Origin of the sequence: Stenotrophomonas sp. TWI169 (assembly GCF_039674705.1) — a bacterium.
Lineage (GTDB): Bacteria > Pseudomonadota > Gammaproteobacteria > Xanthomonadales > Xanthomonadaceae > Stenotrophomonas > Stenotrophomonas maltophilia_P.
In genome coordinates, this window is sequence record NZ_JBDJOB010000017.1 from 57,672 (window position 1) to 98,460 (window position 40,789).

Consider the following 40,789-nt stretch of genomic DNA (forward strand, 5'->3'; position numbering starts at 1 on the left):
GCACCGGCGCCAAGATCAACTACCAGTCCATCGGTTCCGGCGGCGGCATCGCCCAGATCAAGGCCGGCACGGTCGACTTCGGCTCGTCCGACAAGCCGCTGAGCAGCGAGGAGCTGGCGCAGGCCGGCCTGGCCCAGTTCCCGTCGGCCATCGGCGGCGTGGTGCCGGTCGTCAACATCGAAGGCCTGGAAGCCGGCAAGCTGCGCCTGAGCGGTGCCCTGCTGGCCGACATCTTCCTCGGCAAGGTCAAGACCTGGAACGACCCGGCGATCGTCGCTGCCAACCCTGGCGTGACCCTGCCGGACGGCAAGATCACCATCGTCCACCGTTCGGACGGTTCGGGCACCACCTTCAACTTCTCCAACTACCTGTCCAAGGTCAGCCCGGAGTGGAAGAGCAAGGTCGGCGAAGGCACTTCGGTGCAGTGGCCGGACGGTGTGGGCGGCAAGGGCAACGAAGGCGTCGCCTCGTACGTCAAGCAGATCAAGGGCTCGATCGGCTACGTCGAACTGGCCTACGCGCTGCAGAACGCCATGCCGTACACCTCGCTGCAGAATGCCGCCGGCACCTGGGTGCAGCCGAGCGCGGAGACCTTCGCCGCTGCGGCCGCCAGCGCCGACTGGGCCAGCGCCAAGGACTTCAATCTGGTCATCACCAATGCTCCGGGTGAGCAGGCGTGGCCGATCACCGCCACCAACTTCATGCTGATGCAGAAGCAGCCGAAGGATGCCAAGCGCAACCAGGACACCCTGGCCTTCTTCAAGTGGGCCTTCGAGAACGGCCAGGCCCAGGCCAACGAGCTGCACTATGTGCCGCTGCCGGCCGAACTGGTCACGCAGATCGAGGCCTACTGGGCGACCGAACTGAAGTGATGGACCCGACGGTGCCCGCCGCGTGCGGGCACCGTGTCTTCCACGCCGTGCCGCCCCGCCCCTTCCTGGCCCTGCCGTCCCCATGAATGCCATCGCCCAGCCTGTAGCCGCCCCGTCCACGCGTGACGCGCGTGATGCCCGCAACGACAAACTGTTCCGATGGGTGCTGGTCGGCACCGTCATCTTCGTCCTGATCGCCCTGGCCTGCGCGGCTCTGTCGATGCTGTGGGGCGGCCGTCATGCCCTGCAGATGCAGGGCCTGAGCTTCTTCTTCTCTTCCGACTGGAATCCGGTCGAAAACAAGTTCGGTGCGCTCGCTCCGATCTACGGCACCCTGGTCACCGCGCTGATCGCGATGGTCATCGCCGTGCCGGTCAGCTTCGGCATCGCGTTCTTCCTGACCGAAGTGGCGCCACGCTGGCTGCGGGGGCCGGTCGGCACCGCCATCGAACTGCTGGCAGGCATTCCCTCCATCATCTACGGCATGTGGGGCCTGTTCGTGCTGGTGCCGGTGATGACCGAGTACGTCACCCCGTTCCTCAACGAAACGCTGGGCGAATGGCCGGTCATCGGCCCGATCTTCCAGGGCCCGCCGCTGGGCATCGGCATGCTGACCGCCGGCTTCGTGCTGGCCATCATGGTCATCCCGTTCATCTCTTCGGTCATGCGCGAGGTGTTCCTGACCGTACCGACCCGCCTGAAGGAATCGGCCTATGCGCTGGGGTCGACCAAGTGGGAAGTGAGCTGGGACATCGTGCTGCCCTACACCCGTTCGGCGGTGATCGGCGGCGTCTTCCTCGGCCTTGGCCGCGCACTGGGCGAGACCATGGCCGTGGCCTTCGTGATCGGCAACAGCGTGCGCCTGTCGCCGTCACTGCTGGAGCCGGGCACCACCATCGCCGCCCTGATCGCCAACGACTTCGGCGAGGCCACTGAAACCTACCGCTCGGCGCTGCTGCTGCTTGGCTTCGTCCTGTTCATCGTCACCTTCGTGGTGCTCGCCATCGCCCGCCTGATGCTGATGCGCCTGGCCCGCAAGGAGGGCAACTGATGTCCACCACCGCTGACTCGCTGTACCTGCGCCGTCGCATCGGCAATGTCGTCGCCATCGCGCTGTCCTGCGCCACCGCGCTGTTCGGCCTGTTCTTCCTGGGCTGGATCCTGTTCACCCTGGCCGCGAAGGGCCTGGCCGGCATCAACCTGGACCTGTTCACCAAGATGACACCGCCGCCCATGCAGGAAGGCGGCCTGGCCAACGCCTTCTTCGGCAGCGCGGTGATGTGTGCGCTGGCGATCGGCATCGGCACCCCGCTGGGTGTCCTGGCCGGCACCTGGCTGGCCGAGTACGGCAATGCCCGCAAGGCCGGCACCGTGGTCCGCTTCGTCAACGACATCCTGCTGTCGGCCCCGTCGATCGTGCTGGGCCTGTTCGTGTACACCCTGTACGTGATGCAGACCGGCGGCCAGTTCTCCGCCTTCGCCGGCGCGCTGTCGCTGGCCTTCATCGTGCTGCCGGTGGTGGTGCGTACCACCGACGAAATGCTGCGCCTGGTGCCCTCGCAGATGCGCGAAGCGGCGCTGTCGCTGGGCATCCCGCAATGGAAGGTGATCGTGCAGGTGCTCTACCGCAGCGCCTCGGCCGGCATCATCACCGGCATCCTGCTGGCGCTGGCCCGCATCTCCGGTGAGACCGCACCGCTGCTGTTCACTGCCTTCGGCAACCAGTACTGGAACAGCAACGTGTTCCAGCCGATGGCCTCGGTGCCGGTGGTGATGAACCAGTTCGCCGGCAGCCCGTACGAATCCTGGCAGGTGCTGGCCTGGGCCGGTGCCCTGGTGCTGACCGTCTTCGTGTTGCTGGTCAGCCTCGCCGCCCGCGGCCTCCTGCTGCGCAACCGCATCTCCCATGACTGACCTTTCCGTGGAAACCACCATGAACGATCTTTCCAATGCCGTGCCGATGCAGCGCATCGCCGTGCCGGCCTCGCACGAGAACCTGCATACCCCGGCTCCGGTCAAGCTCGCTGCGCGTGGCCTGGACTTCTACTACGACAAGTTCCACGCTCTCAAGGGCATCAACCTGGAGATCCCGGAAAAGCGCGTCACCGCGCTGATCGGCCCCTCCGGTTGCGGCAAGTCGACCCTGCTGCGCATCTTCAACCGCATCTACGCGCTGTACCCGAAGCTGGAAGCACGCGGCGAAGTGCTGCTGGACGGCGAGAACATCCTGTCGCCGAAGTTCCCGATGAACCGGCTGCGCAGCAAAGTAGGCATGGTGTTCCAGAAGCCGGTGCCGTTCCCGATGACGATCTTCGAGAACGTGGCCTACGGCATCCGCCACCACGAGAAGCTGTCCAAGGGTGAGATGAGCGACCGCGTCGAGCAGGCACTGCGTCAGGGCGCGCTGTGGGACGAGGTGAAGGACAAGCTCAACCAGAGCGCGCTGGGTCTTTCCGGTGGCCAGCAGCAGCGCCTGTGCATCGCCCGCGCCGTCGCCCTGCGCCCCGACGTGCTGCTGCTGGACGAACCCACTTCGGCACTGGACCCGATCTCCACCAGCCGCATCGAGCAGCTGGTGGAAGAGCTCAAGAACGATTACACCATCGTCATCGTCACCCACAACATGCAGCAGGCCGCCCGCGTATCGGACTACACCGCCTTCATGTACCTGGGCGACCTGATCGAACATGACCGCACCGAAGTGATCTTCTCGCAGCCGTCCAAGCAGCAGACCGAGGACTACATCACCGGTCGCTTCGGCTGACCGGACCGCGGCTTCTTCACAGACAACGCCAGTCGGGCATGGCCCGGCTCTACATGACGGAACAACCATGAATCTTCCCAACGACCACATCGTCAAGAGCTACGACGAAGAGCAGCAGCGCCTGGTGGCCGAAATCGTGCGCATGGGCGAGATGGCCGTCGCCCAGCTCGAAGCATCGATGGACGTGATCGAGAAGCGCGATGAGAACGCCGCCCATCGCATCATCGCCAACGATGAGGCGATCGATGCACTGGAGCAGCAGATCAGCCACGACGTGATGCGCCTTGCGCTGCGCGGCCCGATGGCGCGCGACCTGCGCGAAATCCTTGCGGGCCTGCGCATCCCCGCCGACATCGAGCGGATCGGCGACTACGCGGCGAACGTTGCCAAGCGTTCGATCGCACTGGGCAAGGTGCCGCCGCTGCCGCAGATCCAGGGCCTGCGCGCCCTGGGCCGGCTGGCCGCACAGCAGGTGCGCCGCGCCATCGCGGCCTACCGCGACAATGATGCCGAGGCGGCGCTGGCCCTGCGCGAGGATGACGCGCGCCTGGATGCGCAGTACACCGCGCTGTTCCGCGAACTGCTGACCTACATGATGGAAGATCCGCGCAACATCACGCCGTGCACCCACCTGCTGTTCATGGCCAAGAATCTGGAACGCGTGGGCGACCACGCCACCAACATCGCCGAGAACGTCTGGTTCCTCGTGCATGGAGAGCAGCCGCTGCCGCCGCGCGAGAAGCGCGACGAAACCTCCAGCACCGGTCAGCCCTGACGCTGCACTGCAACACCGGAGTCGACTCCAGAGTGGCCGCTGTCCGCGCGACAGCGGCCTTTCTTTTTGGGCCTTCCAGCATTTCCAAAGGCGCCGCGCCTGCCTGGCAAGGCCCCGCCCCCTGACTGCGCGGAAAATCTCACGAAAATTTGAGTTCTCTGCGAGGATTCGTTGAGTAGGATCGGCGCACGATCGCTTCCACCGGCACCCCTGCCGGCCACCCGGGCACCCGCCCACACCACCCAGGAGCACAACCGATGAGCAGTACCAACAAGACCCTGTCCCTGCTGACCGCTACCGCCCTTGTCGCCGGCCTGGGCATGACGGCCAGCGCTTCGGCTCTGAGCATGAGCGATCTGGCGCAGGGCTATCTGGTGGCCGGCCAGGCCGCCAAGGCCACCGATGCCAAGGCTGCCGACGCGCGTACCGGCGACGCCGCCAAGCATGCCGAAGGCAAGTGCGGCGCCGATGGCAAGAGCGCCGAAGGCAAGTGTGGTGGCGACAAGGGCAAGGCCGCCGCCGGCAACGATGCAAAGGCCAAGAGCACCGGCGACAAGAAGGCGGCCGAAGGCAAGTGCGGCGAAGGCAAGTGCGGTGGCAAGCACTGACGTCCGCGCCAGCGCTGTCCACCGGCGGTCGCCGCTTCCCGCGGCGGCCGCCGGGTTGGGCCTGCGCCGCGCGCTGCTGCAGGCGCTGCGCGAGGCACCGGCCGGCGACTTCGACTTCCTCGAATGTGCGCCGGAAAACTGGATCCACGTAGGCGGACCGGCAGGCGATGCACTGGCCGAACTGGCGGCGCGGCATCCGCTGAGCTGCCACGGCCTGTCGCTGTCGCTGGGCGGCAGTGCACCGCTGGACACGCAGCTGCTGGCACAGGTTGGCCGGTTCCTGGACGAGCACCGCGTGCCGCTCTACAGCGAGCACCTGAGCTACTGCAGCGACGACGGCCATCTGTACGACCTGCTGCCGATTCCGTTCACCGATGAAGCCGTGCGCCATACCGCCACGCGCATTGCCCGTGTGCAGGACCTGCTCGGCCGGCGCATCGCGGTGGAGAACGTGTCCTACTACCTGGCACCGGAACCGTCCATGGACGAACTGTCCTTCACCAACGCGGTGCTTGCCGAAGCGGACTGCGACCTGCTGCTGGACGTCAACAACGTCTACGTCAACGCCTGCAACCATGGCTACGACGCCGACACGTTCATCGCCGGCCTGCCGGCACAGCGCATCGTCTGCCTGCACGTGGCCGGGCACCTGGATGAAGCGCCGGACCTGAAGATCGACACCCATGGCAGCGCCGTGATCGATCCGGTCTGGGAGCTGCTTGCACGTACCTATGCGCGCATCGGCCCCCGCCCCACCCTGCTCGAACGCGACTTCAACTTCCCCCCATACGCCGAGCTCCAGAGCGAGCTGCAGACCATCCGCCGCCTGCAGGCCGACCCAGCCGGAGGCAGCACGCATGGCTGAAGCGCCGGAACGGCTGCGTGCGCAGCAGCACGCGTTCACCGCCCATCTGCGCGACCCGGACACCGTGGCCGCGCCGGCCGGCATGGAGCCGCAACGCGTAGCGGTGTACCAGCGCCTGCTGTTCAACAACCTGCTGGGTCTGTTGAGCAACGGGTTCCCGGTCTGCGTGCGCCTGCTCGGTGAACCGGGCTGGAGTGCCCTGGTGCGCAGCTACTTCGCGACGCATCGCTGCCGCAGTCCGCTGTTCACCGAACTGGCTGCCGAGTTCGTGCAGTGGCTGCAGGCACAGCCGCAGCTTCCGCATCCGGCGCTGGCCGAGCTGGCCCACTACGAGTGGGTGGAAACGGCGTTGTACCAGTTGCAGGCCGAGCCGCTGCCGGTGGCCGGCGCGATCGATCCGCGGGTGGTCGCCCTGCAGCGTTCGCCGCTGGCCTGGCCCTTGCTGTATCAATGGCCGGTCCACCGGCTTGGCGCGGACGATGCGCCGCGCACGGCTCCGGCCGAGCCGACCGGCCTGCTGGTCCGGCGCGATGCTGACGGTGAGGTGCGTTTCGCCAGCCTCAGCCCACTGGCGGTGCATCTGCTGGCCCGCATCGGCGAGCAGCCCGGCGCCGATGGCAACACCTACCTGCGGCAGCTGGCACTGGCACACGGGCTGGAGGAGCACGCGTTGGACGAGGCCGGTGCCGCCCTGCTGCAACAGTTCCTGCAAGCCGGCGTGATCGGCCCGATCACGCCGCCGCCCTGACGCCCCACTCCCGGAGATTCCCGATGAACTACCCGATCCTGGCCACCGCGCGTGGCCAGCTGGACCGTCTCGCCCCCTGGTTGGCCCCGCTGGGCCTGCGCGTACTGCTGGCCTGGGAGTACTTCGAATCCGGCCTCGAGAAACTGCACGGCCAGAACTGGTTCGCCGACCTGCAGCAGGCCTTTCCGTTTCCATTCGACCACTTGCCGGCCGCGCTGAACTGGCAACTGGCCACTTGGTTCGAACTGCTGGGTGCCGCCTGCCTGCTAGTCGGTTTCGGCACCCGCTTTGCCGCTGCCAGCCTGCTGGTGCTGACCGTGGTGGCGACCCATGCGGTGCACTGGCCGATGGAATGGCACTCGCTGGGCGACCTCGCCATGGGGTATGCAATCAGCGACCAAGGCTTCGGCAACTTCAAACTGCCCGTACTGTTCATGGCGATGCTGCTGCCGTTGCTGTTCGCTGGCGCCGGCAGGCTGAGCGTCGATGCACTGCTGGCCCGGCATGGCGCTGGCGGGGGCACCTGGGCGGGAGCCGGTCCGCGATGCCGCTGATTGGCGCGCCGCCCGCAACGCCCCATCCGGCTGCGCGCACCGGGCGCTCAGGAACGCTCTGCTAGAATCCACGCATGACCGACCCCACCCCCGCACCTGACGTCGCCCCCGTTTCCGCAGTACCGCAGGCGCAGCGTGCGATGTCACAACGCTTCCGTGGCTTCCTGCCGGTGGTGGTGGACGTGGAGACCGGCGGCTTCGACGCCCAGCGCAACGCGCTGCTGGAGATCGCGGCGGTGCCGATCGAGATGGACGAGAACGGCCTGCTCTTCCCCGGGCAGACCGCCAGCGCGCATGTCGTGCCGGCCGAAGGGCTGGAAATCGATCCGAAGTCGCTGGAAGTCACCGGCATCATCCTGGATCACCCGTTCCGTCTGGCCAAGGAAGAGCGCGCCGCGCTGGACCATATCTTCACCCCGGTTCGCGCCGCGATGAAGAAGTACGGCTGTCAGCGCGCAATCCTGGTCGGCCACAACGCGCATTTCGACCTCGGTTTCGTCAATGCCGCCGTCGCCCGGACCGGGCACAAGCGCAATCCGTTCCACCCCTTCAGCGTATTCGACACGGTGACGCTGGCCGGCATCGCATACGGGCAGACGGTGCTGGCACGTGCTGCCAATGCGGCGGGACTGGGCTGGGATGCCAACGAAGCGCATAGCGCGGTGTACGACACCGAGCAGACGGCACGGCTGTTCTGCACGATCGCCAACGCCTGGCCGCGGTAACCGTCAGCGCCCCTCTGGCCGCGCAGGCGTGGGTGCCGACCGTGGGCCGGCACCGCCGGCGCGTCAACCGATGCTCGTGCGATCCCGCCCGTCACTCTTGGCACGGTAGAGCGCGCGGTCGGCGCGCTGGTACAGCAGGGCCGGGGTGCGGTCTTCAGCCTCCAGTTCGACCAGTCCCGCACTGAAGGTCACCCTCAGCCCATCCACGCCCGCCCAGTCCGGGTGGTCATGGAACAGCCCCCGCAACCGCGCGCACAGCTGCGCGGCTTCCTCCAGCCGGGTGTCGTTGAGCAGCAGCGCGAATTCTTCGCCGCCCGTGCGCGCAGGCAGGTCCGAGTCACGACAGGCCGTGGCGATCACCCGCGCCACCTCGACCAGTACCGCATCACCGGTACTGTGGCTGTAGCGATCGTTGACAGCCTTGAAGTGATCGATATCCAGCACCACCAGGCATAGCGGGTGGCCGCTGCGCTGCGATCGTGCGAAGTCACGCGCCAGGGTTTCATCGAAGCCGCGGCGGTTGGCCAATCCGGTCAGCGCATCCTCCCGCGCCTGGCGCTCGAACGCTTCGGCCTGCCGTGCGAGGCGTTCGGCCAGCTCGGTCTTCTCCTGGTTCACCGCCTGCAGATGGACGGTCTGGGCCTGCAGGTCGAAGGTGGCCTCGTCCACGCGGCGAGCCAGACGCAGGTTGCTGGCCTTCAGCTGCTGCAGCAGGAAGCGGTACAGCGCCACCAGCCCGGCCAGCAGCAGGATGCCGCCCAGCGCCTGCACGCTGCGCCGTTGCCACCAGAACGGCTCCACGCTGAAGCTCCATACGGCTTCCTGCTGGCCCCAGGCGCCACTCGGGTGCGCGGCGGCCACGTGCAGCGTGTAATCGCCCGGTGGCAGGCCAACGAACTCCACGCTGCGCTGTGGACCGCGCTCGACCCAGCCGCTGTCCAGTCCATCCAGGCGCGTGCGGTAGCGGATCCGGTCCGACATCAGGTAGCTCAGGCCGACATAGCTCACCGCGAGGCGACGACCACCGGGAATCAGATTGCGTTCGGCGCCCTCCCAGTGCACCGGCGCGCCGTCCACCTGCACGTTCTCGATCGCCGCTGGCGGTGCCCGCCGTTCGCGGAAGCGCTGCAGGCGCTGCGGATCGACCGTACTCAGGCCCCCCGCGGTGACCACCCAGAAGGTGCCATCCTGGCGCAGGATCGCCGAGGGGCCGGAGCTGCCGTTGGCCTGTGCATTGGCCATGCCGTCGATCTCGTTGTAGCGCTCCACGCTCACCCGCGGCGCGCGGCCGTCGGCCACGGCATTGAGAGTCGCCATGTCGGTGCGCAGCACGCCACGGTTGCTGCTGATCCATACGTTGCCCAGCCGGTCGGGCACCAGCTGGAACACCGCGTCGACCGGCATGCCCTGCTCCAGGCCGACGCGGGCCAGCCGCCCGCCCTGCCAGCGGTACAGGCCACGATCACTGCTGATCCACATCGCGTCACCCAGCTGGTGGAAGCCGAACACACTGCGTCCGCCCCCCAGCGGCGCCAGATCGATCGCCTGCACACGGTTGCCGCGCAGCACGCGGATGCCCTCGATCGTGCCGATCCACAGGTTGCCCTGGTGATCGTGTTCCAGCGCTGTGATCAGCCCGGTCGGCATGCCCGCCACCGGCGACACCTGCACCCGGTCGCCGTCGATGCGCACCACTCCCTTCTGCGTTCCGGCCCAGACCGCCCCGCTCGAATCCACGCTGATCGCGCGGATGTTGCCACCCGGCATGCCATCGTCGGCGGCGTAGTTGTGGCGCAGGCGGCCGTCCCGGGACAGGCGGTAGACGCCGTCACCGAAGGTTCCCACCCAGAGATCGCCGTCCGGCCCCTGCGCCAGGCTCAGCACCGACGGCGCCTTGCCACCGCGGTTGTGCAGCGGCATGGCCTGGAAACGGCCATCGGCATTCTGTCGATCCAGGCCACTGGCACTGCCCACCCACAGCTGGCGGTCACGATCTTCCAGCACGGTGCGCACGTAATCGCCGCTGAGCCCATCGCGCTCGGTGTAGCTGCTGAACAGGGTCTCGCGCAGGCGGTAGAGGCCGCCGTTGGCCCCCACCCAGATGCTGCCCTCGTCATCCTCGCGCAGGCTCACCACGCGCCCGCCCGGCAGGCTCAGGCCCGCAGGCAGCCGCTCCAGTCCATGCGAGGAAATCCGCAGCAGCCCCTGGTTCTCGGTGCCCAGCCAGAGATCACCGTGGCGGTCCTGCAGCATCGAGGTCAGGTGCAGCTGGCCCGGCAGCCGGTGCACCAGCACCAGCCGGTCATCCTCGACCCGGTACAGGCGCTCGCCCGCCACGATCCACAGCGCACCGTCCGGCGCCCGGTACGGCCAGGACAGGCCACTGCCCGCGCCCAGCCCCCAGGCGGCGGGCGCGCGCTTCAGCACGCCATCGTTGTCACGCAGTACCAGGCCATCGAGCGTGCCGACCCAGACCCGATCCTGCGCATCCACCACCAGTTTGGTGAAGCTCATCGCCATCGGCAGATCGGCAGCCGGCGCCTGATAGACAAGGCCTTTGTCCGGCGCGAGATAACCCAGGCCCTTGCCTTCGTAGAGCAGCCACAGGCGCCCCTGGCTGTCCATCTGCATCGACTGGATCAGTACCTGCGGGGTATCCGGCTGGTGCTCCCACACACGCCACTGGCCATCACTGCCACGTCGGCTGACATTGCCGCGCGAGTCGCTGATCCACAGCCCGCCCTGACGGTCGACGAACAACGCGCCGATGCCGTTGTCGCGCAGCCCGGGCCGCGTGCTGCGGTCGTACACGGTGAAATCCAGGCCGTTGTAGCGCACCAGGCCTTCCCAGGTGGCAAACCAGAGATGGCCTTCCGGCGTCTGCGCGATGTCGCGCAGCGAGTTGTGCGGCAGGCCGTTGCGCGAGGTCCACACATCGATGGCGTAGTCGCGCAGCGGCGGTGCACCGCTCTGTGCATGCAACGGCAATGCAGCAGCCAGCAGCAGCCACAGAAGGCTGTGTCGCAGCACCGCCCTCCAGTCCCACGCGTGACGCTCCACCCAGCGCCCGTCGTCCCCCTGCCCGCCCATCACCGCAGCAGTGGCGGCCGGGTACTGCGGCCAGGCGGGGCGGCAGGTGGAAATGCCCAGGCAGCGCGGGGCGGCGTGCCGACGGGAACAGGCTGGCTCATCGGGGGGCGTCTGGGGAGATGCGCGAATGATAGGGCAAACGCCAGCCCGCCGCGCCTGCCCAGCCGTGCCCCCCCTCCCCCGGGCAGCAACGGCGGGCTTTCTGGCTCACCCGTGCAGGCGGTACGGATTTCTGGCGGAAGGGCGTGGTCCGGCACACCTTCCCGAGCCCAGGCGGTGACCACAGGCAGGACCAGAAGACCCCTCGCCTGGCGCCTCTGCGGAGGGACAGCTACGTCCTGTCGCCAGCACGACGCCTGTAATGGGCCACCAGATCCGCCGGGTAGTACTCGTGGTCGCGGAAGCCCGCATCGTCGATGTCGAACAGCATTACGACCAGCGCGGCCTCGAAGGCCCAGTAGCCCATGTAGCCGCTGTCGTCGTCACGGTGATTCCCGTGCCAGTACACGTTGCGGCTGCCTGCATACCAGCCGTCCAGGAATTTCTTTACGAGCCCGGGCCGGTCCGAGGGTGAGGCGATTGCTTCCATGAGTGGGAGGTAGTGGCGATACAGCACCTGAGTCGAAACGGGTCGGCCCGCATCCCCCATTGCAACTGCGATCGCGTCGAAGAGTTCGTCTTTTCCGGCGTTCCGCAGCAGCGTCAAACTTCGTTCAATGTACCCTCGCCCCAAGTCCAGCGAGAGCGCGAAGGCCAACCACCACAACCATTGCACGAAGTGATCTTGCCGGATGTCCTCGAACTGGAAGCGGTAGCTTCTCTCACCTGTTTCCAGCAGATCGCAGAATTCACTCATCTTCTCGCGCACTGCAAGGAGCGACCTCACCTCACCCTTGATTGATTCGATGTCATCACCGCGGGAGTATCGCATTACCACCACTCCCAACACTGAATCGAAAAGCCTTGAGGCAGCAAGAACACGCCCTTTGCGCGGCAATTCATCCCCCACGATTCTCGATTCCTTTCGATGAATGGAGGCTCCCGCATGCTCGATCCAGCGATCAAAGTAGCTTCTTGTCTTGCGCGAATCGCGCATTTTCATTATTGAATCAAACCCCCACTTGATTCTGAAACTGGCATCAGTCGATTCTGACAGCCCCTACCGCTCCATGTTCGGCTACACCCCGGGGAATGCCGCGCTCAGCCGGCGTGCCCCGATGCACCTTGCCGACGGCCCCTGCTGACCACACCGGACCATCTCGTGCTTGAGCCGCCTGACCATCGGGCTCATGCGCCGGATTGACGCCTGTAATAGGCCACCAGATCGGCCGGGTAGTACTCGTGGTCGCGGAAGCTCGAATCGTCGATATCGAACAGCATCACGACCAGCGCGGCCTCAAAGGCCCAGTAGCCCATGTAGCCGCTGTCGTCGTCACGGTGATTCCCGTGCCAATAGAGGTTGCGGCTGCCCGCATACCAGCCATCCAGGAACTTCTTTACGAGCCCCGGTCGGTCCTGGATCGATGCGACGGCCTTTGCTAGCGGAAGGTACTGGCGATACAGCACGTGATTGGCAGCGGGTCGGCCTGTGTCTCCCAATGCAATCGCAACTCTGTCGAAAAGCTCGTCTTCCCCGGCGTGCTTCATCAAGCCAAGTGCACTTCGCACATAAGAGCCCTCCATACCCGCGGCAACCGAGAATGCCAACCACCAGAGGTACTTTGTGTACCTGTCCGGCCGAAGATCCTCCCACACTGCACGAATCATCTGATCCTGTGCGCCCAAGGCATCGGCGCACAGATCAACGCGCCGCCTTGCAAGCAGCAATTCTTCCAGCCCCCCCAGTACTTCAACCAGATCGTCGCCACGCGAGTAGCGCATGACTATTATCTGAAGGAGCAGGGAAAACACGGAACTCGATGCATTGGCGCGTCCGACGTCGGTATACCTGTGTGAATCAATACGATCAACGACCTCTGCAACCTCATCCAGCCGGAACTCGATGATTCCAGAGAAATATGCCTTGGATTTCCTGCTATCGCGCATCATCGGTCCAGTTCAACTGGCGTCAGGCCCTTGTCCAGCATCGCCTGATGCGCCCTCGCCTCACCGAACGCGGCACCTGCGGCGCGCGTGCGCGGCCCTCGCCATCCATGTGGCCGCTGGGCACTCGGTATCGGGTAGGGTCGCCGTAGTGGCGATGCAGCACCACCTCACCTCCGGCGACCGCGTCGCGGGCGACGAAGCCGCTGGCTGATCACATCGCCGCCGCGCTCGATTCGTCCCCGCACCCGGTGCAAGCATCTGAGCCGCCTGACCATCAGATACCTGCGCCAGCACGACGCCTGTAATAAGCCACCAGATCGGCCGGGTAGTACTCGTGGTCGCGGAAGCTCGCATCGTCGATGTCGAACAGCATCACGACCAGCGCGGCCTCGAAGGCCCAGTAGCCCATGTAGCCGCTGTCGTCGTCACGGTGATTCCCGTGCCAGTACACGTTGCGGCTGCCTGCATACCAGCCGTCCAGGAATTTCTTTACGAGCCCGGGCCGGTCCGAGGGTGAGGCGATTGCTTCCATGAGCGGGAGGTACTGGCGATACAGCACCTGCCTCCCCGGAACTCTTCCGTCTTCAACCAGCAGTATCGCGATTTCGTCAAAGAGTCGATCCTTTCCCGCATTCCCAATCAGCGTTAGGGCCTTCGCAAGGTAGGTCGAACCCATACCGGCGCTGACCGCGATCGCCAGCCACCAGAGGTGATCGACGTAGTGATCTTCACGAAGATCCTCGAACTGTGCACGATAGTTCTGGTCCTCCAAAGGCAATTGATCACACTGATGCAGAAGCTGCGCACGCGAAACAAGCAGCTGGTTCAGCTCATCATGAAGCAAAACAATAGCGTCGCCCCTTGAGAATCGCATGACCAGCCGACGAAGGATGCGACCGGACACATCCGACGCGCCGAGAACACATCCCTTGGGAGGATAGGCTCGAGTCGCGATTGAATGATCAATACGCGCCACCTCCACGGAGTCATAATCGATCCAATCCGTGAAGTACGGCTCCAGCATCCGGGTGTCACGCTGCGCACTCATGCGCCATCGCCCCACGGGCCGATCAAAGAACCAGTGTCGCCGATTTTTTTCATCACTAATGTTCCATCTTCCGCTGACCTGACAAGAACCTTCTCTACACGTCCTTGCCTCATCGCTTCTCTGATCGAGTCAGCCTTCCGGCCTCCCACCTTGTTGTCCAATCGCTTCCTCACCCACTCATCATCCATCTGCCGCGTACCGTCCCTGTACGGTCCACCCAACCGGCCCGTGTTGTACTTCGCTTCGGTGATCACAAAGTCGGGCGGCGGATCCGGGTGGCTGTAGACCCCATCGATGCCATTCTCTCCCGGACGATACACGCCATCGGTCTTTCCCACTGGCGTCAGGCCCTTGTCCAGCATCGCTTGATGCGCCCTCGCCTCACCGAACGCGGCACCTGCGGCGCGCGTGCGCGGCAGTCGGGTTTCCACCACCCCATCGGCATCCGGCGCCCGGCTTTCCGTGTGCCGACGCTTGCGCAAGCGCAATGCCCGCGCCAATGCGGTGAACGCCTCGCCCAGCTCGTCCAGCAGCGCTGCCAGACGCTGCCCCAACCGCCCGATCCGGGCCGCCCAGGTTGCGCCGCCATAGGCGGTTCCGGCCGTGCCTGCGCTGAACGCGCCCAGCAGCACGCTGATCACGACATCGAGCGCAAACTGGCTGCCGTAGCGCTGGGTCAGCTCCTGCAGCTCGTCTGGCGGCACCGCCTTCGCCCAGTCCGCGGGGAACGCCGCCAACAGCTGCCAGGTCGGGCCGTCGTCGAACAGCAGGATCAGCTGCTCCTTGATCGCACTGGCCTTGTCCAGCACCTGCTCGCCTGCTGCACGATGCCCCGCGATGCGTGCATCCAGCCCGTCCCAGTCGCCCGTCAGCAGCAGTCCGCTCAGTTCGCGCAGTTCCGCATCGGCCTTGAAGCGCAGCACCGCCAGCCGCCACACCGCTTCCACGCTGCCGCTGGCCCAGTCCCATGTGCCTCTGGCCTGGCCTTCGATGCGATTCAGTTCCATCAGGAAGGCCTGATGCGCAGCGCTGGCACTGTTCCATTGCCGCCAGTCCGCAGCAAAATCCTGCCGGGTCTGCTGCACGATGCGCTGCAGGGCCGCGCGAAGGCGTTCGCGGCAGGCCTCGATCTCAGCCGAGTCGGTGCTGTCGGCCTCGTGCTGGTAGATCACCTGCACCGGCCCCACGCTTACCTGCGGCAGGCGTGCACGACCTTCGTCATCGAGATGGCCGCTGAGCACGCGGCCATCGGACAGGGTCGCCCGGTAACTGACACCGCGCGCGGGCGTGCAGTCCAGGTCGCCGTAGTGGCAATGCAGCACGACCTCGCGCGTAGCGACCGCATCGCGGGCAACGAAACCGCTGGGCGGCGGCGTGGCGTTCCACAGGTTCACTGCTGCCGGCGCGGCCGGCGCCGCGGAGACCGACGCACCGCCACCGCCACCGCCGTCAACCACGTACACCAGCGACTGAGCGCCTCCGAGCAGCCTGCAGCCACAGGCCAGCGAATCGCCTTCGCGCGCGATCGGCTTGCCGTCGAGGATCAGCGTCGGGTCACCGGTGACGATCTCGAACGCGCCGCCATGCTTCGGGCACGTTGCCTTGTCGCCCACGCAGGCGACGGCCTTGCCTTCGATATCCGTATTCGACGATCCGGTCAGCACCCGCCCGCCGCCCGTGGTGGCGTCGCCCACCACGATCCACATCCGTGCCATCTGCCATCCGCAAGGAACTTCGATGGCTTCAGGTGACCGGCCGCACGCAGCGCAGGCAATTCAACGCTGACGCAATTGCCTCGACTGCCTGTAAAACGCCTTGCAGCGCAGGCAATTACCGTGGGTGACGCATTCGCCCTATCGTGCTGCAGGCAGGGCTATCGCGTCAGTTTTGCGTGGGGCCTGCCGGAACGCAGCCCCCACCGCGTCTGCTCAGCCTGCCCGACCCGGCGCCACCACCTGTGCACTGGCCGGCCATTGCACCACGGCTTCCAGTCCGCCCTCGGCACGGTTGCGCAGCCACAGCCGCGCGCCGTCCTTCTCGGCCAGAGCGCGCGCAATGGTCAGGCCCAGCCCGGCCCCACCGGTTTCGCGCGAACGCGAGGTCTCCACCCGCACGAACGGGTCGAACACGGCCTCCAGCTGGTCGTCGGCCAGGCCGGGGCCATCATCGGCCACCACCACGGTGATGCTGCCGCCGCCCCGCTCGATGCGCACCCGCACGCGCTGGCCGTACATCACCGCGTTGTCCACCAGGTTCGAGAACAGGCGGTGCATCGCCAGTGGCCGCAGCATCAGCACCGCATCGCTCCTGCCCTCGAAGACGACATCGGCCCCACCTTCTGCGGTGTCCTCGACGATGCTCTCCAGCAGCGAATCCAGGTCCAGTGCAGCGCGCTGCTCGGCGCTCTCGGCACTTCGGGCCAGTTCCAGGCCTTCGCGGACCAGTGCCTGCATCGCAGCCAGATCGCCGATCAGGCGCTCGCGCAGTGCCTCATCGGTCACGTTCTCCAGCCGCAGGCGCAGGCGGGTCAGCGGTGTCTGCAGATCGTGGGTGATCGCCGCCAGCATCTGCGTACGCTCGGCCAGGTGGCGCTGCAGGCGGTGCTGCATGGCATTGAAGGCCTCGGCGGCGCGCTGTACTTCACGCGGGCCGCGCAGCGGCAGCGGATCGCGCTGCAGGTCGTCGCCAAGATCCTCGGCGGCGGCGGCCAGCTCCTGCAGCGGTGCGCTGGCCATGCGGGCCACGATGTAGGCCAGTACCGCGATGGCCAGCACAAGCAGAGTCAGGAACAGCGGGTCCACGGCCAGGATGCCGTTGTGGGCCACCGCAGGGGAATCCAGTGCCAGCTTCAGCAACGTACCGTCGTTGAGGGTGACGTCCACCGCGCGGCATTTGGGCGGGATGAACGCCGGATCGCGCTCGCGAGGATGCTTGCGGTAGCCGGGCGGCGGCGGTGGCAGCAGTTCCTGCAGCCTGGGAATGCAGGAGCGGAACGAAGTGAAGTGCACCTGCGCCCGCGCGACCGGGCCCGGGCGGTCCTCCAGCACTTCCATCAGCGCAGCATCGGCACGTCCCACGCGCGCACCGGACTGCAGCGCGCGCACGCTCGGCCCGCCCACTTCCAGCAGGCGCTCGCGCAGCTCGGGATTGCCGTCGAGCAGATTGACGTAGCCCTGCAGGCGATCGGCGATGCGGTTGAGGTTCTGCCGCTCGAACTCCTGCTGCCGCTTGGAGGTGGCCAGCATGGTCGCGCCGATCGCCGCCACCGACATGCCCAGCAGCAGGATCACGAACAGCCGCCCGACCATCGAGGACAGAAAGTGGCGCAGGCGATTCATCGCGGCTTATTCCAGGTTGACGGCCGAGGCGAGGACATAGCCTTCGTTGCGCACGGTCTTGATCAGCCCATCGGGACCGCCATCGTCACCCAGCTTGTTGCGCAGGCGGCTGACCTGCAGGTCGATCGCGCGATCCTGCGCCTCATAGTTACGGCCGCTGCTGAGCGCGACCAGCTGCTCGCGCGACAGGACCTTGTTGGCATGTGCGATGAATACCCGCAGCAAGCGGAACTCCGCGCCGGACAGCACCACCACGCGCCCATCCGGATCGACCAGATGGCGGTGCTCCAGATCGAACACCCAGCGCGAGAATCGTGCACGGCGCACCGCCAGTGGCTCCAGATTGGCCGGCAGGGCTTCGGTACGGCGCAGCACGTTGCGGATGCGCGCCAGCAGCTCGCGCGGCTCGAACGGCTTGGCCAGATAGTCATCGGCGCCCATTTCCAGGCCCAGCACGCGATCGATCGGTTCCGCGCGGGCGGTCAGCATGATCACCGGCGTGTTCGAGCGAGCGCGCAGGTCACGGCACAGGGTCAGGCCATCCTCGCGCGGCAGGTTGAGGTCGAGCACGATCAGGTCCACGTGTTCGCGCTCCAGCAGCTGGCGCATGCTGGTGCCGTCGGCCGCCGTGCTGACCTGGTAGCCGGCGCGGCCGAGCTGTTCGGCCAGCAGGGTGCGGATGTCGTTGTCGTCGTCGACGATCAGCAGTCGATGCATCGGGTTTTCAGTCTCCATGTCGCGGATCATCCCGTGTCGGGAGCTGAACCGCATCCTGGCCAATGCGTACCACTGTATCCACCCGCGGGCCGGATACCTGTCGATACGCGCTTTCGCCGACAGTGTTACACACAGACACACCCTGAGGATTGAGCGGTTGATCGCCCGGTCTTCACAATGCCCACCATCGCCGCCATCGCGGCACCGAGAGTGAAGCCACCACGTGATCCGCCGCCTGTTGCCCGCAACCCGCCGGGGCCGCCTGATGCTGGCCGCCCTGCTCGTCCTGATCGCTGCCGTGGCCGCCTGGTGGCTGCTGCGCAGGCCGGCCGCGCCGGCCCTGGCCACCACCCCCGTAGGCCGTGGCGACATCGAACAGACCGTCGAGGCGACCGGCGTGATCGACGCCTACAAGCTGGTCAGCGTAGGTGCGCAGGCCTCCGGCCAGATCAAATCGCTGAAGGTGCAGCTGGGCGATACGGTGAAGGAAGGCGACCTGATCGCCGAGATCGACGCCACCACCCAGCAGAACCAGGTGCTCAACGCACAGGCCTCGCTGGACCAGGTGATCGCGCAGCGGGCGGTGCAGCAGGCGACACTGCGCCAGGCCGAGCTGGAATTCGCACGCCAGCAGCAGATGCTGGCCGCCGAGGCCACCTCCCGCCAGGAGTACGATGCCGCCGAAGCACAGCTGAAAACCGCGCGCGCCCAGCTGCAGTCCTACGAGGCACAGATCAAGGGTCGCGAAACCGAGCTGGGCACCGCCCGGGCCAACCTGGCCTACACCCGGATCACCGCGCCGATGGACGGCACCGTGGTCGCCGTGGTGGCCGAGGAAGGCCGCACGGTGAACGCCAACCAGACCGCGCCGACCATCGTCATGCTGGCGCGCCTGGACGTGGTGACGGTCAATGCCGAGGTGTCCGAGGCGGACGTTGTGAAGATCAAGGCCGGCATGCCGGTGTACTTCACCACGCTGGGCGACCCGGACCGGAAGTATCACGCCACGCTGCGGCAGATCAATCCGGCACCGGCATCGATCGCCAATGAAAGCTCGTCCAGCTCCAGCAGCTCTTCCAGTTCCAGCTCCAGCAGCGCGGTGTACTACAACGCCCTGTTCGACGTGGAGAACCCGGACGGCACCCTGCGCATCGACATGACCGCGCAGGTGTCGGTCCTGCTCAAGCAGGCCAAGGGCGTGCTGATGGTACCGGCGGTGGCACTGGGGCCGAAGACCCGCGACGGCGAGCGCGTGGTACGGGTGGTGGATGATCGGGGCCAGCCACAACCGCGCAAGGTCAAGGTCGGCATCAACAACGGTGCATCGGCTGAAATCCTCTCAGGCCTACAGGAGGGCGAACGCGTGGTGGTCGGCGAGGCCAGCGCCGCAGCAGCGTCTGCGGGCGGCGGCAACCGGGGAGGCATGCAGATGCGCGTCGGCGGCCCGGGCATGGGCCCGCGCCGATGAGCACGACGGCGCCGTTGCTGCGCCTGCGTGACCTGCGACGCGAGTTCCCGGCCGGCGACGACGTCATTGCCGTGCTGCGCGACGTCAACCTGGACATCCACGCCGGCGAAATGGTCGCCATCGTCGGCCAGTCCGGTTCGGGCAAGTCCACCCTGATGAACATCCTCGGCTGCCTGGATCGCCCGACCCGGGGCAGCTACCAGGTGGCCGGCCGCGAAACCGGCCGGATGCAGCCGGACGAGCTGGCCGAACTGCGGCGCGGGCATTTCGGCTTCATCTTCCAGCGCTACCACCTGCTCGGTGACCTGGATGCACGCGGCAACGTGGAAGTGCCGGCGGTATACGCGGGCAGCCCCGGCCCGGTACGCAACGCGCGGGCCGAGCAGCTGCTGCAACGGCTCGGGCTGGGCGATCGCATGCATCACAAGCCGGGCCAGCTGTCCGGTGGCCAGCAGCAGCGCGTGTCGATCGCGCGTGCACTGATGAACGGCGGGGAGGTGATCCTGGCCGATGAACCCACCGGCGCCCTGGATACGAAATCCGGCGAAGAGGTGATGGCAATCCTGGGCGAGCTGCATGCCGAGGGACATACCATCATCATCGTCACCCACGACATGAGCGTGGCCGAGCATGCCCAGCGCATCATCGAGATCCGCGATGGCGAGATCATCGCCGACCGCGCCAATCCTGATGCGCCGTCCTACCGCGCGCGACGCGAGGCCAGCACCGGTGTTGCCCACGGCAACAGCTGGCGCGCAGCGCGCGACCGATTCACCGAAGCGTTCCGCATGGCCCTGCTGGCGATGAACGCGCATCGCCTGCGCACGTTCCTGACCATGCTCGGCATCATCATCGGCATTGCTTCGGTGGTCTCGGTGGTCGCGCTCGGCAACGGCTCGCAGCAGCAGATCCTGCAGAACATCAGCGCGCTGGGAACCAACACCATCGATGTGTATCCCGGCCGCGGTTTCGGCGACATGCGCTCTGCACGGGTGCAGACGCTCAAGGCCAGCGATGCCGATGCGCTCTCACGGCAGAGCTACGTGGACAGCGCCACGCCCAGCGTGTCGACCTCGGTCACCGCGCGTTACCGCAACCAGTCCTCCACCGCCCAGGTCAGCGGCGTTGGCGAGCAGTTCTTCCGGGTGAAGGGCGTGACCCTGCTCAGTGGCAGCTTCTTCGATGCCGATGCGGTGCGAGGGCTGGCCCAGGTCGCGATCATCGACGAGAACACCCAGACCCAGTTCTTCCCCGGCGTCGATCCTGTCGGCCAGGTCATCCTGCTCGGCAACGTTCCGGTGCGGGTGGTCGGTGTCGCCAAGCGGCAGAGCTTCGGTTTTGGTGGCAGCACCAGTCTCAGCGTCTGGGTGCCGTACACGACCGTGATGTCACGCATGCTGGGCCAGAGTCACGTCTCCAGCATCACCGTGCGCGTGGATGACGCCACACCGATGGACGCCGCGCAGGAGGCGATCACCCGCCTGCTGACGATGCGCCATGGTACCGAGGATTTCTTCCTCAGCAACAGCGCCGAAATCCGCGAGACCATCGAGCAGACCACACGCACGATGACCCTGCTGATCGGCGCGATCGCCGCCATCGCACTGCTGGTCGGTGGCATCGGCGTGATGAACATCATGCTGGTCTCGGTCACCGAGCGGACCCGCGAGATCGGTGTGCGCATGGCCGTGGGCGCCCGGCAGAGTGACATCCGCCAGCAGTTCCTGATCGAGGCGGTGCTGGTGTGCCTGCTCGGAGGCCTGCTCGGCGTCGGCCTGGCGCTGCTGCTGGGCTCGATGATCGGACGTTTCGCCAGCGACTTCCAGGTGCTGTTCTCCACCGCTTCGATCATCGCCGCATTTGCCTGTTCCACCCTGATCGGCGTGGGCTTCGGCTTCCTTCCCGCGCGCAATGCCGCGCAGCTCGACCCGGTGGAGGCCCTGGCCCGCGAATGAAGACGATGCCCATGCTCCCCTTTCCTGCTCCCTCGCGCCTGCTGCTGGCCGGCGCCGTACTGATTGCCCTGTCCGGCTGTGCCTCGGTCGGCCGTTATCCGGTTGCCGATCCCGACGTGGCTGCTACTTATGGGCGTGGCAATGCCGCACTCAACGCACCGGTGGACGCTCCGCGCAGCAGCCTGGATACGCCTGCCCGCGACATCCGCGAGGATGTCTGGTGGAGCGGTTTCGGCGATGAACGTCTGGACCGGCTGGTAGCCCGGGCGCTGGCCGCCAACAGTGACCTTGCCGCCGCCGGCCTGGCCGTGCAGCGTTCCCGCCTGCAGGCCGGGCTGGCCAGCAACGCGCTTTGGCCACAACCGTCCTCGTCGGGCGTCAGTGGCAGCGGCAGCCGTGCCACCGACCAGGCCGACGACTGGCGCCGCAGCTATTCCACCGGCGTTTCGCTGGCCTGGGAAGTCGATCTGTGGGGCCGGCTGAGGACCCAGCGCGACATCGCACGCTGGGAGGCTGAAGCCACCGAGGAAGATCGACAGAACACCGCCCTGCTGGTGATCGGCGATGCCATCAGCCAGTACTGGGCGTTGGCGTATCTCAACCAGTCGATCAGCACCGGCCAGGCCAACCTGGAGCGGCTGGAACGCACCCGCGAACTGGTCCAGGCCCGTTTCGACGCCGGTGCGGTTTCGCGCCTGGAAGTACGCCAGGCCCTGCAGAACCTGCAGTCGCAGCGCGCTGCGCAGAGTGCGCTGGAACAGCAGCGCGTGGAAGTGCGCAATGCGCTGACCGTGCTGCTCGACGGCACCCCGTGGCCGCAACAGGACGAGCCGCAGAACCTGCTGCAGGCACGCAGCCCTGCCATCGCTGAAGGCCTGCCGGCGGACCTGCTCGCTCGCCGTCCCGACCTGCGCGCGGCCGAGCTGCGGCTGCGCAACAGCCTGAAGACGATCAAGGTCACCGCCACCCAGTACTACCCGGCGTTGAGCCTGACCGGCAGCCTCGGTTCCAGCGCGACCTCGCTGGGCGATGTCCTGCGCAATCCGGTGGCCACGCTCGGTGCCGGCCTGTCCCTGCCCTTCCTCAACCTGCAGCGCGCACAGCTGGATACCGACGTGGCCGGTACCAACTACCAGATCGCCGCGACCGGGTTCCGCAAGACGCTGTACACCGCGCTGTCGGAAGTGGACAACGCGCTGTCGGCACGCGAGCAGCTGGCGCGCCAGGTGGCGGCGTCGCAGGCCTCGTATGACGAGGCGGTGGAAGTGGAACGCATGCAGGAAGTGCGCTACCGCGTCGGTGCCACCGACCTGCGGACCTGGCTGGAAGCCCAGCAGACCCGGCGCGATGCGGAGTTGTCACTGGCCCGCGTCCGGCAGAGCCAGTTGACCAACGATGTGACGCTGTTCAAGGCGCTGGGCGGCAGCGCGGGGTAGCGCCGGGCCATGCCCGGCGGCGTGGAGCGCGGCACGCCATGAGCGTGGTCGGACTGGATCCGCCGGGCATGGCCCGGCGCTGCCACGGGACGATCAGCCGCGCTGGCGCACGGCCTCGAACAGGCTGACGCCCGCGGCGACCGATACGTTCAGGCTCTCGATCTCGCCCGGCATCGGGATCTTGACCAGTCCATCGCAGTTCTCGCGGGTCAGGCGGCGCAGGCCGTCGGCTTCACCGCCCAGCACCACGGCGATGTTGCCCTTCAGGTCCAGATCGTACAGCGACGCGGTCGCTTCACCGGCCAGGCCGTAGATCCACACGCCCTGCTTCTGCAGATCCTTCAGGCAGCGCGACAGGTTGGTCACGGCCACCACCGGGATACGGTCGGCGGCGCCGGCCGAGGTCTTGCGCACGGTGGCATTCACCGTCGCCGACTTGTCCTTGGGAATGATCACCGCAGTGGCACCGGCCGCCGCGGCCGAACGCAGGCAGGCGCCCAGGTTGTGCGGGTCCTGTACCTCATCCAGCACCAGCAGCAGGGCCCGGCCTTCAGCGGCAGTGACCAGGCCTTCCAGTTCATTCTCGCTGTAGGTGCGCGCAGCGGCATAGCGCGCGGCCACGCCCTGGTGGCGGACCGCACCGCCAACGCCGTCCAGCGCCTGCGCGGTGACCCGGCGGACATCGATCCCCTTGCGGCGCGCGTTCTCTTCGATTTCGGTCAGGCGTGGATTCTTCGCACCGGCCTCGACCAGCACTTCGCGGACGTTCTCGGCGTCGTTCTCGATGGAGGAGGCGACGGCGTTGACGCCGACGATCCACTGGCTGTTCTTGCTCATGCGGGCGGGACCGGAAAGGGGGTGGCTATGGTAGAGCATCGGCGACGGCCGCGCTTCGCGCTCGCCGGGCAGGCCCGGCGCTACCCGCCGTTCACCCGTCGGCTGAACGACTGCGCGGCGGCCAGTGTGGCGTGTCGTGGTCGGGATGCTGGTGGGAAACGATCGCAGCCAGGAAGTCCAGTGCCGCCACGTCGTCCTCCGTGCGGCGTGCCGGCAGGGTGCCCAGGGCATCGACGAAGGGCAGCTTGCGCTCGACACCGTACTGGATCGTCGGCGGCAACCGTTCCGGCTGGTCAAACGCCCCCGCCGCCACGGCCATGCCGTCGGGGGCTTCATAGGTCAGCGGCGTGCCGCAGTCGCCGCAGAAACCGCGCCGGACCACATTGGAGGACTGGAAATAGCGCGGCTGGCCGCGGGTCCAGCTGAACTGCACGCCGCGCACCGAGACCAAAGGCGCGTAATACGCGCCAAAGGCCTTCTGGCACATCCGGCAGTGGCAGATCGAACTGTCGGACAGCTCACCGCGCACCTGGAAGCGGATGGCACCGCACTGGCAGCCGCCGCTGTACTCGGGTTGGCCCTGCATGCTGCTTTCCTCCAGAACGGGCTCCACGGATCAGTACTTCTCTTTCCTGCGCTTGGCCGGTTTGCCGCGTTCGGGCAGCGGCGACAGTCCTGCCTCTTCTTCCTCGCCCTTGTGTTCGACCAGCCGGAAGTCGATCTTGCGCTCTTCCATGCTGGCCTTCAGTACGAGGATGCGCACGCGGTCACCCAGCCGGTAGCTGCTGCCACGACGTTCACCGGTCAGTGTCTTGCGGGTCGCATCGAACTTGTAATAGTCCTGCGGCAGCTGGGTGACATGGACCAGCCCCTGCACCTTGGAATCGTCCAGTTCCACGAACAGACCGAAGCTGGTCACGCCACTGATCACGCCATCGAACTGGCCGCCGACATGCTTCTCCATCCACGCGGCCCGGTAACGCTCGTCGACCTCGCGTTCGGCCTCGTCAGCGCGGCGCTCGCGCTCGGAGCACTGCAGCGCCAGCGCTGCCATCTCGCGTGCGGTGTAGGTGAACTTGTCCAGCGGCTTGCCCGACAACGCATGCTTGATCGCGCGATGCACCAGCAGATCGGGATAGCGGCGGATCGGCGAAGTGAAGTGCGCGTACGCCTCCAGCGCGAGCCCGAAGTGACCGTGGTTGTCCGGACTGTAGACGGCCAGGCTCTGGCTGCGCAGCAGCACCGACTCCAGCAGAGTGGCATCGGGACGGTCGCGGATCTTCTTCAACAGCTTGGTGTAGTCACCGGGGCGCACCTTCGACCACGGCGGCAGGCTCAGCTTGAACTCCTTGAGGAATTCCAGCAGGTCGGCGTACTTGGTCTCCGGCGGCTTCTCGTGGACGCGGTACGGCGCCGGCACATGGTGCGACAGCAGGTACTTCGCCGCCTCCACGTTGGCGGCGATCATGCATTCCTCGATCAGCTTGTGCGCGTCGTTGCGCACCAGCATGCCGGCCTGGGTGACTTCGCCACGATTGTCCAGCACGAAGCGCACTTCACTGCTCTCGAACTCGATGGCCCCGCGCTTTGCACGTGCCTTGGCCAGCACCTTGTACAGCTGGTGCAGGCGCTGCACCTGGGGCAGCAGATCGCCGATGACGGCCTTCGCGCCGGCATCGTCCTCGCCCACGGCCTGCCACACCTGGGTATAGGTCAGGCGTGCGTGCGAATTCATCACCGCTTCGTAGAAGCGCGAGTGGACGACCTGGCCATCGCGGTCGATCTGCATGTCGCAGACGAAGCACATGCGGTCGACCTTGGGCATCAGCGAGCAGATACCGTTGGACAGGGTCTCCGGCAGCATCGGTACGACGAAGCCCGGGAAGTACACCGAGGTAGCGCGCTTCTGCGCCTCCTCATCCAGCGGCGTGCCCGGACGCACATAGTTGGAGACATCGGCGATGGCCACCACCAGACGGAATCCCTCCGCGTTCGGCTCGCAATACACCGCATCGTCGAAGTCCTTGGCATCCTCGCCATCGATGGTCACCAGCGGCGTGCGACGCAGGTCGACGCGGTCGCCGATCATCGCCGGCTCGACCACCAGCGGCACCGCGGCGGCCTCGTCCAGCACCTCCTGCGGAAACTCGAACGGCAACTCGTGGCCGTGGATGGCAGTCTCCACCACCAGCGAGGCGGTCAGCTTGTCACCCAGTACGGCGATGATGCGGCCGATCGGCGGACGGCGGCTGTCCGGCGCCTGCGTCAGCTCGCAGACCACCAGCTGGCCATCACGCGCACCTCCGGTCTGATCAGGCGGCACCTGCACGTTGCGCTGCACGCGCTTGTCATCAGGCACCACGTAATTGATGCCCATCTCGATGCTGAAGCGACCGATCAGACGGGTCATGCCGCGCTCGAGCACGCGGGCGATGCTGCCTTCGCGGCGGCCGCGATGATCGATGCCGGTGACACGCGCCAGCACCTTGTCGCCGTGCATCACCTTGCGCATTTCATAGGGCGGCAGGAACAGGTCGTCGCCGCCCTCGACCGGGCGCAGGAACCCGAATCCTTCCGGATTGGCGATCACCACACCGGTGACCAGGCTCAGCGCCTGCACCGGCGCGAAACCTCCACGGCGGTTCTGCACCAGCTGGCCATCGCGGACCATCGCACCCAGCCGGCGCGACAGCGCTTCGGCCCGGTCCGGCGCGGTCAGGCCCAGGCGGGCACCCAGTTCCTCGGCAGTCTGCGGCCCTTCGCAGCGCTCCAGCAGGGCCAGAATGGCCTCGCGGCTGGCGATGGGCTGTTCGTATTTCTCGGCTTCGCGGGACGCGTAGGGATCCTCGATCACCTTGCCGGCCGGCGGCAGCTTGCGGCCCGGCGCCGGTCCCGGGGCGTCGCCACCACGGCCCGGGCGACCGCGCGGCGGTGCGCCGCCACCCCCCAGTTCCGGGAACCAGCCCGGCAGTGGCTTGCCCGGCTGGGAGGTACGGGCTGCACCCGTCTTGGCGCCCTTCTTCAGGGCCTGGCTGCGGGACTTGCTCCCGCCCTTGCTTGGTTTTTTGGTAGTCATCGCCCTCCATGGTAGCCGCTGACGGCGTGCAGAACCGGTCAGCGACCCGCTTGCAGGCGCCACGTGAAAAAACTCCGCGAAGTCGTTGACAGCCTGCGGATTCATCTTCACAATTGCGCCTCTGGAACGCCCAGGTGGCGGAATTGGTAGACGCACTAGTTTCAGGTACTAGCGGGTAAAACCGTGGAGGTTCGAGTCCTCTCCTGGGCACCAACGAAAAATCTCCTCGCCTCGGCGGGGATTTTTTTTGCCCGCGTTTCCTGCCGTCGTTCCGCAGCGTGGCCGGGCGTTCACAAGGGTGTTGACACCCCCGTCACGGCACCCCATAATCTCGCTCCTCGACGCCCAGGTGGCGGAATTGGTAGACGCACTAGTTTCAGGTACTAGCGGGTAAAACCGTGGAGGTTCGAGTCCTCTCCTGGGCACCACGTCGAGACTGAGAAAAACCCGCGAAAGCGGGTTTTTTCATGTCCGGGCGCCAGCCAACCGGATCAGAACAGCGGTCGCAGCACCAGCTCCAGGCCCAGCAGCAGCAGGAAGCCCAGGAAGCACACGCGGAACACCCGCGCACTGATCCGCTGCCGGATCACCTGCCCCAGCCACATGCCCGCCAGCGCCGGCAACACCGCCAGCGCGCTCAATCCCAGCTGCTGCACACCGAATGCGCCGTGCAGCACCAGCCCGCCCGTCAACGAGAGGGTCGACACCGTGAACGCCAGGCCCAGCGCCTGCACCAGCTCTTCGCGTTGCAGCCCCAGCGACTGCAGGTACGGCACCGCCGGCATCACGAACACACCGGTCGCCCCGGTCACCACGCCGGACAACGCCCCCACCAGCGGGCCCAGCCAGCGCTCACGCCGCTGCGGCACACGGAACACCGGCGCAACCAAGGCATACAGCGCATACACCACCAGCGCCACGCCCAGCGCCACGCGCGACCACGTGCGGTCCACCCGCACCAGCAACGTCGCCGCGCCCAGGGTCACCACCACCACGGCCAGCATCATCGGCCACAGGCGTCGCACGATCGGCCCCAGTGATGGCCCGGCCAGCAGTTGCCAGGCGTTGGTGACGAAGGTCGGAATGAACAGCATCGACGCCGCCGCCACCGGCGACAGCGCCCCTCCCAGCAGGCCCATCGCCACGGTTGGCAGGCCCATGCCGGTCACGCCCTTGACCACCCCCGCCAGCATGAACACGGCGACCAGCAGACCATAGAAGAATGTCGTCTCACTCATGCCGTCATTGGAACCAGCGCGCCTTCCGCGCACAATGCGGCTTATGCGCCCCACCCTTCGGCTGGCCCGAAGGCAGGCGGCACGCAACGAGGGCCGTGACATGCGGATGGACATCGCCGACCTGCGCCTGTTCCTGGCCGTGGCCGAAGCCGGCAGCATCACCGCAGGCGCCGCGCAGGCGAACCTGGCGCTGGGCTCTGCCAGCGAACGCCTGCGGGCGATCGAGAACGACGCGGGCACCGCGCTGCTGGTGCGTCACCCGCGCGGCGTGAGCCTGACCGAAGCCGGTGCCGCCCTCGCCCACCACGCGCGCCAGATCCTGCATCAACAGGCACAGCTGCGGGGCGAACTGCAGGCCTTCGCGAAGGGCGCGCGCGGCACCCTGCACCTGTATGCCAACACCGCCGCACTGACCAGCTACCTGCCTTCCCGGTTGGCTCCCTGGCTGGCCGAACGCCCACGCCTGCACGTCGAACTGCACGAACGCACCAGCCCTGAAGTGGTCCGCGCCCTGACCGCTGGCCAGGCCGAAGCGGGAATCATCAGTGATGCGGTCGAGGCAACCGGCCTGCAACGCCATGTCGTTGCCGAGGATCCCCTGGTGATGCTGCTGCCCGCAGGCCATCGTTTCGCGGCCCGTCGCACGCTGTCCTTCGCCGATGTGGCCAGCGAAACCTTCGTCGCGCTGGCCGATGGCAATGCGCTGCAGACCTACATCGAAACGCAGGCACGCGACATCGGCCATCGGTTGGACGTGCGCATCCGCATGAAGACCTTCGAAGGCGTGTGCATCATGGTGGGTCACGGCATCGGCGTGGGTATCGTGCCGCGCACCATCGCGCGCCAGCACCGCCGCGCGACACAGGCGCTGGCAGTGCCCCTCGCGGATGCGTGGGCACAGCGCCGCCTGTGTGCCTGCTTCGCCGACTGGACACGGCTGTCGACAGCGATGCGCAGCCTGCTGCTGCACCTCGGCGTGGAAGCGGAGAAAAAAGCATGAAATGGTGTTGACACATCCGATGCCGTACCGCAGAATTCCCCTCCTGAGTCGCCCAGGTGGCGGAATTGGTAGACGCACTAGTTTCAGGTACTAGCGGGTAAAACCGTGGAGGTTCGAGTCCTCTCCTGGGCACCACGACTCATGATGATGAAACCCGCGAAAGCGGGTTTTTTCGTTTCCGGAATCCGCAGCGTCAACGCAAGGGCGACGCCTTCCGCGCGTTGCGCGAACGCCGCCTGGCAGAACTCACCACAGACAAAAACCCCGCCTTGCGGCGGGGTCGACATACAGCGCCGTGTTTGCGGGCAGTTTCAGTGCCCGCCACCGGCCGCTGCACCGGCACCGGCACCGAACGGCGGCTTGGCCAGCCACAGGAAGGTGATGATGGCCAGGAAGATCCAGCCCAGCAGGAAGAAGATGTCGTTGAAGCCCATCTGCGATGCCTGGTGGTTGATCATGGTGTTGAGCACCGCTGCACCATGCTGCAGGTCACCCTGCCCCATCGCCGCAACCTGGTCCTGCATGCCCGGCTGATAGGCCGAAATGTGTTCGGTCAGATCGGCGTGGTGCACCTGCGTGCGACGTGCCCACAGCCAGGTGGTCAGCGATGCTGCAAAGCTGCCGCCCAGCGTGCGCAGGAACGTGGCCAGGCCCGAACCCGCGGCAATTTCGCGACCATCCAGATCCGACAGCAGGATCTGTAGAACCGGCATGAAGAACAGCGCCACGCCGATGCCCATGATCAGCTGCACGCCGGCCACGTGCTGGAAGTCCACCTGCAGATTGAAGCCCGAGCGCAGGAAGCTGGTCATCGACAGGAACACGAAGGCGATGGTCGCCAGCATGCGCATGTCGAAGCGCGAGGCATACTTGCCCACGAACGGCGTCATGATCACCGGCAGCACGCCGATCGGAGCCGTCGCCAGCCCTGCCCAGATCGCCGTGTACCCCATGTCGCGCTGCAGCCACTGCGGAATCAGCAGGGCCACGCTGAAGAATGCGGCATAGGCCACCACCATCGCCAGCGTGCCGGCGCGGAAGTTGCGGTGGCGGAACAGTTTCAGGTCGACGATCGGGTCCTTGTCGGTCAGTTCCCAGATCAGGAACACCGTCAGCGCCACGACCGCCACGCAGGCCAGCACCACGATCCGGGTGGAGGAGAACCAGTCCTCGTCGTTGCCCAGGTCGAGCACCAGCTGCAGTGCGCCGACGCCGATCACCAGCGTGATCAGGCCGACGTAGTCCATCTTCGGCTTCTCCACGTGTTCCGGACGGCCCTTCAGCTGGTTGCCCACCACCAGCGCGGCGAAGATGCCCAGGGGCACGTTGATCAGGAAGATCCATTCCCAGCTGTAGTTGTCCGTGATCCAGCCCCCGAGGATCGGCCCGCAGATCGGCGCGACCACGGTGATCATCGCCAGCAGCGCCAACGCCTGCCCGCGTTTCTCGCGTGGATAGATCGAGACCAGCAACGACTGCGTGATCGGATACATCGGGCCGGCCACGAAGCCCTGCAGGGCGCGCGACACCACCAGCATGCCCATGCTCTGCGCCAGGCCACACAACAGCGAGGTGATGACGAAGGCCAGCGTGGCCCAGACGAACAGCTTGCGCTCGCCGAAACGGCGGCTGAGCCAGCCGGTCAGCGGCAGTGCGATGGCCGTGCTGACCGCGAACGAAGTGATGACCCACGTCGCCTGCTGCGAACTGGCGCCGAGATTGCCGGCGATGGTCGGCAGCGAGACGTTGGCGATGGTGGTGTCGAGCACCTGCATGAAGGAGGCCATCGCCAGGCCCACGGTGCACAGGGCCACGCTCGGCGGCAGGAACCCGGCGGCCGCACCCGGCGCCGCCGGTGCGCCCGGGCTTCCGGGCGCGGCTGGAGCTTGGGCGGACATGGCGACCTCAGCCCACCTTCGACTGCTGCGGCACGTTGCCCTGGATGATCGAGTGGATCACCTCGTCGGCATCATGCAGCTGCTTGGCATAGACGTCGGTGTCGAACACCGTGCCCTTGGCCGGGGCGCTCGGCAGCACCTCGCCCTTCTGGTCGCGCAGGCTCACCTCGGCCTTCATCGACAGGCCGATACGCAACGGATGTTCGGCAAGCTGCTTGGCATCGATGGCGATGCGCACCGGAACGCGCTGCACGATCTTGATCCAGTTGCCGCTGGCGTTCTGCGCCGGCAGCAGCGAGAACGCCGAGCCGGTCCCCAGACCCAGGCTCTGCACGCGGCCCTTGTACTTCACATCGCCGGCGTACAGGTCAGACTTCAGCTCCACTTCCTGGCCCAGGCGCATGTGGCGCAGCTGGGTTTCCTTGAAGTTGGCCTCGACCCACATCTGCTCGGTCGGCACCACGGCCATCAGTGCGGCACCCGGCTGCACACGCTGGCCCACCTGCACCGAGCGACGGGCCACATAACCGGTGACCGGCGCGACGATGCCGGCGCGGGCATTGTTGAGGTAGGCCTGGCGCAGCTGCGCGGCGGCCGCCTGCACGTCGGGCTGGGTGGCGATCACCGTATCGTCGACCAGCGCACGGTTGCGCTCGACGGTCTCGCGCGAACCGGCCACCGCTGCTTCCGCCGCCGCCAGCTCATCGCGGGCATGGGCGAGTTCTTCGTTGGAGATTGCACCGGTGGCGGCCAGATCCCTGCGGCGTGCGAAGTCCTCGCGCACGCGCTTCAGGGTCACCTGACGGGCATTCAGGTCTGCCTGCGCGCCTTCCACGCTGCGATACAGGCCACGGGTCTGGCGAACGGTCTTGGCCAGGTTGGCTTCAGCCTGCTGCAGGGCCACGGACGTATCGGCCGGGTCCAGCTGCACCAGCAGCTGGCCACGCTCCACGCGCATGCCGTCATCGGCATTGATGGCGACCACGGTGCCTGCCACCAGCGGCGTGATCTGTACGAGGTTGCCCTGCACGTAGGCATCGTCGGTTTCTTCGAACCAACGGCCGAACATGAAATACCACAGCGCCAGTGCGGCAAGCAGCAGCACGACGATGACGAACAGGCCCCGCAGCAGGTTGCTGCGGCGGTTGGAGGCGGCCGGGGCCGCAGTGTCTTGGGTCTGGCTCATGGCGGGGATCTTCAGGAATGCGAGGAATCGGAATGGGAGGCAAGCGGCGCGCGATCGGCATCACTGGGCTGGAAGCCCCCGCCCAGCGCTTTGCTCAGGCGCACCGAGGTCTGCACCTGCTGCGACTGCAGGCTGGCCAGCTGCTGTTGTGACTGCAGCAGGGTGGACTGTGCGGACAGCACATCCAGGTAGCTGCCGATGCCGGCGCGGTAACGCTGCCCGGCCAGGTCGAACGCTGCACGCGCCGTGTCCACGGCCTGCTGCTGCGACTGCGCCTGCTGCGCCAGCGAGCGCACCGCATTGACCTGGTCGGCCACGTCGCGCAGTGCGTCAAGCACCGCCTGGTTGTAATTGGCCACCGCCAGGTCGTACTGCGCATCGGTGTCGGCCAGGTTGGCGCGCAGCTTGCCGCCTTCGAAGATCGGCAGGCTCAGCGCCGGGCCGATGTAGGCGAAGGTGGAACTGCTCTGCAGCAGATCGCCGACATTCGGCGCCACCACGCCGGCCAGCGCGGTCAGGTTGAGGCTCGGGTAGAACTTCGTCCTGGCGACCTTGATCTGCTTGTTGGCCGCCTCCACGCGCCAGCGTGCGGCGACGATGTCAGGACGACGGCCGAGCAGCTCGCTGGGCAGCACGCCTGGCAGCTGCAGGGCCGTCGGATTCAACGGCTGCGGACGCTCGATCGTCAGGCCACGGTCGGGGCCCTTGCCGACCAGGGCGGCCAATGCGGTGCGGGCGGCGTCGATGCGTTGCTGCGCGGCCTGCACCTGCTGTTGCGCGGCGGGCACGCGGGCTTCGGCCTGGCGCACCTGCAGATCGCTGTCGATGCCAGCGCGGCGACGCTGCCGGGTCAGTTCCAGCGACTTCTGCGACCGCGTCAGTTCTTCCTCGGCGACATCGTCGAGCTGCCACGCGTAAGCAAGGTCCGCATAGGCCTGGGCGATGCCGGTGGACAGATTCAGGCGTGCGGCCTGGGCCTCCACGGTGGCGGCATGCGCGCCATCCACGGCCGCTTCCCAGGCGGCGCGCTTGCCGCCCCACAGGTCGATGCCGTAGCTGAAGTCGAAAGCGACCTGGCTGCTGCCTGCGTAGTGGCCACCGATCTCGTCGCCGGCCATCGACTCGGGCAGGCGAAGCCCGGTATAGCCGCCGGAAACGGAGAGACTGGGCAGGCGATCAGCGCGTGCGGTACCGACCTTGGCCTGCGCCTGGCGCAGGCGTGCGTCGGCGGCGTCCAGGCTCGGATGACCGGCCAGGCCTTCGGCGATCAGCGCGTCCAGCTGCGCGTCGCCCAATGCCTTCCACCAGTCCTGTGCGGGGAAGCCGGTGGCACTGAGATCGGTGTCGGCCAGGGTGCGCTCGCTGTGCAGGCTGTCCACATCGAGCAGGCGGCCCTGCGGTTCGAGGCCGCGGCTGCTGGCGCAGGCGGCCAGCGCCAGCGCCAGCGCCGACAGCAGCAGCGCGCGCCCGGACCGGCGGAATGAGGAATGCGGGATCGGGTTCATGGGGTCGTCAGGGAATCGCGGATTCGGGTCAGGAGGGACAACAGCAGCGTGCGCTCGTCGGCGGACAGATCGCGCAGGGCGTAATCCATCACCGCGTCGCCGCGCAGCTTCAAGCGCGCCCACAGTGCGCGGCCTTCATCGGTCAGCACGATCTGCAGCGCACGGCGGTCCTGCGCATGTGCCTCGCGGCGAACGCAGCCCAGGGCTTCCAGCTTGTCCAGCAGGCGGGTGACGGCGCTGGGTACCTGGTCGATGGCCTGGGCCAGTTCGTTGGCGGTACAGGGGGCCATGTTCGAGAGCACCTTCAACCCGATGTAGTGGGTGAAGCCGATGCCCAGGTCTTCTTCGGCCATGGACGCGTCAAGCTGGCGGACCAGGCCGTCGCGCACCTGGCGCAGCAGCAGGCCGAAGCTGGGGGGAGTGGTTGCAGGACAGATCATGGGAGTGCATTCTCTTCCAAAAAAAATATTTCTCAATGGAAATATTCGATCTGGCATCGAATGCTGTGTTGCAGCAGCGGGCTGGATCAGTGAAGGCGCCTACCTTAATGGCGCCCCAGGATGGCCCGGTAGTACCATCAAGCCAATGAATGACACATTCCAGCCATCGGACAGGATGAACAAGGGGGACATCGCCCCAGCCCGGCAGTTGCTGCGCAACGAGGCGCTGGACTGGTTCGAGCGCAACGATGGCCCGCCGGTCGTCGGTTTCCGCTTCGACAGTCCGCAGGGGCTCGCCCGTGAAGTCGACTGGCACCATCACCAGCGTGCGCAGCTGATCTGTGTCGAGCGCGGCCTGCTGACCACCCGCACCTCGCATGGAACGTGGTCGCTGGCGCCCGGTTCGGCCGGCTGGATGCCGCCCCTGGAACCGCACACGGTCGCTCTGGACGGCCCGCTGCGTGGCTGGGGCATGGCGTTGGCCGCGCCGGCCTGCACTGCCCTTCCCGCCGCCCCCTGCGTGCTGGGCCTGTCCAGGCTGGCGCAGGCACTGGCGGACCGGATCTGCAGCTGGTCGCTCGACCAGGTCGCCACGCCCGAGCACCAGCACATCATCGAGGTTCTGCTGGATGAGATCCGCACCGCACCGCGCCAGCGCATGCACCTGCCGATGCCGCACGATCGGCGCCTGCTGAAGATCGCCTCGCAGCTGCTGGCCGATCCCTCCGACGAGCGCAGCCTGGCCGAATGGGCGCATTGGGCCGGGCTTTCGCCGCGCAGCCTGACCCGCCACTTCCGCGACGAGACCACGCTGAGCTTCGCGCAGTGGCGCCAGCAGGCCCGTCTGTCCGAAGCGCTGCGGCAGCTGACCGATGGCCGCAGCGTGGCCGATATCGCCCATGCGCTGGGCTTCAGCAGCGCCAGCGCCTTCGTCACCGTGTTCCGCCGCCATTTCGGCCTGCCGCCCGGGCGCTACCTGGCGCGGGCCGGGAATGGACTGGAAACCGGCCTGGACCCTGCGCGCGGCTTGGCATCCCCGGCCGCATCCGGATAATCACAGGATTGCGAGCGGCGACCGCCGTCGCCGCCTCCCGACATAGGTAACAACGCCGCATGACCGAACTTGCCCGCCCCGTGTTCCACGGATTCGAACAACTGCCGTTGCGCGAGTACGCCGAACGCGCCTACCTCGACTACTCGATGTACGTGGTCCTGGACCGCGCCCTGCCGTTCGTCGGCGACGGCCTGAAGCCGGTGCAGCGCCGCATCATCTATTCGATGAGCGAGCTGGGGCTGAATGCCGCGTCCAAGCCGAAGAAGTCCGCACGCACCGTCGGTGACGTCATCGGTAAATACCACCCGCACGGCGACAGCGCGTGCTACGAGGCGCTGGTGCTGATGGCCCAGCCGTTCTCCTACCGCTATCCGCTGATCGAGGGCCAGGGCAACTTCGGCTCCAGCGACGACCCGAAGTCGTTCGCGGCGATGCGCTACACCGAATCCAAGCTGACCCCCATCGCCGAAGTACTGCTGGGCGAGCTGGGCCAGGGCACCACCGACTGGGCGCCCAACTTCGATGGCACGCTGCAGGAGCCGACGTGGATGCCGGCCCGCCTGCCGCACCTGCTGCTCAACGGCACCACCGGCATCGCCGTGGGCATGGCCACCGATGTGCCGCCGCACAATCTCAACGAGATCGTCAGCGCGCTGCTGCACCTGCTGGACGATCCGGACGCCACCGTGCGCGACCTGTGCGAGCACGTGAAAGGCCCGGACTATCCCTCCAGCGCCGAGATCATCACGGCCGCCAACGATCTGCGCACCCTGTACGAGACCGGCAACGGCAGCGTGCGTGCGCGCGCGACGTTCAGCCGTGAAGCCGGCAACATCGTGGTCACCGCACTGCCGTTCCAGGTATCGCCCTCGAAGGTGATCGAGCAGATCGCCGCGCAGATGCGCGCCAAGAAGCTGCCGTGGCTGGAAGACATCCGCGATGAATCCGACCACGCCAATCCGGTGCGGGTGGTGCTGGTGCCGCGCTCGAACCGCGTCGATGCCGAGCAGCTGATGGGCCACCTGTTCGCCACCACCGACCTGGAGCGCAGCTACCGCGTCAACCTCAACGTGATCGGGCTGGACGGCCGTCCGCAGGTGAAGAACCTGAAGATGCTGCTCAGCGAATGGCTGACGTTCCGCAGCAACACCGTCACCCGCCGCCTGCAGCATCGCCTGCAGAAGGTCGAACGCCGCCTGCACCTGCTGGAAGGTCTGCTGGTGGCCTTCCTCAACCTGGACGAGGTGATCCATATCATCCGTACCGAGGACGAACCGAAGGCCGCACTGATCGCGCGCTTCGGCCTGTCCGAAGAACAGGCCGAGTACATCCTGGAGACCAAGCTGAAGCAGCTGGCCCGCCTGGAGGAAATGAAGATCCGCGGCGAGCAGGACGAGCTGGCCAAGGAACGCGAGAAGATCATCGGCATCCTCGACAGCAAGGCCAAGCTGAAGAAGCTGATCCGCGACGAGCTGCAAGCCGATGCGAAGAAGTTCGGCGACGAGCGCCGCTCGCCGCTGGTCCAGCGCCAGGCGGCGCAGGCCATCGACGAGACCGAACTGGTGCCGAGCGAGCCGATGACGGTGGTGCTGTCGCAGAAGGGCTGGATCCGCGCCGCCAAGGGTCATGACGTGGACGCGTCGGCCCTGTCCTATCGCGATGGCGATGCGCTGCAGGGCGCCGTGCGCGCGCGCAGCACCCAGCAGGTCGCATTCCTGGACAGCGAAGGCCGGGCCTATTCAACGGCGGTGCACACCCTGCCTTCTGCGCGGGGCAACGGCGAGCCGCTGACCGGCCGTTTCTCGCCGGCGCCCGGCACCAGCTTCGTCACCCTGGCCAGCGCCGAGCCGGACGCACGCTTCGTGCTCGCGTCCAGCCATGGCTACGGCTTCGTCACCCGCTTCGAGAACCTGATCGGCCGCAACAAGGCCGGCAAGGCGATGCTGAACCTGTCCGCCGGCTCGTCGGTGCTACCGCCGGCGGTGGTCGCCAATGTCGAGAGCGACCGCATCGTGGCGGTGACCAGCTCGGGCAACCTGCTGGCGATTCCGGCCAGCGATCTGCCCGAACTGGACAAAGGCAAGGGCAACAAGATCATCGAGATCCCCAAGGCCAAGCTGGCCACGGAACGCGTGGTCGCCATCGTGGCGATCGGGCCGGGGCAGACCCTGCAGGTGCGCGCCGGCCAGCGCACGATGGGCCTGAAGTTCAACGAGCTCGACGCCTACCTCGGCGCCCGGGCGACCCGTGGCCACCTGCTGCCGCGTGGCTGGCAGAAGGTCGAAGGCCTGTCAGTGGAATGACGTGGCGGGGTCGGATCCCTTTCCAGCGGAAAGGGCTCTGACCCCAGCTCTGCCCGCCGGGCATGGCCCGGCGCTACCGGAACGCAGCACCAGACACGAAAAAGCCGGGGCATTCCCCGGCTTTTTCGTTGTCGGCTGGCGGGCGGTGGAGCGGCTGGCGGGCGAAGGCTGGCGAGCGATGCTCCGGTGCTGGCGGGCGACGGTACCGGTTCAGTGCGCCGGGGCGCCGCTGCCGTCGATCTTGCTCAGCTGGTACAGCTCCAGGCCGATGCGCTTGATCAGGCCCAGCTGCTGCTCCAGCCACCAGGCGTGGTCCTCTTCGGTGTCCTTCAGCTGCGCCAGCAGGATGTCGCGGCTCACGTAGTCGCCCTTCTCTTCGCACAGCTTCATGCCGGCGGCGAGGTTGTTGCGCACGGCGTACTCGGTGTCCAGATCCTTCTGCAGCATCTCCTCCACCGTCGTACCCGGCTCGGTCAGGTGCGGGCGCATGTCAGGATCACCGCCAAGGAACAGGATGCGGCGCAGCAGCGCGTCGGCATGCTGGGTCTCTTCCTCCATCTCGTGGTTCAGGCGCTCATACAGCGCGAACAGGCCCTGGTCCTCGTAACGGCGGGAGTGGATGAAGTACTGGTCACGCGCGGCAAGCTCGCCGCGCAGCAGTTCCTTCAGGCAGGCGATGACGTCCGGGTTGCCTTTCATGGGGGGCTCCTGTGAATCGATGCGGCATAGGGTGCCCCATTTCGGGATACGGTGATCTAATCGGAATCAGTCGCAGTTGCGCCTGCGGCTACAATCGGCCCCGGCGTTCGGAAAGGACCTGCAATGCGACGTACATGGCGTTGGCTGCTCGGCGTGCTGATCGCCACCCTGCTGGTGGTGGCCCTGGCAGCGTGGCTGCTGCTGCGCGGCAGCCTGGCCGATCTGGAAGGTGAACATGCCCTGCCCGGCCTAAGCGCAGCAGTCACTGTCGAGCGCGACGCGCTGGGCGTGGTCACCATTACCGCGGGCAGCCAGGCCGACGCCATGCGTGCGCTCGGCCGTGTCCACGCTCAGGAGCGCTACTTCGAGATGGACCTGATGCGGCGCAGCGCGGCCGGCGAACTGGCTGCGCTGTTCGGCCCGAAGGCCATCGAGGTGGACAAGCGCATGCGGGTTCATCGCCTGCGCGCGCGGACCGGAGCCCATCTGGAGGCCGCCCTGGGCAGCAACGCCGCGGCGGTGAACGCGTATGTCGATGGGGTCAACCAGGGCCTGGCCGATCTCTCCGTGCGCCCGTGGGCCTACCTGCTGCTGCGGCAGGCGCCGCAGCCGTGGACCGCCAGCGACAGCGTGCTGGCCGGGCTGGCCATGTACGCCGATCTGCAGGATCCGGGCAACCGGACTGAACTGGCGCTCAGCCGCATCCAGGCGGTGGTGCCACCGGCGCTGCATGCGCTGATCGCGCACCAGGGCAGCGAATGGGATGCGCCCCTGTTCGGCGAGCCGCGCGGCAATGCCCTGCTGCCCGATGCAGGGCAACTGGATCTGCGCACGCTGGCCGCCTCGCCCGCCTCCGTGCCGGTGGAAACCGGCGCAGTGGGCAGCAACAACTTCGCCGTGGCCGGCGCCCTCACTGCCGATGGCCGTGCGATCGTTGCCGACGACATGCACCTGGGCCTGCGTGCACCCGGTCTCTGGTTCCGCGTGCGCCTGCGCTATCCCGATCCGCAGGCGGCCGATGGCCAGGTCGACATCAGTGGCTTCTCGCTGCCCGGTCTACCGGCCGTCATCGTCGGCAGCAACGGGCACATCGCCTGGGGATTCACCAACAGCTACATCGACACCGCGGATTTCCGCAACGAACCGGCCACTGCCCCGGTGACGGTGCACGAAGAGCGCATCGCCGTGGCCGGTCAGGATGACGTGGTGTTCCCGGTGCGCGAGACCGCCTGGGGGCCGATCCTGCACACCCACGCCGATGGCAGCGGCGACGCACTGCGCTGGGTCGCACATCTGCCCGGCGCGGTGCGCCTGGATTTCGCCGACATGGCCCGCGCGGGCGACCTGGACCACGCCCTGCGCGTGGCCGACCGCGCCGGCATTCCTGCACAGAACCTGGTGATCGGCGACCGCAGCGGGCGCATCGCCTGGCGTCTGATCGGCGCCCGTCCGGACCGTGGCCCCGGATGTGCGGCGGCCGGCTACGCGCCAGCGCGCAATGACGCCTGCGCACCCTGGTCGCTGCGCAGCGACGCTGCCCCCGCACTGATCGATCCCGCCAACCACCGTCTGTGGACCGCCAACGGCCGCGTGCTGGACGGCGCCGCACTGGCAGTGGCCGGCAATGGCGGCTACGACCTTGGCGCCCGCGCGCGGCAGATCCGCGACCTGCTGGCGGTCCAGGACCGTTTCGATGAGCACGACCTGCTGGCGATCCAGCTCGATGACCGCGCGGTAATGCTGCAACGCTGGTGGGCGCTGCTGCAGCAGATCACCGCACACAGCAGCGACCCTGCACTGCAGCGCCTGCATGCAGCCAATGCGCACTGGGAAGGACGGGCATCGGTGGACTCGGTGAGCTATCGCATCACCCGCGGCTTCCGTGGCAAGGTGCTTGATGCGGTGGAAGGCGCGCTGCTCGCGCCTGCCCGCGCACAGCTGGGCGCCGACTACCTGCCGCCGCGGCTGCCCGAGCTGGAAGGCGTGGTCTGGCCGATGCTGGAACAGCGCCCGGCACATCTGCTGCCACCCGGTATCGACAGCTGGGATGCGTTGCTGGCGAAGGCCGCACGTGAGCTGGAAACAGATCTTGCCGGCCAGGGACCGCTGGCCCAGCGCCGCTGGGGAGAGCGCAACACCGCGTCGATCTGCCACCCGGTCAGTCGCGCCCTGCCCGCCTTCGCACGCCGCGCGTTGTGCATGCCGGCCGAGCCGTTGCCCGGCGACCGCGACATGCCACGGGTGCAGGCCCCGGATTTCGGTGCTTCGCAGCGGATGGTGGTCTCCCCCGGTCACGAAGCCGACGGCATCGTGCACATGCCCGGTGGCCAGAGTGGCCACCCGCTGTCCCCCTACTGGGGCGCGGGCCACGAAGACTGGGTGCATGGCCGCCCCTCGCCGTTCCTGCCGGGCAAGGCCCAGCACGTGATGACGCTGGTGCCGGCGAGATAGAGGGGTAGCGGGGGGGCCAGCCCGGCGCGCGGGCCCCGCCGGGCGACCCCACAAGCCCCCGGCCCGGCCCCGGGCGACCCGCGCCGGGGGGGG

Annotated in this window: 33 protein-coding genes and 3 tRNA genes (1 of these 36 running past the window's edge); 20 read left to right on the plus strand and 16 right to left on the minus strand. The window is 67.1% G+C overall.

The window, feature by feature from the left end:
* From pstS to rnt, 10 genes are all read left to right on the plus strand, one after another.
* On the plus strand, positions 1-872 hold the 3' portion of the coding sequence (gene pstS / locus ABE543_RS13685) for a phosphate ABC transporter substrate-binding protein PstS (RefSeq protein WP_053518206.1). The gene continues 217 nt to the left of window position 1, outside the view; 872 of the gene's 1,089 nt are visible here — the last part of the coding sequence; its start codon lies beyond the left edge, outside the window; it ends in the stop codon at positions 870-872.
* Between the two features lie 82 nt (positions 873-954).
* Positions 955-1,923 (plus strand): phosphate ABC transporter permease subunit PstC, encoded by a 969-nt coding sequence (gene pstC, locus ABE543_RS13690; protein WP_053518204.1) that lies wholly within the window; start codon positions 955-957, stop codon positions 1,921-1,923.
* Positions 1,923-2,786: a phosphate ABC transporter permease PstA gene (gene pstA, locus ABE543_RS13695; protein ID WP_053518203.1), complete on the plus strand. Its 864-nt coding sequence runs from the start codon at positions 1,923-1,925 to the stop codon at positions 2,784-2,786. The genes pstC and pstA overlap by 1 nt, the downstream gene beginning before the upstream one ends.
* Positions 2,787-2,805: 19 nt before the next feature.
* A complete protein-coding gene (gene pstB / locus ABE543_RS13700; protein ID WP_053518202.1) occupies positions 2,806-3,636 on the plus strand; it encodes a phosphate ABC transporter ATP-binding protein PstB in 831 nt (276 codons plus the stop codon).
* A gap of 67 nt (positions 3,637-3,703) precedes the next feature.
* A complete protein-coding gene (phoU, locus tag ABE543_RS13705) occupies positions 3,704-4,411 on the plus strand; it encodes a phosphate signaling complex protein PhoU (RefSeq protein WP_053518201.1) in 708 nt (235 codons plus the stop codon).
* A gap of 257 nt (positions 4,412-4,668) precedes the next feature.
* Positions 4,669-5,019 (plus strand): hypothetical protein, encoded by a 351-nt coding sequence (locus tag ABE543_RS13710; RefSeq protein ID WP_277381550.1) that lies wholly within the window; start codon positions 4,669-4,671, stop codon positions 5,017-5,019.
* Positions 5,006-5,884, plus strand: a complete 879-nt coding sequence (locus tag ABE543_RS13715) for a DUF692 domain-containing protein (protein ID WP_111185743.1) — start codon at positions 5,006-5,008, stop codon at positions 5,882-5,884. The genes ABE543_RS13710 and ABE543_RS13715 overlap by 14 nt, the downstream gene beginning before the upstream one ends.
* Positions 5,877-6,632, plus strand: a complete 756-nt coding sequence (locus tag ABE543_RS13720; RefSeq protein ID WP_277381549.1) for a putative DNA-binding domain-containing protein — start codon at positions 5,877-5,879, stop codon at positions 6,630-6,632. Before ABE543_RS13715 ends, ABE543_RS13720 begins: the two co-directional genes overlap by 8 nt.
* A gap of 23 nt (positions 6,633-6,655) precedes the next feature.
* The gene (locus tag ABE543_RS13725; RefSeq protein WP_111185747.1) at positions 6,656-7,186 is read left to right on the plus strand and encodes a DoxX family protein; all 531 of its coding nucleotides are present in this window, start codon (positions 6,656-6,658) and stop codon (positions 7,184-7,186) included.
* Between the two features lie 140 nt (positions 7,187-7,326).
* Positions 7,327-7,911 (plus strand): ribonuclease T, encoded by a 585-nt coding sequence (gene rnt / locus ABE543_RS13730; protein ID WP_053518226.1) that lies wholly within the window; start codon positions 7,327-7,329, stop codon positions 7,909-7,911.
* A 63-nt stretch (positions 7,912-7,974) separates the two neighbouring features.
* Here the strand turns inward: rnt and ABE543_RS13735 are convergent, their stop codons facing one another.
* From ABE543_RS13735 to ABE543_RS13765, 7 genes are all read right to left on the minus strand, one after another.
* Positions 7,975-11,001, minus strand: coding sequence for a ligand-binding sensor domain-containing diguanylate cyclase (locus ABE543_RS13735; protein WP_111185749.1), 3,027 nt, complete (start codon positions 10,999-11,001; stop codon positions 7,975-7,977).
* 331 nt (positions 11,002-11,332) lie between these two features.
* Positions 11,333-12,103, minus strand: a complete 771-nt coding sequence (locus ABE543_RS13740; protein ID WP_346475793.1) for a PoNe immunity protein domain-containing protein — start codon at positions 12,101-12,103, stop codon at positions 11,333-11,335.
* 185 nt (positions 12,104-12,288) lie between these two features.
* The gene (locus ABE543_RS13745; RefSeq protein ID WP_346475794.1) at positions 12,289-13,050 is read right to left on the minus strand and encodes a PoNe immunity protein domain-containing protein; all 762 of its coding nucleotides are present in this window, start codon (positions 13,048-13,050) and stop codon (positions 12,289-12,291) included.
* Between the two features lie 271 nt (positions 13,051-13,321).
* Complete coding sequence (locus ABE543_RS13750; protein ID WP_197601367.1) at positions 13,322-14,095, minus strand: PoNe immunity protein domain-containing protein; 774 nt, start codon at positions 14,093-14,095, stop codon at positions 13,322-13,324.
* The gene (locus ABE543_RS13755) at positions 14,092-15,810 is read right to left on the minus strand and encodes a PAAR domain-containing protein (RefSeq protein WP_346475795.1); all 1,719 of its coding nucleotides are present in this window, start codon (positions 15,808-15,810) and stop codon (positions 14,092-14,094) included. The genes ABE543_RS13750 and ABE543_RS13755 overlap by 4 nt, the downstream gene beginning before the upstream one ends.
* A gap of 213 nt (positions 15,811-16,023) precedes the next feature.
* On the minus strand, positions 16,024-17,433 hold the full coding sequence (locus tag ABE543_RS13760; RefSeq protein WP_053518188.1) for an ATP-binding protein: 1,410 nt from the start codon (positions 17,431-17,433) through the stop codon (positions 16,024-16,026).
* 6 nt (positions 17,434-17,439) lie between these two features.
* A complete protein-coding gene (locus ABE543_RS13765) occupies positions 17,440-18,168 on the minus strand; it encodes a response regulator (RefSeq protein WP_053518224.1) in 729 nt (242 codons plus the stop codon).
* Between the two features lie 205 nt (positions 18,169-18,373).
* On the opposite strand from ABE543_RS13765, the gene ABE543_RS13770 reads away from it, so the two are divergent.
* Genes ABE543_RS13770 through ABE543_RS13780 form a run of 3 tightly spaced genes read left to right on the plus strand, consistent with a single transcriptional unit; the run spans position 18,374 to position 23,009 of the window.
* Positions 18,374-19,618, plus strand: a complete 1,245-nt coding sequence (locus tag ABE543_RS13770) for an efflux RND transporter periplasmic adaptor subunit (RefSeq protein WP_193395581.1) — start codon at positions 18,374-18,376, stop codon at positions 19,616-19,618.
* Positions 19,615-21,573 carry a MacB family efflux pump subunit gene (locus tag ABE543_RS13775; RefSeq protein WP_111185759.1) on the plus strand — a complete coding sequence of 653 codons (1,959 nt, stop codon included), beginning with the start codon at positions 19,615-19,617 and terminating at the stop codon, positions 21,571-21,573. The genes ABE543_RS13770 and ABE543_RS13775 overlap by 4 nt, the downstream gene beginning before the upstream one ends.
* Positions 21,570-23,009, plus strand: coding sequence for an efflux transporter outer membrane subunit (locus tag ABE543_RS13780; RefSeq protein WP_345782742.1), 1,440 nt, complete (start codon positions 21,570-21,572; stop codon positions 23,007-23,009). Before ABE543_RS13775 ends, ABE543_RS13780 begins: the two co-directional genes overlap by 4 nt.
* 93 nt (positions 23,010-23,102) lie before the next feature.
* On the opposite strand, the gene rlmB is transcribed toward ABE543_RS13780, so the two are convergent.
* The 3 genes from rlmB to rnr form a co-directional block, all read right to left on the minus strand.
* Entirely contained in the window at positions 23,103-23,846 is a 744-nt protein-coding gene (gene rlmB, locus ABE543_RS13785; protein WP_111185763.1) for a 23S rRNA (guanosine(2251)-2'-O)-methyltransferase RlmB, read from the minus strand.
* Between the two features lie 91 nt (positions 23,847-23,937).
* On the minus strand, positions 23,938-24,432 hold the full coding sequence (locus ABE543_RS13790; protein WP_111185765.1) for a GFA family protein: 495 nt from the start codon (positions 24,430-24,432) through the stop codon (positions 23,938-23,940).
* Between the two features lie 30 nt (positions 24,433-24,462).
* Entirely contained in the window at positions 24,463-26,922 is a 2,460-nt protein-coding gene (rnr, locus tag ABE543_RS13795; protein WP_346475796.1) for a ribonuclease R, read from the minus strand.
* Between the two features lie 128 nt (positions 26,923-27,050).
* Here rnr and ABE543_RS13800 point away from each other — a divergent pair.
* Together ABE543_RS13800 and ABE543_RS13805 are read left to right on the plus strand one after the other, a co-directional pair.
* Positions 27,051-27,135, plus strand: a tRNA-Leu gene (locus ABE543_RS13800).
* A 130-nt stretch (positions 27,136-27,265) separates the two neighbouring features.
* Positions 27,266-27,350 (plus strand) — tRNA-Leu (locus tag ABE543_RS13805).
* Positions 27,351-27,413: 63 nt separating this feature from the next.
* Here the strand turns inward: ABE543_RS13805 and ABE543_RS13810 are convergent.
* Positions 27,414-28,160, minus strand: a complete 747-nt coding sequence (locus ABE543_RS13810) for a sulfite exporter TauE/SafE family protein (protein WP_164150820.1) — start codon at positions 28,158-28,160, stop codon at positions 27,414-27,416.
* 100 nt (positions 28,161-28,260) lie between these two features.
* Between ABE543_RS13810 and ABE543_RS13815 the strand changes: the two genes are divergently transcribed.
* Positions 28,261-29,160 (plus strand): LysR family transcriptional regulator, encoded by a 900-nt coding sequence (locus ABE543_RS13815; RefSeq protein WP_346475799.1) that lies wholly within the window; start codon positions 28,261-28,263, stop codon positions 29,158-29,160.
* Positions 29,161-29,210: 50 nt separating this feature from the next.
* Positions 29,211-29,295, plus strand: a tRNA-Leu gene (locus tag ABE543_RS13820).
* Positions 29,296-29,471: 176 nt separating this feature from the next.
* Here the strand turns inward: ABE543_RS13820 and emrB are convergent.
* From emrB to emrR, 4 genes are read right to left on the minus strand one after another with little or no spacing between them, the layout of a single operon-like run.
* Complete coding sequence (gene emrB / locus ABE543_RS13825; protein ID WP_053518356.1) at positions 29,472-31,058, minus strand: multidrug efflux MFS transporter permease subunit EmrB; 1,587 nt, start codon at positions 31,056-31,058, stop codon at positions 29,472-29,474.
* A 7-nt stretch (positions 31,059-31,065) separates the two neighbouring features.
* Positions 31,066-32,244: a multidrug efflux MFS transporter periplasmic adaptor subunit EmrA gene (gene emrA, locus ABE543_RS13830; RefSeq protein ID WP_053518354.1), complete on the minus strand. Its 1,179-nt coding sequence runs from the start codon at positions 32,242-32,244 to the stop codon at positions 31,066-31,068.
* Between the two features lie 11 nt (positions 32,245-32,255).
* Entirely contained in the window at positions 32,256-33,749 is a 1,494-nt protein-coding gene (gene emrC / locus ABE543_RS13835; protein WP_346475797.1) for a multidrug efflux transporter outer membrane subunit EmrC, read from the minus strand.
* Complete coding sequence (gene emrR / locus ABE543_RS13840; protein WP_053518351.1) at positions 33,746-34,189, minus strand: multidrug efflux system transcriptional regulator EmrR; 444 nt, start codon at positions 34,187-34,189, stop codon at positions 33,746-33,748. The genes emrC and emrR overlap by 4 nt, the downstream gene beginning before the upstream one ends.
* A gap of 145 nt (positions 34,190-34,334) precedes the next feature.
* On the opposite strand from emrR, the gene ABE543_RS13845 reads away from it, so the two are divergent.
* The gene (locus ABE543_RS13845; RefSeq protein WP_065181185.1) at positions 34,335-35,243 is read left to right on the plus strand and encodes a helix-turn-helix transcriptional regulator; all 909 of its coding nucleotides are present in this window, start codon (positions 34,335-34,337) and stop codon (positions 35,241-35,243) included.
* Between the two features lie 59 nt (positions 35,244-35,302).
* A complete protein-coding gene (gene parC, locus ABE543_RS13850; RefSeq protein ID WP_053518348.1) occupies positions 35,303-37,546 on the plus strand; it encodes a DNA topoisomerase IV subunit A in 2,244 nt (747 codons plus the stop codon).
* A gap of 210 nt (positions 37,547-37,756) precedes the next feature.
* On the opposite strand, the gene bfr is transcribed toward parC, so the two are convergent.
* Positions 37,757-38,245: a bacterioferritin gene (gene bfr, locus ABE543_RS13855; protein WP_053518345.1), complete on the minus strand. Its 489-nt coding sequence runs from the start codon at positions 38,243-38,245 to the stop codon at positions 37,757-37,759.
* 123 nt (positions 38,246-38,368) lie between these two features.
* Between bfr and ABE543_RS13860 the strand changes: the two genes are divergently transcribed.
* Positions 38,369-40,696: a penicillin acylase family protein gene (locus ABE543_RS13860; RefSeq protein WP_346475798.1), complete on the plus strand. Its 2,328-nt coding sequence runs from the start codon at positions 38,369-38,371 to the stop codon at positions 40,694-40,696.
* The last annotated feature ends 93 nt before the right edge of the window (positions 40,697-40,789 follow it).

What these genes read in the sequence shown, in the direction of transcription:
- pstC (WP_053518204.1), top strand. Translation starts at nt 955, where the DNA reads ATGAATGCCATCGCCCAGCCTGTAGCCGCCCCGTCCACGCGTGACGCG.
- pstA (WP_053518203.1), top strand. Translation starts at nt 1,923, where the DNA reads ATGTCCACCACCGCTGACTCGCTGTACCTGCGCCGTCGCATCGGCAAT.
- pstB (WP_053518202.1), top strand. Translation starts at nt 2,806, where the DNA reads ATGAACGATCTTTCCAATGCCGTGCCGATGCAGCGCATCGCCGTGCCG.
- phoU (WP_053518201.1), top strand. Translation starts at nt 3,704, where the DNA reads ATGAATCTTCCCAACGACCACATCGTCAAGAGCTACGACGAAGAGCAG.
- ABE543_RS13710 (WP_277381550.1), top strand. Translation starts at nt 4,669, where the DNA reads ATGAGCAGTACCAACAAGACCCTGTCCCTGCTGACCGCTACCGCCCTT.
- ABE543_RS13720 (WP_277381549.1), top strand. Translation starts at nt 5,877, where the DNA reads ATGGCTGAAGCGCCGGAACGGCTGCGTGCGCAGCAGCACGCGTTCACC.
- ABE543_RS13725 (WP_111185747.1), top strand. Translation starts at nt 6,656, where the DNA reads ATGAACTACCCGATCCTGGCCACCGCGCGTGGCCAGCTGGACCGTCTC.
- rnt (WP_053518226.1), top strand. Translation starts at nt 7,327, where the DNA reads ATGTCACAACGCTTCCGTGGCTTCCTGCCGGTGGTGGTGGACGTGGAG.
- ABE543_RS13735 (WP_111185749.1), bottom strand. Translation starts at nt 11,001, where the DNA reads ATGGGCGGGCAGGGGGACGACGGGCGCTGGGTGGAGCGTCACGCGTGG.
- ABE543_RS13740 (WP_346475793.1), bottom strand. Translation starts at nt 12,103, where the DNA reads ATGAAAATGCGCGATTCGCGCAAGACAAGAAGCTACTTTGATCGCTGG.
- ABE543_RS13745 (WP_346475794.1), bottom strand. Translation starts at nt 13,050, where the DNA reads ATGATGCGCGATAGCAGGAAATCCAAGGCATATTTCTCTGGAATCATC.
- ABE543_RS13750 (WP_197601367.1), bottom strand. Translation starts at nt 14,095, where the DNA reads ATGAGTGCGCAGCGTGACACCCGGATGCTGGAGCCGTACTTCACGGAT.
- ABE543_RS13755 (WP_346475795.1), bottom strand. Translation starts at nt 15,810, where the DNA reads ATGGCACGGATGTGGATCGTGGTGGGCGACGCCACCACGGGCGGCGGG.
- ABE543_RS13760 (WP_053518188.1), bottom strand. Translation starts at nt 17,433, where the DNA reads ATGAATCGCCTGCGCCACTTTCTGTCCTCGATGGTCGGGCGGCTGTTC.
- ABE543_RS13765 (WP_053518224.1), bottom strand. Translation starts at nt 18,168, where the DNA reads ATGGAGACTGAAAACCCGATGCATCGACTGCTGATCGTCGACGACGAC.
- ABE543_RS13775 (WP_111185759.1), top strand. Translation starts at nt 19,615, where the DNA reads ATGAGCACGACGGCGCCGTTGCTGCGCCTGCGTGACCTGCGACGCGAG.
- ABE543_RS13780 (WP_345782742.1), top strand. Translation starts at nt 21,570, where the DNA reads ATGAAGACGATGCCCATGCTCCCCTTTCCTGCTCCCTCGCGCCTGCTG.
- rlmB (WP_111185763.1), bottom strand. Translation starts at nt 23,846, where the DNA reads ATGAGCAAGAACAGCCAGTGGATCGTCGGCGTCAACGCCGTCGCCTCC.
- ABE543_RS13790 (WP_111185765.1), bottom strand. Translation starts at nt 24,432, where the DNA reads ATGCAGGGCCAACCCGAGTACAGCGGCGGCTGCCAGTGCGGTGCCATC.
- rnr (WP_346475796.1), bottom strand. Translation starts at nt 26,922, where the DNA reads ATGACTACCAAAAAACCAAGCAAGGGCGGGAGCAAGTCCCGCAGCCAG.
- ABE543_RS13810 (WP_164150820.1), bottom strand. Translation starts at nt 28,160, where the DNA reads ATGAGTGAGACGACATTCTTCTATGGTCTGCTGGTCGCCGTGTTCATG.
- ABE543_RS13815 (WP_346475799.1), top strand. Translation starts at nt 28,261, where the DNA reads ATGCGGATGGACATCGCCGACCTGCGCCTGTTCCTGGCCGTGGCCGAA.
- emrB (WP_053518356.1), bottom strand. Translation starts at nt 31,058, where the DNA reads ATGTCCGCCCAAGCTCCAGCCGCGCCCGGAAGCCCGGGCGCACCGGCG.
- emrA (WP_053518354.1), bottom strand. Translation starts at nt 32,244, where the DNA reads ATGAGCCAGACCCAAGACACTGCGGCCCCGGCCGCCTCCAACCGCCGC.
- emrC (WP_346475797.1), bottom strand. Translation starts at nt 33,749, where the DNA reads ATGAACCCGATCCCGCATTCCTCATTCCGCCGGTCCGGGCGCGCGCTG.
- emrR (WP_053518351.1), bottom strand. Translation starts at nt 34,189, where the DNA reads ATGATCTGTCCTGCAACCACTCCCCCCAGCTTCGGCCTGCTGCTGCGC.
- ABE543_RS13845 (WP_065181185.1), top strand. Translation starts at nt 34,335, where the DNA reads ATGAATGACACATTCCAGCCATCGGACAGGATGAACAAGGGGGACATC.
- parC (WP_053518348.1), top strand. Translation starts at nt 35,303, where the DNA reads ATGACCGAACTTGCCCGCCCCGTGTTCCACGGATTCGAACAACTGCCG.
- bfr (WP_053518345.1), bottom strand. Translation starts at nt 38,245, where the DNA reads ATGAAAGGCAACCCGGACGTCATCGCCTGCCTGAAGGAACTGCTGCGC.
- ABE543_RS13860 (WP_346475798.1), top strand. Translation starts at nt 38,369, where the DNA reads ATGCGACGTACATGGCGTTGGCTGCTCGGCGTGCTGATCGCCACCCTG.